Source organism: Antarcticirhabdus aurantiaca, assembly GCF_009765365.1.
GTDB classification, from domain to species: Bacteria; Pseudomonadota; Alphaproteobacteria; order Rhizobiales; family Rhizobiaceae; genus Antarcticirhabdus; species Antarcticirhabdus aurantiaca.
The window spans coordinates 1-57,671 of sequence record NZ_VTOM01000023.1; the positions used below are offsets into that span (position 1 = coordinate 1).

Consider the following 57,671-nt stretch of genomic DNA (forward strand, 5'->3'; position numbering starts at 1 on the left):
CCCCGCAGGGCCATCATCGGGTCGGTCATCGGTGGTCTCTCGGTTCGGGGTTGGCTGTCGCAACCCGATCCTAACCGGCAACCGCCGATGACCGCCTCTCAGCTACACCACCACCTGGGACACGACCTTTTCCGGCTTCGACGCTCCCGATGGTGGCTGTTTTCGCCCTGCCCAATCGAAGTCAGACTGCGACCTGATCGCACTGGCGGCAGTCGCCTGTCAGGTGGCCAACACCCTCCGGTTCCGTTCCAGAGGAAGCGTAGCGATCGCGCTGGAACGCGTGCGAGCGTGCCGGCGAGGATGCTTCGCCGGCACGCCGCCTCACTCCGCGGCCATGCCGAAGATCGCGGGCGGACCGCGATCCAGCCGACGCGCCTCCGCCTCGGCCGCGCGCAAGGCGGGGCGGAGGCGGTCGGCGAGGACGTGCACGAAGGGATCGAGGACCATCCCGTCGTGGTCGCCCGGCACCTCGCGGACGAGGAGGCGCGACAGGACGGGACCCCAGCCGTTGTCCTCGCTGGCGGGAGTGCGCCCATATTGGAGCCGGCGGCCGCCGCGCAGGTGGTAGAGGACCTGAAGCTTGGGGCGCAGCAGCAGGACGCGCCCGTCGTAGGGTTCGACGGCGTAGCGCGGCAGCGCCGCGCGGAACGCCGCCTCGATCCGCGCGCTGCGCAGCTGTTCGGCGCCCGCGGCCCCCGTCTCGGCCAAGTGCTTGTCGCGCAGGGCACTCGCCCAGGTCGCCCGGCTCTCGCGCCAGCGCCGGATGGCCTGTCGGCCGTCGCGCTGCGCGTCCTGGACCTTCATGTAAACGCGGTCGACGAGGTCCAGCCGCGTCGTGGCCGGCAAGGGGGTGTCGAGCATGACGAGAAGGGCGACCTCCTCGTTCTCGGCGCGAAGCTGCCGCGCCATTTCCAGGGTCGTCAGGCCGCCGCCGGAAAAGCCGCCGAGGAGGTAGGGGCCATGCGGCTGCACCGCCCTCACCTCCGCGAGGTTGCTTCGAGCCATGTCCTCGAAGGTCTCGTGCGGCTCGTCGCCTTCCAGGAGGCCGCGGGCCTGGAGCCCGTAGACCGGCCGATCGGTTCCCAGATGGATCGCCAGCTGTCGCAGGTTGAGGACGTTGCCGAACATGCCGGCGCACAGGAAGAAGGGCGTGCCGCCGGCCGCGGGGCCGGCCTGCATGGGGACGAGGTGAGTCGGCCTGTCGGTTGCGGTCGCCGGCCGGACCGCCGCCGCATCCCGCTGCGTCTCTTCGCTCTCGACCGGGCCGATCAGCGCCGCGCAGCCGGCGATCGTCGGGGCCTCGTAGAGGACGGAGATCGGCAGGTCGACGCCGAAGGCCTTGCGGATCATCCGGAACAAGCGGACGGCGACGAGGGAATGGCCGCCGAGATCGAAGAAGTCGTCGTCGACGCCGATGCGCTCGATGCCGAGCAGCTCGCTCCAGAAGCCGGAAAGGACGCGCTCGACCTCGGTGCGCGGCTCGACGAAGGCCGTGTCGAGCGCCGGACGGTCGAACTGCACGCCGCCGCCCGCATCCGCATCGGGCGCCGACCGCGCGGCGTCGGCCGAGAGCTGAGCGATGTCGAGCGAGCTCACGACCGGCTGCGGTTCGCTCGTGGCAAGCGCGCGGCACAGAAGCTCGAACCCTTCACTCGGCCGGATGCCCTGGCGGACCTGCGCTTCCAAGCGGATCGCCTCGCGCGTCTGCGGCGATGCCGGGCGCGCCGTCGGGATTGCGGAGCGCGAAGACGCGGAGCCCACCGCGAAGGCGCGGTCGTTTTCCAGGCGGCGCATGGTGAAGCGCTCGATCTCGACGAGAATCGTGCCGGTCTCGTCCGCGATCGTGACATCGAAGCTGGCATAGTCCTCGCCGAGCCCGTCGGAGGCGAGCCGTGCCCAGCTGACGATGCGGGCGGGCAGCGGGCCGTGGACGCGGATGCGGCCATAAGACAGCGGCGCCCATAACACGCTCCCGGCGCCGTAGCCGGGCGCGAGCGCCAGCGCGAAGCCGGTGGCGATGTCGAGAAGCGCCGGATGCAGGATCGCGCCGTCGCCGTGGAAGGCGTCGGCAAGCCGCAGATCGGCGACGGCCTCGCGGCCGCTGGCGGCGATCGAGGTCAGAACGCGCCAGCGCGGGCCGAAGCAAACGTGATCCTCTTGAACGGAGCGCAACGCCTCGCCGCCCTCGCCGCGCCGCGGCTCGCCTAGGCGCGCACGGATCGGCGGCAAATCGAGCGCTGGGGGAGCGACGGCCTCGGCTGGCGCCAGCCGCGCCTCGGCAACGACGTCGAAGGCATCCGCGCCCTCGCTTTCGTTCGCGGCCACGGTAATCCCGTAACCGCCGTCGCTGCGCGCGGCGATCCGCGCCCGAAGCCGCCGGACCATGCCGTCGGGAACGAGCAGCGGACGAAGGAACAGCACGTCCTCGATCGCCATGGACGTCGAGAAGCCATATTCCGACAGAAGCTGCGCGGTGATCTCGACGTAGCCCGTGCCCGGCATCACCGGCTCGCCCGACACCATGCGGTGCTCGTCGAGGAGCCAGCGATCCGCGGCCGAGAGGTCCGCCTCCAGCCAGGACGCGCGTTCGCCGTCCTCCACCCAGCGCTCGAAGAACGGTCCCTTGGCAGGCCGCGCGTCCGCGATCCGACCCGCGTCGATCCCGAGGGTTCGAGCCGCAAGGCCGATCTCGTTCCAGACGCCCCAATGGATCGCCATCGTCCGACGGCGCGGATCGCGCGCGCTCGCGGCTTCGGCATAGGCGTTGAGGAAGGCGTTGGCCGCGACGTAGTCGGCCTGGCCGGCGGGCGCCGTGTCCGTGCTCGTCGAGGAGAACAGGACGAAGAGGTCGAGCGGCTCGTCCGTCAACAAGCGGTCGAGAATCCGCGTGCCCTCGACCTTCGGGGCGAGCACCCTGTCCATGGCGGCGTCGCTCTTGGTCGCGAGGAGGCCGTCGTCGACGGTTCCCGCGGCGTGGAAGACGCCGTGGATCGGCCCGAAGGCCGCCTTCGCCGCGCAGAGGACGCGCGCCATGTCGCTGGCATTCGCGACGTCGCCGCGCTCGATGCGGACGTCGTGGCCGGCGGCTTCCAGGGCGAGAATCCGCTCCATCGTCCGGCGCAGGCGGTCGCCGCGCGGGCGCGCCAGGATCTCGGCGCCCCAGTCGCCGCGCGGCGGCAGCGCCGTTCGCCCGACGAGCACAAGCCGCGCACCGAACCGGCCGCACAGCGCTTCGCCGATGCAGAGGCCGAGGTCGCCGCAGCCCCCCGTGACGAGGTAGGTGCCGTTCCGCCGCAGCGGCAGGCGCTCGTCGGCGGCGGGCACCAGCGGCAGAGGTTCGAGGCCGCGAGTCCAACGCTTCTCGCCGCGATAGGCGACGACCTCGTTTCCAGGCTCCGCGAACAGCTCGTCGACGATGCGCCCGCGCAGGTCGGCGTCGAGATCGTTCGGCGGTCCGAAACGATCGCGTCGCCGCGCGAAGCTCGGCTGCACGTCGAGGAGCCGGACGGTCATGCCCGGCATCTCCTTCGGCATGACGAGTGCCGGGCCGAGCACGAGCGCCTTGTCCGGATGCGCCAGATCCTCGTTGCCGACGCGCTGCATGCCGTTCGCCACGACCGTCAGGGCGAAGCTCGCTCCGCCCGCCGCAGCGTCGCCGAGCGCCTGCGCGAGATGGACGAGGCTGCGGAACCCCTCCTCCCGGACTCGCTCCGACGAGGTCTCCCTTTGCGTCAGCTGCCACAGGTGCAGGATGCGGCTCGGCAAAGGCCCCCGAGACCCCAGCGCGGAGACCAGCGCGTCATAGCCGGCGCGGCCCTCCTCGGGCGCCAGCGCGAATGCGTCGGCGCCGTGCCGAGCGAACACGTCGCCGAGCGTGACCGTCGCCACCGCGTGGCCGTCGCCTCGCAGCATCTCGACGATCTGCGCGCCGAAGCCGTGGCGGTCGAGGAAGACCAGGAACGAGGCGGGTTGGGCGGCAGCTCCGGCCGCGGGAACCGCGAGCGCCGGGGCCGAGCGGCGCCAGCTCGGCCGATGGCCCCAGGCCGCCATGTCGGGCAGGCGGCGGAGCGCGGCGTCCGCCTCGTCGGCGCGGGCGGGCGCCGCCCGCTCGATGAAGTAGCGCTGCTTCTGAAAGGGATAGGTCGGCAGCGACACCCGGCGCGGGGCGCGCCCGTCGAAGAGGCGTCGGACGGGCAGGTCGAGACCGGCCGCATAGGCGCGGCCGAAGCCGGCGAGGAGGTGCAGTGCGTCGTTCGTCGGATCGTCCGCGTGCGGCAGACTGTTGATCACCTGGTCGGCACGAATGCTCGGCTGGAGCTTCGCCAGCGAGGACAGTGCGCGACCCGGCCCGACCTCGACGAAGATGCGCCCGGCCCGTTCGGCGAGAAGCGCGAGGCTCCGCCCGAACTCCACCGTCGAGCGCAGGTGCCGAACCCAGTAGCGCGGATCGGTGGCGTCCGAGGCCGAGAGCCAGCCGCCGGACACATTGGACAGGATCGGGATCGTGGGCGCTGAAAGGCGGATCGAGCGCAGGAACGCTTCGAAGAGCGGCAGGATCGCGTCGAGCATGTGGGAATGGGCGGCGATGTCGATGGGCACGCGCCGCGTCTCGACGCCTTTCGCTTCGAGCACCGCCGCGAAGGCCTCGAGATCCTCGTTGCGGCCCGATACGACGCAGAGGTCGGGGGCGTTCTGCGAGGCGACGTCGAGCGTTTCCGGCAGAAGGCCTGCCAAAGCGTCGCGTCCGAGCGAGACGCTCAGCATGCCGCCGGGCTCGACCGTCTCGAACAGCTCGCCGCGCAGCCGAACGAGGCGAACCGCATCGCGCAGCGACAGGACGCCAGCGATGCAGGCCGCGGCGTTCTCGCCCATGGAGTGCCCGAGCAGCGCTGCCGGGCGCAGGCCCCGCGCCATCCACCAGCGGGCGACAGCAACCTCGACCAGGAGGATCGCCGGGAGTTGCAGCGACGGGCGCAGGAACGCCCGCTCCGCCTCGGACCGGGCCTCGCCTTCCGCGAACCAAGCTGCCCGGATCTCGGCCGCGGCCTCCGGCTCGAGCGCCGAGAGCCCCTCTTCGATCGTCGCGCGGACGGCCGGTTCGCCGGCCATCAGCGAGCGCGCCATGCCGACGTGCTGGGCGCCGCCGCCGGGAAACAGGAAGACGGGGTCGCCCGCATCCGCGACGGCCGCCTGCGTGAAGGCGAGCCCCTTGCGGCGCCCGGTGAGGCTCTCGATGGCGTCGGAGCGACTGCCAACGGCCACGATCCGGCGGTGCTCGAAGAGCCGCCGCCCGGCGACCAGCGTGTAGGCGGCGTCCGTCAGCGACAGGTCGTGCCGGCTCGCCAGGGCGTCGGCGAGGCGCGTCGCGGCGAGATCGAGACCCGCACGGCTCTTGGCGGAGAGGACCAGCAGCTCGGGCCCCTCGGCGCGGCTCGGCATCGGCGCCGAAACGTCCGGCGCCTGCTCGATCACGGCGTGGGCGTTGGTACCGCCGACGCCCAGGGAGTTCACCGCGGCGCGGCGCGGTGCATTCGGCGATTCCCATCCGACGAGGCGATCGGCGACGCGGAAGGGGCTGGTCTCGAACGGAATGGCTGGGTTCGGCTTCTCGAAGCCGAGCGTCGGCGGGATCTGCCCGGTCTTCACGCAGAGCGCCGCCTTGATCAGGCTGACCACGCCCGCCGCCGTGTCGAGGTGGCCGATATTGCTTTTCACCGAGCCGATGCGGCAGAAGCCGGTGCGCGATGTCGACTGCCGGAAGGCCTCCGTCAGCGCCTCCACCTCGATCGGGTCGCCGAGATAGGTGCCGGTGCCGTGGCACTCGACGTAGCCGATCGAGTCCGCGGAGATGCCGGCGAGCCCCTGCGCCTCGATGATCGCCTCTGCTTGACCGCTAGCGCTCGGCGCGAGGTAGCCGGCCTTGGTCGCGCCGTCGTTGTTCACCGCCGTCGCCTTGATCACGGCGTGGATCGGATCGCCGTCCGCCAGCGCGTCGCTGAGGCGGCGCAGGACGACGACGCCAGCACCGCTGCCGAAGACGGTGCCCGCGGCGCGGTGATCGAAGGGCCGGCATCGGCCGTCCGGCGACAGGATCTCGCCTTCCTGTTGGATGTAGCCGAGGCGGTGCGGCAGCTCGATCGTCACGCCGCCGGCGAGCGCCGTCTCGCATTCGCCCGCCAGCAGGCTCTGGCAGGCCGCGTGCACAGCGACGAGCGAGGTGGAGCAGGCGGTCTGGACGTTGACGCTCGGGCCGCGCAGGTCGAACAGGAAGGATGCGCGGGTCGCCAGGAAGTCCTTGTCGTTGCCCGTATGGCGCAGCAGGAACATGCCGACCTGATCGACGAGCTGCCGATTGCTGCAGACGTTGAAGTAGAAGTAGCTGCCCATGCCGCAGCCGGCGAAGACGCCGACGGGGCCGGCGGCGGTGTCGGGCATCCGCCCCGCATCCTCCATCGCCTCCCAGGCGCATTCGAGGAACTGGCGGTGCTGCGGATCCATGATCGCCGCTTCCTTCGGGCTCATCCCGAAGAAGTCGGCATCAAACATCTCCATGTCGGGCAGCTCGGCGGCCCGGCGGACGTAGCGCGGATGGCGCAGCCGCTCCTCGCTCTCTCCGGCGGCGAGCAGTTCCTCGTCGGTGAGGTCGCGGATCGACTCGACGCCGCCCACGAGGTTCGACCAGAACGCGTCGACCGTCCGCGCGCCCGGCACGCGCAGGGCCATGCCGACGATCGCGATGTCGTTCGGACCCGCCTCGAAGCCGCCGCTGCCGCTCATGCCACCACCCTTTCGGACGGAATCGTCCCGCTGATGAGATCACATAGCGGCAGAAACGATGAAAATCACGATAAGACTTGGATTAACCTTATGATCGGCACGAAACGCTTCGTGTGCCTTGCAGTAGATCGAAGGCCACGATGATTGTCGTTAACCCAAGACACCGACGCGACTGGATCGGAAGCGCCAAAACGGCATAATCGATGACGACGATCTCTTTAGAATTCTAATAGTTGTTTTGCGCCTGCTTGCGGCGGGAGATGCCGATCATGACCTTTTCCTGCGTTCTCATCGGCGACGAGACGCTGCTCGTCCAGTGCGCCGAGATCCTGCGCGCCCGCGGCCACGAGATCGCGGCGATCGTCACGCAGAGCGACGCGATCCGAACATTCGCGCGCGAGAGCAGCCTGCCGACGCTCGGCTGGACGGACGATCTGCCCGCGCGCCTCGCCTCGACGCGCTTCGACTGGCTGTTCTCCGCCGCCAACCTGCGCATCGTTCCGCCGGACATCCTCGCTCTGCCTCGCTGCGGCGCCGTGAACTTCCACGACGGGCCTCTGCCTCGCTATGCCGGCCTCAACGCGCCCGCCTGGGCGCTGATGGCGGGCGAGACGCGGCACGGCGTCGCCTGGCATGTCATGACCGCGGGCATCGACGAGGGGGGCATCCTCACCCACCAAGCGTTCGATGTCGCCGACGACGACACGGCGCTGATGCTCAACACGCGCTGCCTGGAGGCCGGAATCGCGACCTTCTCCGAGCTCGTCGAGCGGATCGAGACGGACCGGGCGACGCCCATCCCGCGGGCGGGCGGACCTCGCAGCTATTTCGGCCGGACCGCGCGACCGCCGCTCGCCGGAACGCTGCGCTTCGACCGGCCGGCCGCCGAGCTCGGCCGGCTGGTGCGCGGCCTCGACTTCGGTCCCGGCTACCGCAACCCGCTCGTCACGCCCAAGGTCGCACTGCCGAGCGGCCCCGTTGCGGTATCCGCGCTGGAGATCCTGCCGGGCGCGAGCCTGCCCTTCGGGGCGATGCCCGGAATGGTGATCGACGTGGCGGGGCCGGTTCTGACCGTGGCCGCGGCCGATGCGGCGGTGCGCCTCACCCTCGCCGCGGCTCCTGAAACGATACCGTTCCCGGGCGCTGTTCTGCCAGACTTCGATCCGGCCGAAGCGGACGCGCTGGATGCGGCCGTCGCACGGGCCGCGCGCACCGAACCTTCGGCCCGCCGGCGCCTCGCCGCCGCCCGCGATTTCGACGTTCTCGGCGTGAAGCCGGGCAGGTCGGGCGACGCCGCGACGGTGCGGACGATCGACCTCGATCGTCCCGCCAGCCTTTCGACCGACGCGATGGTCGGCGCCTTCGCGGCCTTCCTTCTCCGCAAGACACGCGGCGAGAGCGCCGCCCTCGCCTGGTCGAACGCCGCGTCGCGCGCGCTCGCCGCGCGCTTCCCCGGCTATTTCACGTCCACCCAGCCGCTCATCGCTTCGGCCGGCGAGACGACGCCGACGCGCCAGTTCCTCGCCGCCCTCGCCGCCGAGCGCTCCGCCCTCCTGCGCGACGGCCCGGCGCTCGCCGATCTGAACGCGCGAGAGCCGGGCCTCTCCATGCCGCAGCTCACCGCGGCCGTCGTCGAAGATGCGCCGCCGGATACGGGCATCCCGGCCGGTGCCGCGATCGCCCTTCTTCTCGACTCAGAAGATCGTGCCCGGCTCGCCTTCGATCCGGCGCGCGTGAGCGCCGCGGATGCCGAGGACATGGCGGATCGTTTCGTCCGTTTCGCCCGGGCGCTCGCCGAGAATTGCCCTGAGCAGCTCGCCGACCTGCCGCTGATGAGCGCCGAGGAAAGGCATCGGCTGCTTCACGAAGCGAACGCGACCGACCGCGCCCTCGCGGCGGAGCCATGCCTGCACCGCCTCGTCGAGGCGCAGGTCGACCGCACGCCGGATGCCGTCGCACTGGCGGATTCCGCGCGCAGCCTGACCTATGCCGAGCTCGATGCGGCCGCGAACCGCGTCGCACACGGCCTCCTCGGCCTCGGCGTCGGACCCGGCGTGAGCGTCGGGCTGCACCTGACGCGCTCGGTCTCGCTCGTGATCGGCGCGCTCGCCATCCTCAAGGCCGGCGGTGCCTACGTGCCGCTCGACCCGATGTTTCCGGCCGATCGCGTCGCCATGATGGTGGAGGACTCGGGCGCTCCCGTGGTTATCACCGAGCGAGCGCTCGCCGGCGCCATCACCGCGCCCGCGGCGCGCTTCGCCGCCATCGAAGACCTGCTCGACGCCCCTCAACCGAACGCGCGACCCGACGTCGCCGTGAGCGCGGGCGACCTCGCCTACGTCATCTACACCTCGGGCTCGACGGGGCGCCCCAAGGGCGTGATGATCGAGCACGGCAACGTCGCCAACTTCGTCGTCGGCATGGACGAGCGCGTGCCGGCCGCCACCGCCGACGGCACGCAGCCCGTCTGGCTTGCCGTCACCAGCCTGTCCTTCGACATTTCCGTTCTGGAGCTTTTCTGGACCCTGGCCCGCGGCTTCAAGGTCGTCATCCATTCGAGCGAGGTGCGCGAAGGTGCCGCCTCGCGGGGGGCGCCGGCGAAGAACGCGCTCGACTTCGGCCTGTTCTTCTGGGGCGACGACGACGGCATCGGTCCGGCGAAGTACCGGCTCCTCATCGAAGGCGCGAAGTTCGCCGACGCCAACGGCTTCTCGGCCGTCTGGACGCCCGAGCGCCACTTCCACGCCTTCGGCGGCCCCTATCCGAATCCGGCCGTCACCGGCGCCGCCGTCGCGGCGGTGACGAAGAACCTCGCCGTGCGCGCCGGCAGCTGCATCCTTCCGCTCCACCATCCGATCCGCGTCGCCGAGGAGTGGGCGGTTCTCGACAACATCAGCAACGGCCGCGTCGGCGTCGCCTTCGCGTCGGGCTGGATGCCCGAGGACTTCGTGCTTCGGCCCGAAAACGCCCCGCCGCGCAACAAGGCGGCGCTCTTCGAGGGCGTCGAAACGGTGCGGCGGCTCTGGCGCGGCGAAAGCATCGCCTTTCCCTTCGCGGAAGGACGCTCCGCCTCCGTCGTCACGCAACCCCGCCCCGTTCAGAAGGAGCTGCCGGTCTGGGTGACCACGGCCGGAAACCTCGAGACCTGGGTCGAAGCCGCGCGCCTCGGCGCCAACGTCCTGACCCACCTCCTCGGCCAGTCCATGCCGGAGGTCGGCGAGAAGATCGCGCTCTACCGCCGGACCCTCGCGGAGACCGGGCGCAACCCGGACGACTTCACCGTCACGCTCATGCTGCACACGCTGATCGGCGACGATCGCGACGCGGTGCGAGCCGAAGCGCGCGAGCCGATGAAGGCCTACCTGAAGAGCGCCGCGGCGCTCATCAAGCAGTATGCCTGGGCGTTCCCGGCCTTCAAGAAGCCGGCGGGCCTCGGCAGCGCGGCGGAGATCGACCTCCAGTCGCTCGATGCCGAGGAGATGGACGCGATCCTGGAGTTCGCCTTCCTGCGCTACTTCGAGGACAGCGGCCTCTTCGGCACGGTGGAGGACGCGAAGGCCCGCGCGCGCGCCGCGAAGGCGATCGGCGTCGACGAGATCGGCTGCCTCATCGACTTCGGCGTGCCGACCGAGCTGGCGCTGGAGCGTCTCGCGCCCCTCGCCGAAGTCGTCGTCGCCTTCCGCGGTGCCGCCGTGAACGAGGTGCCGGTGCGGCGCTCGCTCGCCGACGACATCCGCGCCCACGGCGTCACCCACATCCAGGCGACGCCCTCGATGATGCGCATGTTCCTGATGGACGAGGAGGATCGCCGCGCGCTCGGCGGGCTCCGGCACATCTTCGTCGGCGGAGAGGCCTTCCCCGCCGCGCTGCTCGCGGACCTGCGCGCCGCGACGGGCGCCACGATCGAGAACATGTACGGTCCGACCGAGACGACGATCTGGTCCGCCACGACGCGCGCCGATGTCGCGGAGGGCGTCGTGCCGCTCGGCACGCCCATCGCGAACACGCAGCTCTACGTCCTCGACGATGCGCTTCGCTTGTTGCCGCTCGGCACGCCCGGCGAACTCTGCATCGGTGGCCTGGGCGTCGCGCGCGGCTATCACGGCCGCCCCGAGCTGACGGCCGAGCGCTTCGTCGCCAATCCCTTTGCTCCCGGTCGCATCTACCGCACCGGCGACCTCGTCGACCGAGGCCTCGACGGCTCGCTGCAGTTCCTCGGACGCACCGACCATCAGGTGAAGCTGCGCGGCTATCGCATCGAACTCGGCGAGATCGAAGCCCGGATCGAGGCGCTGCCCGGCATCCTCCAGGCCGTCGTCGTCGCGCGCGAGGACCAGCCCGGCGACGTCCGTCTCGTCGCCTATGTCCGCTCCGCCGCCGGCGCGGCGGACGAGACCGCCGTCCGCAGCACGCTCGGCAAGACGCTGCCCTACTACATGGTGCCGGCCCACGTGGTGACGCTCGACGCCTTTCCGCTGACGCCGAACGCCAAGGTGGACCGCAAGGCGCTGCCGAAGCCCGGCGCGCGCCGCCCGGCGCCGGCGGAGGCGAGAGTGCCCGCTGCCTCGCCGACGGCCGCCGAGCCCGTCTCGGGCGCGCCCGACGCGGAGATGGAGCGCGCGGTCGCCGAAACCTTCGCGCGGGTGCTCGGTCTCGACCGCGTCTCGCCCACCGACAGCTTCTTCGCGCTCGGCGGGCACTCGCTGCTCGCCGTCCAGGCGCATCGCGAGCTGAAGGCCGGCGCGGCGCCCGACATGGCGATCACGGACCTGTTCCGTCATCCGACGGTTCGCGCCCTCGCCGCCCACCTGTCGAAGCGCGGCCGTGCCGACGATCGGCTGAGCCGCGTCGCGGACCGCGCCACCATGCGCCGCGCGGCGCTCGGCGACCGCCGGGCCGGCCTCGACCGCGTCCGCGGCACCGGCTGATGCGGCCGGCCAGGGCGGTGCCGCCTGGTGCCACCTCGGGGCTCGCCGCCCTCTGTCCCGCGGGGGTCTCGATCGCCGAGGGTGATCCTCGCGCTTCCTGGCCGATGCCGCTGCCCGCCGAGCAGGCGGCCGTCGCCCGCGCCGTGCCGCGCCGTGTGGGCGAGTTCGCCGCCGGCCGCGCGCTCGCGCGCCGCGCCATGATCCAGATCGGCCTGCCGCCCGTCGCCATCCCGGCCGGCCCGGATCGCGCGCCGATCTGGCCCGCCGGCCTTTGCGGCACGATCACCCATTGCGCCGACCGCTGCATCGCGGCCGTGGCGCGACGGGCGGACGGTTTTCGCGGGCTCGGCCTCGACGTCGAACCCGACGAGCCGCTCGACGCCGACCTCCTTCCCCTGATCGCGACCGCCGAGGAGCGCGCCGATCTCGCGACGCTGCCGGCCGCCGCGGCCTTGCGGCAGGGCCGCATGATCTTCTCGGCCAAGGAGTGCGCCTACAAGGCGCAGTACGCGCTGACGCGCACCCTCCTCGACTTCCAGGACCTGAGCATCTCCTTCGCTCCGGACGGCACCTTCACCGCGCGCTTTTGCCGCGACGTGGCTCCCTTCCGCGCGGGCGACGCCCTGGCCGGCCGGATCGCGGTCGACGGGCGCCACATCGTCTGCGCTTCGGCCATTCGGGACTGAGGAGAGCGAACGCGATGAGAGCCTCGCAAGACCCGCATCCACCGCGCGGACGCGCTCTCCGTTTCGGATCGGTGGCGTCCCATGGCTAGGCTGCTCTCAGTCACGCTCGGCGCCGCCTTGGCCGGCGTCTTGGTCCTGTCCGCCAAGCAGGCGGCAACGCCCGAGCGGGGCGTCGCCGCGCCGGTCCTCGCCGACGCCCGGACGCTGTTCGTCTCGGGCCACAGCCTGACCGCCCCCCTTCCGCCGCTCCTCCAGGACTTGGCGCGCGGCTCCGGTCGCACCTTGAGCGTCGAGGCTCATCTCGCGGACGGCTCGTCGATCCGGCAACGGCTCGCCGCCGGTCCGGCGGCCATTCCCCCGCCCGGCACCGACGTTCTGCTCGTGACGGAACGGCACTGGATCCTCGACACGATGAGCCGGGAGGGCACGGTCAACGAGTTGCGAACCCTCGACCAGCGCTTCCGGGCCGACAATCCGACGGGCGAGACCTTCTTCTACGTGCCCTGGTCCACCCTCGCGGACACGTCGGCGCCCGACGACTGGATCCGCCACGAGCGCATGGTGGCGCCGCTCTGGGCGTGCCTCGCCCGGCGGGCCAGCGATTCTCCGGCGGCGCGGCCCGGCTCCCGGCAGATCCACCTCGTGCCGGCGTCCCTGGCGCTCGCGGATCTCGCCGAAGCGCTGAACCGGAGGCCGGACGACTTCCCGGGATTCGCTGAAATGACCCCGCGGGAGGTCGGAGCCGCCCTGTTCAGCGACGATGTCCATCTGACGCCGCTCGGCGGCTACTTCGTCGCGGTCGTGACCTCCGCGACGATCTTCGGCGATGTCCCGGCGAACGCGCCCGTTCCGGCCGGCCTCGACGCCGCGAGAGCCGAGAGCCTTCGCGACTTTGCCATGCGTTTCGTCGCCGCCTGGCGCGAGACGAGCATGCGAGCCGAGGTCTGTTCGGAGCGCGTCGGACCCGGCCTCGCTCTCGCCTATGCCGGCTATGCCGCGACGGTCGCGCAGGGCCCGAACGCCAGCTTCCCGCGCCGGCAGCTCGAAAGCCTGCGCCAGTCGCTGCGGCTGTTCCGGCAGCTCTATCTCTGACCTACCCGCCGCGGTCGGTGCGGATCCAGGCGCGGCTGCGCGCCCCGAGCGCGACCCGCAGGTAGAGCCCCACCTTCCGCAAGGCGTAGGGTACGACGTGCAGGGCGAGCCGCGGCGGCAGGGCTGTGCGCCCGAACCGCCACCAAGCGAGCACCAGGGCGGCGACGAGCAGAACCAGCGTGGCCGCGGCCAGCCCCGAGAGCCAGACCGGCCAATGAAGAACCGCCGCCGCTACGATCGTCGCGGCGGTCATTGCCGACACCGTCACGACAAGCAGGGTCAGCGGCGGAATCAGGACGTCGAAGATCTGCGCGATGGCCCTGAACCGGCGGCGCGCCAGGGCTCGCGGCAGAAGCCCGAGCGCGAAGACGATCATGCCGAGGTGGCCTTCCTCCCATCGCTGACGCTGCGTCGCCGCACCGACGGCGGATGTCGGAAAGTCGCTCTCGATCGACGCGGTCTCGCAAAAGCGCGGGGCCGCCCCGTCGACGGCGAGTTCCAGCCCGAGGCGCATGTCCTCCACGAGGCCGGCATGGTCCAGGTGCGCTTGGCTGACGAGCCGCCAGGGAAGCGCCATGCCCGCTCCCGTCAGCTGGCATGGAAGCCCGAATGCGGCGAGGCCGGCCGGCCGAACCCGGTTCTTCACGAGAAAGGCCAGTTCGGCGACGCGCAATCCGAGGCCCGCTCCGGCAGGCGCCCGCATCAGGTAGCAGCCCTGAACCGGAACGCCCAACAGATGCGCCTCTTGCGCGAGCCGCTCGATAGCGCCCGGCGCGACGCGGCAATCGGCATCGACGATGATGACGATGTCGGGCGGATTCGCCGCCAGATGCCGCACTCCGAAATCGAGCGCGTGGCCCTTGCCGCGGCGGGCGGGATCGACCCGCTCGATCACCTCGGCGCCGGCCCGGCGGGCGAGAACGGCGGTCGCGTCGGAGCAGTTGTCGGCGACGACGAGCACGCGGCCGGTCTGCCCCAGTTGGGGTAAAACGGTGGCCAGCATGGCCTCGATCCCCGATACCTCGTCATGGGCGGGCACGAGGAGCACGAAGCTCGGCGTGATCGAACGACCGGCGAGCGGTCGCTTGGAGGTTCGCTTCATGACGGCGCCGAGAACCTCCGCGAAGAGCAGAAGCACCAGGAGAAACAGCGCGACGTTGGCCGCCGCCACGATGGCTAACAAGATCGTCACGCGGCCCCCTGGTTCAGCCCAAACCGACCTCGTTCGACATAGCAGATGCCGCACCCGAAAGCAGCGCGGACCACCAAGATCACGATGTTAACCCTATTGCTTGCGGTTAACCCTATTGCTTGCGCGTCCTGCGCAAACACAACTCGTCATTGATCTTGCTCTGCGGGAGCTGTTTAACCAGTGGTGAACATCGGCATCTGCGGACAGGGGCGGGAACAATCGGAATGCGGACCGTCCATATTGCCGGCGCATCCGAGCGCACCAGGTCCTTCCTCGGCTACGCGTTCGATCGCCTCGAGTTCACGGACGTGCTCGCGCTTCTGCAGCAGGAGCCGGACAACCGCCAGTTCCGCTACGTCGTCACGCCGAACGTCGACCACGTCGTGCGCCGCGCCGATCAGCCCGATTTCGCCAGGGCCTGCGACGCGGCCTGGCTGACGCTCTGCGACAGCCGTCCGCTGCGCGCCGCCGCCCGGCTGTTCTCGGTGCGCCTGCCCCTCGTCACCGGCTCGGACCTGACGGCGACGCTGTTCCACCACGTCATTCCGGACGGCTCGCGCATCGCCGTGATCGCGCCGACGCGCGAGGTGCTCGACGCCCTTGCGAGCCAGTTTCCCGCCTTCGAGATCGTCGGCCACGTGCCCCCGTCCGGCATCGACACCAAGCCGGAGGCGCTGGCGCAGTGCGTGCGCTTCATCGCGCAGGCCGAGGCCCGCTACGTCTTCATCGCCATCGGATGCCCGCGCTCGGAACGGATCGCCTATCTCGCCTCCCTCGATCCGCAGGCACGGGGCACCGGCTTCTGCGTCGGGGCCGCTCTCGAATTCGTCACCGGTCGCAAATCCCGGGCACCGCTCTGGATGCGACGGATCTGCCTGGAATGGCTGCATCGCCTCGCGACGGACCCGGCCCGGCTCTGGCGCCGCTACCTCTTCGCGGTTCCGCGCCTCGCCGCCCTTCTGGCAGCGGAGGCCCGGAATCGCCGCGCCGCCCCGGCCCGCTGACGCGGCCTACTGGGCAGCCAGATAGAGGGCGAGCGCCGCCATCGGCCCGATGGTCTGATGCACCGTGTATTCCATCTGGATGATCACGGCCGGGTGCTCCACCAGGTACTCGAAGTAGGGCAGCGCGAAGCGCGAGGGTTCGATGCGGCGCGCCTGCGCGTCCTCGGCCGTGCCGACTTCGGGCAACGCCGACCAGGGCGGACCGAACACCCAGCCATAGGCCGAGGCGGCCTGCGGCGCCCAGCCATAGACGGTGATGCCGGCAGGCGGCGGAACGCCCATCGCCAGGCTGTCCTCGTGCAGCACGCCGGATACGGTCCGCACGCCCGCGCCCGTCATCAGGCTGAGCCCCAGCTGGTTCGCGCCGAGAAGGACGTGGTGGGCCCGCTGCACCGCCTTGATGATGGCGGGGTCCTTCGTCAGCCGGTGCGCGCGGATGAGGAGGCCCGTCGTCGTGTAGTCGGGCGGTCCGCCCTGCCCCCAGCCCGCCGGAGCGAAGGGATGCTTCAGCGACGGATAGCTAAGCCCGTCCTGCGTCGAGACGACGAGCTGCGCCTCGCCCTCGATCATGCGCCGGATCTCCGAGGCGATCTCCGGGTCGTGCCGGTCGGCCATGAGGTAGTCCCAGGCCGCCTCGCCCTTTTGGGCGAAGAGGTCCCACCCGCCGCGCCAAGCGCGCTCGAAGATGGTGCCGTAGCTGCGATCGCCCGTCAGGCGGTAGAGGGCGGCGGCGGCAGCCACCCGCTGATCCGAGGCTTCCGCCTGGATGGCTGCGCGGCGCTCGGGCCACGACGCATCGTCGAGGAGTCCCGCCGCCGTCGCCGCCTCGATCGCCTCGGCATAGGCGGCTTCGGGCTCGGCGAAGCCGCGCTCGGCGGCGGACCAGGCGCGACTTGCGCTCTCCTGGAAGAGATCGGCCAGCGCAGGCTGATCGTGCCTGCGTAGCGCGCGCACCAGCGCCGCGGCGACGCCGGCGTAGCGGTAGCTCGACGTCATGTCGGGCGCGAAGACGTAGACGGGCAGGTGCTCAAGGAAGCTCGGCTCGCCCTTGAGCGGGTGCCCCGCGCTCTCGATCCCGCCGGGGACACCGCCGTCCGGCTCCTGCAGGCGCCGGAAGAAATCGAGGACCCAGCTGGCTTCGTGGACCGCGTCCGGCAGGTCGTCGGTGCCTGCATAGATCGTCGGCGATAGGACGGTGCTGGACGGCGGGACGCCCAGCGCGGGGTCGAGGCCCGTCTCGGCCAACGTTTCCTCGGCCAGCAGCAGAAGCGCGGCGACATCGAGGTGGAGGATGCGCCGGTCCCAGTCGCCCGCGTCCATGTAGCCGCCCCAGGCGTCGTCCGAGGTCAGCTCTCCCTGCACCAACCAGGGCGCTGCGGCGCCATCCTCGAAGGACACGAAGCCGCCAGGACGGTCGGACAGCCAGGAGAGCGGCAGCCGGCTGCGAAGGATCGGCCGACCCGGCCTCGGCCGGAACGCTTCCGGCCGCTCGAAGCCGAAGCGCCCGTCGAGCGCGATGCCGCTGCGATGGTTGTACAGGCCGCCGAGCGACAGCTTGGCCGACCGGAGCCAGATGTCCTCCGCGATCTCGAACGGATCGGAGACGCCCAGACCCGGCACGCGCAGGCGATAGGTCCCCGGCGCGGCCGCTTGCCAGGCGGAATAGTCGAGCTCGAAGACGAAGGTGCCCGCGCGGTTCGCGCGATGCGCCGCCGTGACCGTCGCGCCCGGCAGCGCCTCGGCCGGCGGCGCAGCGTCCGCTTGGGAGAGGCGGAAGCCCATCGGGTCCGGGTCGGAGACGGTCGCGAAGACCGCCGCGGCGTCCTGATCGCCGCCGAGGCGCTCGAAGACGACCCGCTGCCCGTCGACGAAGCCGTGCGGAACGGCGGTCATCACCCGGTCGCCGACGATTCCGTCGAGCGGCACGGGCTGGACCTGCGCATCCGCCGTTTCCACCAGTTCGCCCGGCAGGCCGTTGCCGGGTTCGGGATCGCTCGGGCCCGCGCGCAGGCGCACGGCGCCGTCGAAGACCGCCCGGCCGTCCGCATCGATCACCTCGAACCGATCGATGCCATAGCGGCGGAAGTCGAAGGCGCCTCGATCCGGTCCGCCGGGAAGCCAGAGCGACAGGAAGGCGATCTTGGCCGCGTCGCCAGCGCGGTGCCCGAGCTGCGTTGCGTGGATCGCGCTTGCCCGCGTCCGGTGGTCGTCGAAACGCAGCCGCAGGTCGTCGGGCAGGTCGGCTGGGCCGCTGATCGCGTGATCGCCCTCCGACAGAGGGCCGTCGAGCTGGAGATAAACGAGGTGGCGGAAGCTCGCGCCGGATCGCGTATCGCCGTTGGCGGCCGCGAAGAGGCCCGCATCCGCCGGCATCGACTTGCGGAAGACCTCGACCACCCGACGTCCCCCGATGGGGCCATAGCCGGCGGGATCGTCGATGGCGGCGCGGTCGAGAAACGTGGCCGGCGGACCATCCGCCATCCGCAGATGGTCCTTGTTCGGACCGACCACGAGGCCTTCGCCGCCCTGCGCGAACACCCACGTCCCCCGCGGCTCTACGCGGGGCGCGTCCAGCTCGACGAGGCGGCCGCGCTGGAACGGCGGATCGCGAAGGTCGAGGACGACGATGTCGGGCGCCGCCATCGCCACCTCGGCGACGCGGATGGCGGGCTCCGCCGCCTGCGTCGGACCGCCGAAAATCAGCGCGGCGCACAGGATGATGACGGATCGGTGGGCCGGTCGGACACGCATCGCCAGCATTAACCTTCCAATCGAAAAGCCTCGGCCGCCGAGCCTTCGCGCGGTGGTGGCATGCTAGATTGCGGGTCTTAAGATCTCGAGGCTCCGGCGTGGTCTCAGCGATGGCCGCGTCGCCCGCGGCGCGCCGGACCATGCCGGATCAGAGCGGCCCGACGGCGCGATCGCCCGGGCCATGGAGAGGGACGATGACGCGTCGAGGCCGCCTGCGCCGAAGCGATGAGGCCGGCCTCCGGACCGGTCCCGCGCGGGGCGTCGCGGCTTGAAGTTCGTCGCCCTCCTCGTCGCCCTGTCCGCGGCCATCCCGCTCGGCGTGATCCTGCACAGCAACGCGCAGATCTACCGCGCCTTCTGGATTCTCGTCGGCGCGATGCCGCTTCTCGCCCCGGCCCTTCCGGTCGCCGATATCGGCGTCGTCACGCTGGCGGACAGTTGGGTCGGCTACGTCTACAGCCTCGAAGTCACCCTACTCGACATCATGATCCTGGCGGCCCTGCTCGCCGTTCCGGGCGAAGGTGTGCCCTGGGCCTTCAAGGTGCCGCTGCTCCTCTTCGTCGGCGCGCTGTTGCTGTCGATGCTGCAGGCCGCCAACCCCCTCGCCGCCTCCTTCGGCGTCTGGCAATACGCCCGCATGATCCTCGTGATGACGGTCGTCGCCCGCGCCTGCCGCAGCGACCCCGACATCGCCTCCAACATCCTTCTCGGCCTCGGCCTCGGCATGGGCGTCCAGTTCGTCGCGGTGCTCGAACAGCGGTTCCTGCTCGGCTACCCGCAGACGCCAGGCCTCTTCGTGCATCAGAACACGCTGGGCATCATCACCCACATGGTGCTCCTGCCGCACCTCGCCATGCTGCTCTACGGCCATACCCGCCACAGCGGCACCCTGCGCAACCTCGCGATCATGGGCGTGACCATGATCGTCGTGGTTCTCACCGCCTCGCGCGCCACCATCGGCCTCAGCTTCCTCGGCATGGCGACCACATACGGCGTGCTGGCGCTCGCGCGCCTGACGCAGCGCAAGGTCTACGTGGCGCTCGCCGCCTGCCTTGCCCTGGCGGCGATCGCGCCGCTGGTGGCCTCGACCATCCAGAACCGCATCGCTCACAATCCGATCCGCGAGGACGTCTACGACGAGCGGGCCGCGTTCGACCGCGCCGCGAGCGCCATCTTCGCCGACCACCCGCTGGGCGTCGGCACCAACCATTACGTTCCCGTCGCGCGCGACGGCGGCTATTCGGAGCGGGCCGGCGTCGCGCGCAGCGAGGGCAACCGCAACAGCCTCGTCCACAACGCCTATCTCCTGACCGCGGCGGAAACCGGCTGGCCCGGCCTCGCGACCTATCTCCTGATGCTGGCGACGCCGCTCGCCGTGGCGTTCTGGAACGGCTGGCGCGCGCGGGGAACGCTCGGCGGACACCTTCTTCTCGGGCTCGGCGTCGCCCTCCTGATCGTCTACGTCCACTCACTCTTCGAATGGATCATCTACTCGCGCGAGGTGCTCTACGTCCTGTTCATGACCATGGGCATGGTGTTCGGCCTGTCGCTGAAGGCGCGCGCCACCATCGATGCGCGCGCGGCACCAGCCATCGTCGGGTCGCGCCCGATCGGGGCGACGAACCCATGACGCCCGGCGGCAACGACGTGCCGGCGGATCGCCGCCGGATCGGTTATTTCCTCAACACCTACCCCGCGCCGAGCGGCACCTTCATCCGCAACGAGATCGAAGCGCTCGAGGAGCGCGGCCACGTCGTCGAGCGCTTCGCCGCGCGGCGCTTCGCGGGATCGCTGGTGGATGGAGCCGATCAGCGCGAGGCGGGCCGCACGACCTACCTCTTTCAGGGAGACGTCGCCGGCCTCCTGAAGGCGGGCCTGCGCGAGATCGTCACCAATCCGCTGGGTATCGCCCGCGCGACCGTGGCGGCCGGGCGGCTGCTTCTTCAGGCGCGCGGCGGGGTCGCGCGACACGGCGCCTACCTTCTCCAGGGCGCTCGCCTGCGCCAGGAGGCCACGCGACGCAGCGTCGCCCACATCCACGCGCATTACAGCAACAATCCCGCGGCCGTCGTCATGCTCTGCCGCGCCCTCGGCGGTCCGACCTACAGCTTCACTGCCCACGGGCCCGACGAGTTCGCCGAACCGGCGGCCCAGGGTTTCGGCGACAAGATCGGTCGGGCTGCCTTCGTCGTCGCGATCACCGACTACGCGCGCGGCCTCCTCGTCCGCCTGGCCTCCCCCGACGATGGTGCGCGCGTCACGGTCGTGCGTTGCGGGCTCGATCTTCCCCGCTTCGCGCCCGCCCCGCCGGTTGACGCGGACAATCGAACGCTGGTCTGCGTCGGGCGGCTGTGTCCCGCCAAGGGCCAGGTGCACATCCCGGCCGCCGTGGCTGCGCTCAAGGGCCGGTTCCCCTGCCTCAAGGTCGTCCTCGTTGGCGACGGCGAGAGCCGCCCGGCCATCGAGGCGGAGATCGCCCGCCACGGCGTGACCAACGAGGTCGTCCTGCACGGCTGGGCGACCAACGAGGACGTGCGCGGCTTCCTGCGGGAGGCGCGCGCCCTGCTCCTGCCGAGCTACGCGGAAGGCCTGCCGATCGTGATCATGGAGGCCTTCGCCCTCGGCCGGCCCGTCCTGTCGACGACGATCGCCGGCATTCCCGAACTGGTGGACGAGGAATGCGGATGGCTGGTGAGACCCGGCGACGTGTCCGCTTTGACGGCGGCCATGGCGGCGGTGCTGGAGGCCGACCCGTCGGACCTGCAACGGATGGGCCGGGAGGGTCGCCGCCGGGTGGAGCTCTGCCACGACCGCCGCCGCCAGGCCGAAGCGCTGTCGCGCCTGTTCGTCGACGGTCTCGCGCACCGGGCCGAGACCGCCTCGGAGCTCGCCCGGCGAGCAGTCCGCGCGTCCTGACCGCCGAAGAAGCCGGAGCCTACTTGTACTCGATCAGCCCCACCCGGCGCCGCACGAGGCGGCCGGCACGGTAGCGCAACGCCCCCTGGGCCTCCGGAAACTTGGCCAGCGTGAAGAACACCGCGCGCCGCAGGCGCGCCCGCGCGCTGCCGGAGCCGCGGCGCCACAAGCGCGCCACCTGGAGCGGATAGGCGGCGAGCACGATCGCGAATGCCGGGTGGGCGAGGACGCTTCCCGCCAGGGCCACCACCGGCAGTCCCGCGCCCCAGACGAGCGCGCGGCGCTCCTCGCGCCGCCAGATCGCGACGGGCGAGCCCGCGTGCCGCGCCGCGACCTCGGCATAGGCGTGGCCGCCCCGCTTGGTCCGGCGCCACCACTGCGCGAAGCGCGTCATCGCCGCGTCGTGCAGTGTCATTTCCGCGTCGAGCCGCCGGATCCGCCAGCCCTTCGCGCGCAGGCGCGCGCAGAGTTCGGGCTCTTCCCCGGCGATGAGATCCGGCGCGTAGCCGCCGACCGAGCGGAACGCCTCGGCCCGCATCATGCAGTCGCCGCCGACCGCCAGCGCGTCGCCGACCGGCGTGTTCCATTCCTCGTCGCAGAGCGCGTTGTAGGGAGACGCGTCGGGAAGCACCTCGCGCCGCCGGCCGGCGACCGCCGCGACGTCCTCGTGCCGCGCCAGGAAGGCCGCGGCCGCCTCGATCCAGCCCGGCACGATGCGGCAGTCGCCGTCGACGAACTGCACGAAGCGGATGTGCGGCCGAGCCGCGCGGAGCGTCTCGAAGCCGGCGTTGCGGGCGCGGGCCGCCGTGAAGGGCGTGCCGAGGTCGAGTTCGACGACGGTCAGCCCCCGTGCCCGCGCCGCATCCACGCTGCCGTCGCTCGATCCGGAATCGACGTAGACCGCGGCCGCTGCGAGGGGCCCGAGCGACTCCATGCAGGCGACGAGCCGCTCGCCCTCGTTCCGGCCGATCGCCACGATGCCGACCGCGTCGATGCTCACAGCGGGAGCCCGTCGAAGGTCGTGCCGAAGCCCGCCTCGATCCGGGCGAGCGAGATCGCCGCGATCACGGCGACGAGCAGCACCGTCGCGATCATGTCCTGCCGCAGGAACACCACCCGCTCGCGGCCCTGCCCGAAGGCGATGATGAGATAGCGGCTGACATCCGCCAGCGCGATCACCGCGACCGCGCCGACGAGGCCGAGGACGCTCCAGGCCACGGCCATGCCGAGGCCGAGATAGGCGAGCTTCGCAACGTTGGCCGCCGCGCCGTAGAGCGGCTTGCCGAGCCCGAGCAGCAGGTACTCGTTGACGCTGCACATGACCGATCCCCAGGCGCCCAGGAGCAGGATGGGCAGCATCCAGGCCGCGTCGTGATAGCGCGAATCGTAGACGAGGCGCACCGCGTAGTCGGCGAAGCCCGCGGCGAGGCCGATGCACAGGGCGCAGGCGAGAAGGAGCTTCAGCCGGATCGGCGCGAGGTGTCCGCGCATGATCTCGCGCGGCAGGTCCCGCTCCGCCGCGATCAGCGGGAAGACGATCGAGTAGCCGATGCGCCCCGCCAGCGCGACGGGCAGGTCCGCGATGTTGCGGGCGATGCCGTAGATGCCGAGCACGGCCAGGGGCACGATCGAGCCGAGGTAGAGCTTGTCGATGCTGGCGCACAGGAAGGCCAGCATCGAGGCGAGATAGATCCACTTGCCGAAGGACAGGATCTGGCGCGCGTCCTCCGCTTTCCAGTCGAGCCGGACCGGCGCCTCCGGCAGGAGGTATGTCGCCGCCGCGCGGATGGTGCTCGCGACCAGGCCGGCGATGATCAGCGACCAGAAGCTCGGCCACCAGTAGGCCAGCCCGATCGTCAGCGCGATGCCGACGACGTCCATCGCCAGATCGAAGAGGTTCGACGTGACGATGCGCAGGCGCCGCTGCAGGAGGTGGACCGACACCGAGCAGAAGCCGAGGATCAGGAGGCTGAAGGCCGAGAGCTGAATGGCCTCGGACGGCAGGCCGTACACGCTGCCGAGAAACGGCGCCGCGAGGACGAAGACCGCGAACAGGAGCGCGCCGCGCAGGACCTGGACGGTCCAGGCGGTGTTCCGGAACCGCCGATCGTCGCCGTTCGGGCTGTGGACGATGTTCTGGCCGATGCCGACGTCGGACAGGAGGTCGATGCCGGCCCGCAGGGTGTTGATGACGAGCATGATGCCGAAGACTTCCGGCACGACGAGACGCGACAGGACGACGTTCGAGCCGAAGCGCAGCGCCGTCGAGATGCCGTAGGTGCCGACCGTCCAGGCCGTTCCTCGCAGGACGAACTTGCCGGACAGGTTCATGCCGCGCGCTCCCGATCGGGCGCCGCCGCGGCGACGAGGTCGGGCCGGGTCGACCGGCGCCCGAGCACCCAATCGTAGACGTCGGCGATCTGCGCCGCCTTGCGGGACCAGGTGAAGTGCGCCGCCACGTGCTCGCGGGCTCGGCGTGACATGGGCTCCAAAACGCTCGGATCGACCGCGATTTTCTCCAGACAGGCGCGGACGCCTGCGACGATCTCAGCGCGGCTGCCGAGCGCCACCTTGAAGCCGATCTCGTCGCTCACGAGCTCGCCCGGTCCGGCATAGTCGACGACCAGCGGCACCAACCCCAGCGCCATCGCCTCCAGGACGACGCCGCCGCCGAACTCGCGAATGGACGGAAAGGCGAGAAGCGAGGTCGAGGCCGCGACGTCCTGCACCGCCTCGTGCGGCAGCCAGCCGTGGAAGCGCACGGCGTCACCGAGCCCCTCCTCCCGAACCCGCGCCAGAAGCGCCGGCATCAGCGGTCCGTCGCCGACGAGATCGAGCGTCACCCGGCCCTGCCGCAACAGCGGCGCCGCCGCTTCCAGCAGCATGTCCGGTCCCTTGTAGGGCACGAAGCGCCCGATGAAGCACGCGCGCAGCGGCTCACCAGCGCGATTGGGAGCGGCCGCCCGCGCAAAGCGACGCGGATCCACCGCGTTTTCCGGGAGATAGACGCAGCGCGGCCGAACCTCGGCCGGCATCTCGCCTGCGGTGTGGCGCGAGCCCACGATGAGGGCGTCGGCCCGCAGCGTCGATCGCCGCCCCGGCAGCAGCCGGTGGGCGCCGCGGACATAGGAGAGCCATTCGCGCTCGCGCCGTCGTTCGGCGTCGAAGCCCTTCGGCCAGGGAACGCCGCCGTTCAGGGGGCCGAGAACGAACGGCACCCCGGCCTTGCGGCAGCGAGCCGAGAGCGGGCTCGGCGTCGTCGGGCTGAGCGGCGTCACCCGGTGAACGATATCGAAGGCGCCGCTCGCGATCTGCGGGCCGAACCGTTTCCAGACGAGGTGCTCGAAATAGGGATAGCTGAGCGCGGCCAGAGCGGAGAGCATGGTCCAGCCCTTGCCCTGCCCCATCCGGAGCACGTCGCCGATTGCCCAGATCGGCCGCGCTATCGCTTCCGAATCGATGGCGGTGAAATCGCGGCCTTCGACGAGCCCGGCCCGCAGGATGGCCTCGCGGTTGCGGACCTGCGTGACGAGATGGACGTCGGCGACCTCGCGCAACGCCTCCGCCAAGGACCAGCCGACGAGCGGGACGCTGACCCATTCGGGATTGGCCGCCTCGGCAATGACGAGGACGCGCGGCCGCCGCGGATCGCCTTGCGACCTCACGCCGGCACCGGCGGCGCCGCACGAACGCGCCGGCGGCGCACGGCCTCGAGAAAGGGCCGCTCGATCGTCGCGAAGGCCGCCTGACCGAGAATGCAGGACACGAGGACGGCGACCAGCACGGGCACGAAGCTCGTGTCGCCCGCACCGAGAAGGACCGCCGCCAGGAGAACGAGATCCAGGACCAGCGTGTGCAGCAGGTAAACCGAATAGGACCCGTCGCCGAGCGGCCGCAGCCGCCGAAACGATCGCGGCAGTCGCCCCGTCGTTTCGCGCACCACCAGCCCGACGACGAGCAGCAGGCTCGGCACACCCCAGAGCACGACGGTCGGCATGCCCGGCAGACCGGCCGCCAGTCCCGCCGCGAAGCCCCCGATGCCGAGCAGCAAGGCGGCGTCGCCGGTCCACGCCGGCAGCTGCCGGGCCATGATCAGCTTCGCCGCCCACGCCCCGGCGAGGAATTCCAGAAGAAGCGGATTGGTCAGGACGCCCCAGGGACTCTCGGGCAGATCCAGCACGATCCCGAGCCCGATCATCCCGACGAGGAGGCCGCTCAGCGTCGCCAGGGAGACGAAGGGCGGCAGGCAGAAGCAGAGGGCGAAGGCCGCGTAGAAATAGACCTCGTAGGACAGCGTCCAGCCCGGCCCGATGATCCCTTCCGAATAGCCCGGCCACAGAAGCAGCGCAAGCGCGGTGTCACCGAGGCCGTGCGCGTGCGTCTGGAGGACGAGCGCGTGGAAGACGAGGTAGATCGCGGCATAGAGCCAGTAGATGGGGTAGATGCGCAGGAAGCGACGCCGCAGGAAGGTCGCGGCGCCCGCGAGGTCGCGGCGCTGGCCGGCGGTCGCGTAGACCATGATGAAGCCGCTGATCACGAAGAAGACGTGGACACCGGCCTTTCCAACTTCCGAGAGCCGGAGCACGCTCTCCCATTCGGCGCCGAGGAAGCCATGATGGGCGCCGGCGACGCCCGCGTGGTAGACCACGACCACGAAGGCCGCGAGGAAGCGCAGCGCCTGGATTGAGACGAACTCCCGGGGCAGGTGCGGCGGCGCGAGGATCTGCGCTCCGGCCGCGCTCACGAGGGCGTCTCCGGCCCGGCGCGCCGGGCGAAGCGAGCCGCGTTCTTGGCACGGCGCGCGAGGCGCACCGCACCCTCCAGCGCCGGGACGCGGTCGAACCATTTCAGCGTTCCGATGTCGGTGCGCGAGGCGCGCTGTTCGGCGAGCGGCGGCACGGCCGCGAAGGTGACGAAGCCTTCCTGCCGCCGCGCGATGTTGAGCGCTCCGTCGATCGGCATGATCCCGCCGTCCGGATGCCCGCGCTCGCGCGTCAGGAACCGCTCCGCGGCGGCGACCAGCCGAGGCAGGGCGCGGCCGTTGATCGCGTAGCAGTGGAGGCCGATGAACTCCGTTTCCGGCTCGACCGGACCGAGGCCCGGCCCGCCTCTATGGCGCGGCACGTCCGGAAGCTGGCCGTGGCCGAGATAAAGGACGTCCCATGCCGTTGGCAGCGCGTCCAGCAGCGCGACCCGGTCACGGAGGTCGGGCGCGAAGCTGACGTCGTCCTCCATGACGAGGATGCTCCCGGCCCCGATCGCGCTCCTCCAGGTGCGCAAATGGCTCTCATAGGCGCCGCGCTCGCCGACGGATCCGAACTCGCCGGCGTCCGCGGGGCGGATGGCCGCCACGAACGTCGCCGAGCAGCCGACGCGCACGAGTTCCGCCTCGGTGTCCCGCCGGCGGTCCACACGATGCGGAAGGTTGATCACGAAGCGGCGCTCGAATCGTTGCAGCATCGCGACTCCCGGGCGTGCAGCCGATGAGGAAGCGCGACCTCTAGCATGGCCGTCCCGCCGACGCCGGGAGCTTCGCGATCCAGCCTTAACCGCTCAAATTGTTGGAACGCGCACGTCGGGACGGCGTCGGCACATCCGCCCGGCGTTCGCCGGGCGAACCCGGAAGGGTCCAAGACGAAAAAAGCCGAACGCTCGTCGCGTTCGGCCGGAATGACGAGGCCGCTCGCCGGGAGCGGCCCTCTGGAGGCTGAGAAGCGCTTACTTGTTCAGCGCGTCCTTCAGGCCCTTGCCGGGCGAGAAACGCGCGACGTTGCGGGCGGGAATGTCGACCTCGGCACCCGTCGAAGGGTTGCGGCCCTTCGAAGCCTCGCGCCGCGAAACGGAGAACGTGCCGAAGCCGACGAGGCGGACGTCGTCGCCCTTCGCCATGGCTTCCTGGAGCACGTCGAACAGCGAGTCGACCGCCGTGGTCGCGTCCTGCTTGGACAGCTTGCTCTTCTCCGCGACGGCGGCGACGAGTTCATTCTTGTTCATCAGTGTCCTCCTGAGATGCGAGTCGCTTCGTCCGACTTGCCGCGATGAGACAAAGTTACCGACCCGCCCGCGATTGCAACCGGGCGACGCCGGCTTTTCCTCGATTTTTACAAAAAATGCCGCCCGGAGGCGGCATTTCGTATCGTCATACTGAACGAGGCGTCAATGCGCGATCGCGGTAGGCCCTTCCTCGGGCTGGGAAGCGGCGGTGCCGCGCAGCGGCTCCTCCTCCTCCGACCACTCGACCGGCACCGGTTCGCGGGTCAGCGCGTGCTTGATCACCTCTCCCATGCGGGTCACCGGGATGATCTCGAGCGCGTTCTTCACGTTGTCCGGGATATCCGCCAGATCCTTGGCGTTCTCCTCGGGGATGAGAACGGTCTTGATCCCGCCGCGCAGGGCCGCGAGCAGCTTCTCCTTCAGGCCGCCGATCGGCAGGACCCGGCCGCGCAGCGTGATCTCGCCGGTCATGGCGATGTCGCGGCGGACCGGAATGCCGGTCAGGACCGACACGATGGCGGTGGCCATCGCGGTGCCCGCGGACGGGCCGTCCTTCGGAGTCGCGCCCTCGGGCACGTGGACGTGGATGTCCCGCTTCTCGAAGATCGGCGGCTTCACCCCGTAGTCGAGCGCCCGCGAGCGGACGTAGGACGCGGCAGCCGAGATCGACTCCTTCATGACGTCCCGGAGGTTGCCCGTCACCGTCATCTTGCCCTTGCCGGGCATCATGACGCCTTCGATCGTCAGGAGCTCGCCGCCGACCTCGGTCCAGGCCAGGCCCGTCACGACGCCGACCTGATCGACGTTCTCCGCCTCGCCGTAGCGGTAACGCGGAACGCCGAGGTAGTCGGAGATGTTCTCCGCCGTCACGTCGACCTTGGTCGCCTCGCCCTTGAGGATCTTCGTCACGGCCTTGCGGGCGAGCGTCATCAGCTCGCGCTCGTAGGACCGCACGCCGGCCTCGCGGGTGTAGCGACGGGCGATCTCGCGCAGCGCGTCCTCGGAGACCGAGAACTCCTCGGCCTTGAGGGCGTGATCGCGGATGGCCTTCGGAAGCAGGTGCTTCTTGGCGATCTCGACCTTCTCGTCCTCGGTGTAGCCCGCGATCCGGATGATCTCCATCCGGTCCATGAGCGGCCCGGGGATGTTCAGCGTGTTCGCCGTCGTCACGAACATCACGCCCGACAGGTCGTACTCGACCTCCAGGTAGTGGTCCATGAAGGTGGCGTTCTGCTCCGGATCGAGCACCTCGAGGAGCGCCGAGGACGGGTCGCCGCGGAAGTCCATGCCCATCTTGTCGATCTCGTCGAGCAGGAAGAGCGGGTTGGCCTTCTTCGCCTTCTTCATCGACTGGATGACCTTGCCGGGCATCGAGCCGATATAGGTGCGGCGGTGACCGCGGATCTCGGCCTCGTCGCGCACGCCGCCGAGCGCCATGCGGACGTATTCGCGGCCGGTGGCCTTGGCGATCGACTTGGCGAGCGAGGTCTTGCCGACGCCCGGAGGTCCGACGAGGCAAAGGATCGGGCCCTTCAGCTTCGACTGACGGCTCTGGACGGCGAGGTACTCGACGATCCGCTCCTTGACCTTTTCGAGGCCATAGTGATCGGAATCAAGGATTTCCTCGGCCTTCTTCAGGTCGATCTTCACCTTCGAGCGCACGCCCCAGGGCAGGCCGAGCAGCCAGTCGAGGTAGTTGCGCACGACGGTGGCCTCGGCCGACATCGGCGACATCGTCCGCAGCTTCTTCACCTCGCCCTGAGCCTTTTCACGGGCTTCCTTGGAGAGCTTGGTGTTCTTGATGCGCTCCTCGATCTCGGCGACCTCGTCGCGGCCTTCCTCGCCGTCGCCGAGCTCCTTCTGGATCGCCTTCATCTGCTCGTTGAGGTAGTACTCGCGCTGGGTCTTCTCCATCTGGCGCTTGACGCGCGAGCGGATGCGCTTCTCCACCTGCAGGACCGAGATCTCGGCCTCCATGAAGCCGAGGGCCTTCTCCAGGCGCTCGCGCACGGAGATCAGGCCGAGCATTTCCTGCTTCTCGGGGATCTTGATCGCCAGGTGCGAGGCGATCGTGTCCGCGAGCTTGGAGTAGTCCTCGATCTGGCCGGCGGCGCCGACGACGTCGGGGGAGATCTTCTTGTTCAGCTTGACGTAGTTCTCGAACTCCGAGACCACCGAGCGCGCGAGCGCCTCGATCTCGACTTCGTCCTCTTCCACGTCCTCGACGATCGAGGCACGCGCCTCGTGCCACTCGGTGCGGTCGGTGAAACCCTCGACGCGGGCGCGGGAAACGCCCTCCACGAGCACCTTCACCGTGCCGTCGGGAAGCTTGAGCAGCTGCAGGACGTTGGCCACCGTGCCGAGATCATAGATCGCGTCGGGCGCGGGATCCTCGTCGCCGGCGTTCTTCTGCGTCGCCAGCAGGATCTGCTTGTCGGCGCCCATGACCTCCTCGAGCGCCTTGATCGACTTCTCGCGGCCGACGAAGAGCGGCACGATCATGTGCGGGAAGACGACGATATCGCGCAGAGGCAGCACCGCGAAGAGCGTCGTGCCCTCGTCGGGATGGGTCGGCGTATTGGGCATGTGATGTCCTTTCTACGGCCTCAGGGCCGTCGGAGGCCGGTCAGACCGGGCCTTGCAAGAAGCACCCGGAAACACCGCCTTTGGCTCTTCCAATTTGGTCCCGCAGGCCCTGCGATTCAAGCGTGTCGCCGGGTCTCCACCGGATTGTTCACCAATCGCTCCAGGTTGTCCGCACCATGAAAAAACCCGTCCCGGCGGGGTGCCGGAACGGGTCGGGTTCAAACAACCGTCGAGGACCGGCCGTGATCAGGCACTGGCGTTCGCCTTGTCCTCGGTCCGCTCCGAATAGATGTAGAGCGGGCGGGCCTTGCCGTCGATGACGTCCTCGGAGATGACGACCTCCTGGACGCCTTCCAGCGTCGGCAGGTCGAACATCGTGTCGAGCAGCATCGCCTCCATAATGGACCGCAGGCCGCGCGCGCCGGTCTTGCGCTCGATGGCCTTGCGGGCGATCGCCTTCAGCGCGTCCTCGTGGAAGGACAGCTCGACGTTCTCCATCTCGAACAGGCGCTGGTACTGCTTGACCAGAGCGTTCTTCGGCTCGACCAGGATCTGCACGAGAGCCTGCTCGTCGAGATCCTCCAGCGTCGCCAGAACCGGCAGGCGGCCGACGAATTCCGGGATCAGGCCGAACTTCAGCAGATCCTCCGGCTCGACCTGACGGAACAGGTCGCCGGTGCGGCGATCCTCGGGCGACTGCACGTTGGCCGCGAAGCCGATCGAGGTCTTGCGGCCGCGATCCGAGATGATCTTGTCGAGCCCGGCGAAGGCGCCGCCGCAGATAAACAGGATGTTGGCCGTGTCCACCTGCAGGAACTCCTGTTGCGGGTGCTTGCGCCCGCCCTGCGGCGGAACTGAAGCCACGGTGCCTTCCATGATCTTCAGGAGGGCCTGCTGCACGCCCTCGCCCGACACGTCGCGGGTGATCGACGGGTTATCGGACTTGCGGCTGATCTTGTCGATCTCGTCGATGTAGACGATGCCGCGCTGCGCCCGCTCGACGTTGTAGTCGGCCGACTGGAGCAGCTTGAGGATGATGTTCTCGACGTCCTCGCCGACGTAGCCGGCTTCGGTCAGCGTCGTCGCGTCCGCCATGGTGAACGGCACGTCGAGGATGCGGGCGAGCGTCTGCGCGAGCAGCGTCTTGCCGCAGCCGGTCGGACCGATCAGCAGGATGTTCGACTTCGCCAGCTCGACGTCGTTGTTCTTCTGCGCGTGGGCGAGGCGCTTGTAGTGGTTGTGAACCGCAACCGACAGGACCTTCTTGGCGAAGGACTGGCCGATCACGTAGTCGTCGAGGACCGCGATGATCTCCTGGGGCGTGGGCACGCCCTCGCGGGACTTCACCATCGAGGACTTGTTTTCCTCGCGGATGATGTCCATGCAGAGCTCGACGCATTCATCGCAGATGAATACGGTCGGCCCGGCGATCAGCTTGCGGACTTCGTGCTGGCTCTTTCCGCAGAAAGAGCAATAGAGCGTGTTCTTGCTGTCGCCGCCGCTGACTTTGCTCATTCGTTCTTCCTTCCGATCCGGCCTTCCCGTCCCGGGAAGCCGTCCATCGCGCCCTGGAGGCACCGTAACGCCGAGCCTCTTGCGACGCAAAACAACTAACGCTGCGTCGGCGATTCGTCTCCGCACATGTGACACTCTTGCATGCCGAACCTTAACGCCAACAAGCTGGCGCGGCGCTGACACCGCGTTCGGCCGACGCCGATGAAACTACGGCGTCGGCATGGCGCCTTCAAGGCCGGCACCCGGCGAGAGCCGGGCGTCGCAGAACCGTCACTTGGTGCCGGGGACCTGCGACTCCAGCGCGTCGCGCGAGGAGTAGACCTTGTCGATGAGACCGAACTCGCGGGCCTCGTCGGCCGTCATGAAGTGGTCACGGTCGAGCGTCCGTTCAATGGTCTCGTAGTCCTGACCGGTGTGCTCGACATAGACCTCGTTGAGGCGGCGCTTCAGCTTGATGATGTCCTGGGCGTGGCGCTCGATGTCCGAGGCCTGGCCCGAGAAGCCGCCCGAGGGCTGGTGGACCATGATGCGCGCGTTAGGCGTGGCGAAGCGCATGTCCTTGTGGCCGGCGCAGAGCAGCAGCGAGCCCATCGAGGCCGCCTGCCCGATGCACAGCGTCGACACCGCCGGCTTGATGAACTGCATCGTGTCGTAGATCGCCATGCCGCTGGTGACGACGCCGCCGGGCGAATTGATGTAGAGGGCGATCTCCTTCTTCGGGTTCTCCGCCTCGAGGAACAGGAGCTGCGCGCAGACGAGCGTCGCCATCGAGTCCTCGATCGGCCCGGTGATGAAGATCACCCGCTCCTTCAGGAGGCGCGAAAAGATGTCGTACGCGCGCTCGCCGCGATTGGTCTGCTCGACCACCATGGGGACGAGGTTCATCGCGGTTTCGATGGGGTGCTTCATCGTGGATCTCTTAAAGGTCGTCGTGGAACGGGCCCTGGTCGCGCGGCACGCGAACGGGTCCCGAGGAAGACGGGCCCGACAGGACCCGACGCGTAGATAAGGCTCGCCGGTGCCCTTCGGCAAGCGGGGCGCTTCGGCGGGGTTAAGCGGAGCGCAAGGCGAGGGTCAGTTCCGCCGACCGCGCAGCGGCCGGACCAACGGAAAAGGCCGGCGCGAGGCCGGCCTTTCCTGTCGTGTCGCGGGCGGAGCGAGAGGTCAGGATGCGAGGCGGCTTTCCAGCTCGTCCTCGTCCTCCTTCATCAGCTCCTCCTTCGTGACCGTCTTGTCGGTCACGTCGACGGTCGAAAGGAGGTGATCGACCACCTTCTCCTCGTAGATCGGGGCGCGCAGGCTGGCGACGGCGTCCGGCGACTTCCGGAAATAGTCGTAGACCTGCTGCTCCTGGCCGGGATAGCGGCGCACCTGCTCGAACAGCGCGCGCTGCAGTTCCTCGTCCGACACCTGGACGTTGTTCTTGGCGCCGATCTCGGACAGGACGAGGCCGAGGCGGACGCGGCGCTCGGCGAGGCGGCGATACTCCTCGCGCGCCTTCTCCTCCGTGGTGCCCTCGTCCTCGAAGCTCTTGCCCGAGCGCTGCAGCTCGGACTCGACCTGGTTCCAGATGTTGGTGAACTCGGCCTCGACGAGGCGCTCCGGCAGGACGAAGTCGTAGGACTCGTCAAGCTGGTCGAGAAGCTGGCGCTTCACCTTCTGGCGGGTGGCCTGGCCGTACTGGCTCTCGATCTGGCCGCGCACGATCTCGCGCAGGCGCTCGATCGACTCCAGGCCCAGCTTCTTGGCGACCTCGTCGTCGAGCTCCTGGCTCGTCGGCGCGGCGACTTCCTTCACCGTCACGTCGAACACGGCTTCCTTGCCGGCGAGATGCGCGGCGCCGTAGTCCTCGGGGAAGGTCACGTTGACCTTGCGCTCCTCGCCGGCCTTGGCGCCGACCAGCTGGTCCTCGAAGCCGGGGATGAACTGCTTGGAGCCGAGAACGAGGTTGGAATCGGTCGCCGATCCGCCCTCGAAGGCCTCGCCGTCGATCTTGCCGACGAAGTCCATGGTGACGCGATCGCCGTCGGCGGCCTCTCCGTCCTTCGGCTCGTAGGTGCGGGCGCTGTCGGCGATCCGCTTGACCTGCTCCTCGACCTCCTCGTCGGCGATCTCGACCACCGGGCGCTCGATCTTGATGCCCGAGGTCTCCTTCAGCTCGAACTCCGGCAGCGTCTCGTAGGACAGCGTGAACTTGAAGTCGGACTGGCCGTTCAGCACCTTGTCCGCCTCGCCCGCATCCTCGGTCATGGCGATCTCGGGCTGCATGGCCGAGCGCTCCTTGCGATCGGCGATCACCGAGCGGGGCGTCTCGTTCACGATCTCCTGCACGATCTCGGCCATGAAGGACTTGCCGTACATCTTGCGCAGGTGCGCCATCGGCACCTTGCCCGGACGGAAGCCCTTGAGCTTCACCTGGTCCTTGGCCTGGTAGAGACGGGTCTGAAGGCGGGCTTCGAGATCCGACGCAGGTACGACGACCTGGATCTCGCGCTTCAGGCCCTCGGCCTTCATTTCCGTAACCTGCATCGTCAGTCCTTCGATCCTATGTCGGGTGCGCTTCGCCGGCGCACGCCCTTGTTCTTGATGAAACCCCGGAAACCGCGGCCTTGGTGCGGGTGGAGGGACTTGAACCCCCATGCCTCTCGGCGCTTGGACCTAAACCAAGTGCGTCTGCCAATTCCGCCACACCCGCGACGCGCGCGCGGGCACAGAGCGTCGCGAGGCGCGCGCGCTCTATAACAAAGCGTCATTTAGGGCGAAAGGGGCATCTTGCGACGCGCTGCATGCGCATCGGCGCGTCCGGACAATGTCCGAAGCCGGGATCGGAGCTCCCGCTTCGCTTGGCCAAGTCGACCACCAAAACGGATAACGAACCGTAAACGTGTGATTTATTGTGCGATGCACAATCCGCATGGCTGGTCTGCGGAACGACGCCTACCGGACATGGCTCCCAGTGGCTACCTTCCAATCAACGAAGCGGGCCGGACACTTCCTGCCACTTCAATCGATTAGTAGACCTTACGAAGTGGGGATCACGATGAACCTCCGTCAGTCCTTCAGCAATTGGCGCCGCTACCGCGAGACGGTCAACGAGCTGGGCCGCCTTTCGCACCGCGAACTCGCCGACCTCGGCATCGCGCGCTCGGACATCCCGACGCTCGCCCGCCGCGCCGTCCGCTAAGACACCGAATATCGTCGCGGCTCACCTCCTCCCAGAGCTGCGACGACCGGAACCTGCAACGATCCTCCCATCAGCAGGTTTCCTCCTCGGCGCCCGTCGACCTCCCACGACGGGCGCCACACGAGATCGCAGTTTCGCAGCGGCCATCCTCCTCCCAGGCCTGCTGCGGATCGAAGCCCGCAACCTCCTCCCAAATGCGCGGGTTTCATCTTCGGCGCCCGTCGGTCCTCCCCCGACGGGCGTCACAGAGATCATAGAGTTCGCGAAGGGCCATCCTCCTCCCAGGCCCGAGCGGAGCAGAGCCTGCGAATCCTCCTCCCATCGCAAGACTCCCAATGCGAAGCCCGCCGGTCCTCCCCCGGCGGGCTTCGTCGTTTCGAAACTGCGCCAAGCGCTTGTTTCCTCGCGCGGCGCGAGGGCGTAGAAGGGCGGCATGGCACAGACACCCATCCACGTCGTCGGCGGCGGGCTCGCCGGCTCCGAGGCCGCCTGGCAGATCGCCGAGGCCGGCATTCCCGTGATCCTCCACGAGATGCGCCCGGTGCGCGGCACCGAGGCGCACAAGACGGACTCGCTCGCCGAGCTCGTCTGCTCCAACTCCTTCCGCTCCGACGATGCGCAGACCAACGCTGTCGGCGTGCTCCACGCCGAGATGCGCCTCGCCGGCTCGCTGATCCTGCGCTCAGCCGACGCCAACCAGGTGCCGGCCGGCGGCGCCCTCGCCGTCGACCGGGAGGGCTTCGCCGTCGCGGTCAGCCGGGCGCTCGAGGCGCATCCGCTGATCGAGATCCGCCGCGAGGAGGTCGCCGGCCTGCCGCCCGAGGAATGGGGCCCGACGATCGTCGCGACCGGCCCGCTGACCGCGCCGGACCTCGCCGCCGGCATCCGCGAGGCGACGGGCGCGGACGCCCTCGCCTTCTTCGACGCCATCGCGCCGATCGTCCATTTCGACACGATCGACCTCGGCAAGGCCTGGTTCCAGTCGCGCTACGACAAGGTTGGCCCCGGCGGCACGGGCAAGGACTACATCAACTGCCCGCTCGACAAGGAAACCTACGAGCGCTTCGTCGCGGCCCTCGTCTCCGGCGATACGGTGGGCTTCCGCGAATGGGAGGGCACGCCCTACTTCGACGGCTGCCTGCCGATCGAGGTCATGGCCGAGCGCGGCGCCGAGACGCTGCGCCACGGGCCGATGAAGCCGATGGGCCTGACCAACGCGCACCAGCCGGAGATCAAGCCCTACGCCGTCGTCCAGCTGCGCCAGGACAACGCGCTGGGCACGCTCTACAACATGGTCGGCTTCCAGACGAAGCTGAAGTACGGCGCCCAGGCCGAGATCTTCCGGATGATCCCGGGCCTGGAGAATGCCGAGTTCGCGCGCCTCGGCGGCCTCCACCGCAACACCTATCTCGATTCGCCCCGCCTCCTCGACCCGCACCTGCGGCTGAAGAGCCTGCCGCGCCTGCGCTTCGCCGGCCAGATCACCGGCTGCGAGGGCTATGTCGAATCGGCGGCCGTCGGCCTCCTGGCCGGCCGCTTCGCCGCCGCCGAGGCGCGCGGGCAGGAGGCGGCGCCGCCACCGGCGACCACCGCCATGGGCGCACTCCTCGCCCACATCACCGGCGGCCACCTGTCCCACGAGGAAGACGGCGGCAAGCGCTCCTTCCAGCCGATGAACGTCAATTTCGGCCTCTTCCCGCCCATCACGGTCCCCAAGCCGGAAGGCGGCGGGCGCTTCCGCGGCAAGGAAAAGACCATCGCCAAGAAGAAGGCGCTCTCGGCCCGCGCGCTCGCGGACTGCGCCTCCTGGCTCGGTGCCGCCGATCAGGCCCGCATGGCGGCGGCTGCCGAGTAGCTCAGCGCCACTCCCCGGCCCGGTAGAGCACCGTCGCCGTCAGCTGGTGGACCGCGCGGCGGTCCGCCGGCATGGTGAGGTAGGTGATGATCAGTCGGAGCTGTCGGCGTCCGCCGCGGCCGGCGATCTCGACCGTCAGCGCGTCCATCCCCGAGAAGGCGGCATCCGGCAGGTTCCGCAGAGCGGCACCGAGATCGAAGCGATCGGCAGCCGCGCCGATTCGCACGACGAGGTCCGTCGTATCCAAGGATAGAAGCACCGGTTCCCGCGCGACCTGAGGCGGATCGCCCGTTGTCGGTCGCGGAGCCGGATCGACCGGCGTCGCGTAAAGACTGATCGCCAAGCGGTCGAAGCCGCTCGTGTCGATCACCGCGGGTATGCTCGCGCTCAAGGTCAGGTCGGCCGGCATGATCGGACCGCCGTAGCCGAGGCCGAGTGCGTCCGTCAGCGATTTGAGGGCATCGTCCTCGCTCGTCCAGGAGGAGCGATCCAGCGCCGCCGCGAGCTCGGGCGTGTCGGCGTAGCCCGCGAGCGCGTCGAGTCCGCCGACCTCGTCGAGAGCGCGCAGCCGCGAGCGGAATTCCTCCGCGGCCTCGGGCGCCAAGCGGCTCCCCGCCATCAGGCGGCCGTCCTCGGCGAAGCGCTCGACGATGATGCCGCTTTGGCTGCGCGCCACCACCGCCTCGACGCCGAGGGGGCCGGCGGACGACAGCAGCAGGAGCAGCGCCGGCACGAGCCCGATCGCGACGATCGAGCCGCGCAGCCGCGGGACCGCCTGGAGCAGGATCGCCGCGCCCGCAGCCAAGCCGCCGAGCGCGAGATAGTAGCGTTCGGCCGTCCAGCCCTCGGCGCCGACACGCAGCGAAACGGCCACCGCGAGCAGCGCCAGCGGCACGATCAGCAGCGCCCACCAGAATCGCGCGAGGAACCGCGTCGCCCAGGCGCCGAGCGGCACATAGGGCGCGATGGCCATGCGCAGGCCGAGCAGCAGGAAGGCGTAGAAGGTGACGATCCAGCCGATCTCGTTGTTCGGGAGCGCGCCCTGCAAGGCGATCTTGGCGGCGTAGAGGTGAAGCACCAGGGCGGTCGCCAGCGCCAGCGGCGTTGCCACCCAGTCGAAGAGCACGCGCACGCCGACGAGCAGTCGGTCGTTCGTCACGACGACGTCCTCGTGGTCCGACAGACGCGGGATCTGCCCAAGCGCGAAGAGCGGACCGACGAGCGTGAAAGCCGTCACGAAGATGTGCTCGTAGGCGTCGCTCGAGAGCCCGACCTCCAGGAGGAAGCGGACCATCTCCAGGATCGCAGAGACGCCGAGAACGAAGAGCAGCACCGACACGAAGGCGAGCGCCGAGCCCGTCAGGGACCAGAGAGTGAAGCTCCAGAAAGCGAGATCCGCCCGGCCGGCGCGAGGCGCGAAGGGCGCGATCGGCACGAGGATGATCAGGCCCGCGATGAAGGCGGGCGCGAAGATGCCGAGCGCGTTTCCGAACCAGACGGCGAGGCCGACCGCGACACCCGCCACCACGGAGGCGCCCTGCGTTGCGACCGCCGAAGCATTCCGGCTTTCCGCGACGAGTGCCGCGCAGACCGAAGCCGCCGCGCCGCTGAACAGGGCCGCGATGAGCCAGGCGAGATCCGACTCGTCGAGCCCGGTCGCGTTCTCGACGGCAAGGTTGCTGAGGACGGCGATGGCGACGATCGCGGCCGCGGCGGCAGGAAAACGCGAGGCCGCGATCCGGGCTCCGCGGCCGAGCCACCGCCCGAAGCCGCCGACGCGGTCAAGAATCGCCATGATGCATCCCGCTCATCCGCGCATCGCTCGCCAGTACCGGGCGAGTCGCGCCAGAGCGCCGATCTCGACCGACCGCTCCAGGCATGCGGCGGGGTCGGCGCGTACCTTGCGAAGGAGCGACGGCACGAGCGACACCGGAAGCAAGGCGGGCCGCAGGCTCGGCGGCTTGGCGACGGCCTCGAAGGCGCGCCAATGCTCCTCGGCGAAGTCCGCCATAGCGAGCACCGCCCGGCCCCCCGCCTGCGCGTCGCCGCCCTGCAGCGCTTCGGCCGAGCATCCGGCTGCGGCGAGCAGGTCGCCGGGCAGGACGATCGGTCCGCGGCGCCGCGCGATCGGCAGCCGCCGGATCGCCTGGACGGCCGCGAGGGCGACGCCGCCGTGGCCGGCGGCCTCGGCAGCACCGGGCGCGGCCTCGGAGTCGAGGATCATCGCAGCGAGCATCAGGATCGCCGACTGCGTCTCGCCGGCATAGGCCTCGAAGGCGGCGCGGTCTGGCATCGGATCGTCGTAGAGGTCGAAGATCCGCGCCTCGACGTAGCGGTCGAGCGCGTCCACCGGCAGCGCATGAGCGCGGATGGTCGCGAGAAGCGCGTCGGCGACGGGATGTCCCGCCGCTTCGACCGCCGCCGCCGCGGCGATCCGGTCGCGCCACCATTGCAGCCGGATCTCGCCCGCCAGCGGCTGGCTCACATGATCGCGCACGCGCCCCGCCTCGATATCGAAGGCATACAGCGCGAGAAGACCCGGCTGCTTCTCGCGCGGCGCAAAGCCGAGCGAAACGGCGCGATCCGGACCCGCCTCGCGCACGATGCGCTCGCACTCGGCGACGGCAGCTTGCGGAATGTCCATGCCGTCCGCCATCGCCGCGCCGTCAGTCGACGGCGATCAGGGCGGCGGCGACGGAGCGGCGCTCTGACAGCATGACGTTGTAGGTCCGGACCGCGGCGCCCGTCGACATGGCGTCGCAGGAGATCCCGGCCTGCCGCATCCGCTCGGCCAGCGCCGGCGGCAGGCGGCGGATGTCGCGTCCGGTGCCGTAGAGCAGGAACTTGATCTCCTCGGCCTCCTCGAAGACCTTCAGGAGGCGCTCGCCGCCGAACGGTGCCTCCGCCGTCGCATCCCAGCCGTAGATGCCGGATGGCAGGCACAGGATCGACCCGCGATGCGACATCTCGGCGAAGCGGAAGCCGCCATTGCCGTAGGTGGCGATGGGCGCCCGCCCCGGAAAGTGCGCCGGCCGGATCTCGATGCCGCCCGCCATGCGTCAGGCTTTTCCGGCGCTGGTGGGCGGCGTTGCCGCCGCCTCGTCGCCGGGCTTGCGCGCCTTGTTCCGGCCGGCCGTCTCGTCGGCGAACTGGTCGCCGCGCAGCTTGAAGAAGATCAGGAGCGGCGCTGCGATGTAGATCGACGAGTAGATGCCGACCACCACGCCGACGATCATCGGAGCCACGAAGCCGCGGATCACGTCGCCGCCGAAGAAGTAGAGCGCGGCGAGCGCGAGGAGCGCCGTCGAGGCGGTCAGGATGGTGCGCGACAGGGTCTCGTTGAGCGAGAGGTCGATCACGTCGGCGATCGGCATCTTCTTGTATTTGCGAAGGTTTTCTCGCATGCGGTCGAACACGACGACCGTGTCGTTCAGCGAGTAGCCGATGACGGTCAACACCGCCGCGATGCTCGACAGGTTGAATTCGAGACCCGTCACGACATAGAGCCCGAGCGTCATGATCGCGTCGTGGGCCGTCGCCACCAGCGCGCCTATGGCGAACTGCCATTCGAAGCGGAACCAAACGTAGATCGCGATGCCGATCAGTGCCGCGACCAAGCCACCGAAGGCCGCGTAGGCGAGTTCGCCCGACACCGCCGGGCCGACGACTTCGACACCCGGGAATTCGTACTGGTCGCCGAGAGCTTGCTGAGCCGCCTGCACGCTCGCCTGGTTCGACGCCGCATCGCCCGGCTGGATGCCGTAGCGGATCAGCACCTCGCCGTCGCTGCCGAGCTCCTGCACCTGGACGTCGCCTTCGATCACGGAGGACAGGTCCTCGCGGATCTGCGCGACGTTGGCTTCGCCGTTCACGGCATGGGCCCGGATCACGGTGCCGCCGGTGAAGTCGATGCCGTAGTTCACGAAGCCGGAGAAGAAGCCGACGAGGGCGAGGATCGAGACGGCACCGGTGACGGTGAAGGCGACGTTGCGCACCTTCATGAAGCCGATCTTCGTGCCGTGCGGGATCGGCGTCCACCAGCCGCGCGGCACCTCCTTCGGGCGACGGCGCTTGTACCAGAAGGCGACGAGCCAGCGGGTCAGGGTCGTGGCGGTGAAGATGGTCGTGATGATGCCGAGCGCGAGCGTCACGGCGAAGCCACGGACCGGGCCAGAGCCCAGGTAGAACAGGATGCCCGCCGCGATCAGCGAGGTGATGTTGGCATCCATGATGGTGCCGATGGCCTTGTTGAAGCCGGCGTCGAGCGCCTGCACCACGGGCCGGCCGTTGCGCCGCTCCTCGTAGATGCGCTCGTAGATCAGGACGTTCGAATCGACCGCCATGCCCATGGTGAGCACGATGCCCGCGATGCCGGGCAGCGTCAGCGTGGCCCCGAGCATGGTCAGGAGCGCGATCAGGAGCACGATGTTCACGATCAGCGCGATGTTGGCCAGAAGGCCGAGGAAGCCGTAGGTCAGCAGCATGAAGCCGATGACGAAGATGCCGCCGATGATGCCGGCCATCTCGCCGGCCTCGACCGCGTCGGCGCCGAGGCCGGGACCGACGGTGCGCTCCTCCTCGATGTCGAGGTTCGCCGGCAGCGCGCCCGCCCGCAAGAGCACGGCGAGATCGTTGGCGGACTGCGTGGTGAAGTTGCCCGAGATCTGGGCCGAGCCGCCGAGGATTGGCTCGTTGATGTTCGGCGCCGAAAGGACCTGATCGTCGAGAACGATGGCGAAGGGCTTGTTGACGTTCGCCTGGGTGACCGCGCCGAAGCGTTGGCCGCCCTGCGAATCGAAGCGGATGTTCACCACCGGCATGTTGCCGTTCGGCGAGAAGCCGGGCTGGGCGTCGGTGAGGTTGTTGCCCGACACCATCACCTGCCGCTGAACGAGGATCGGACGGTTGGTATCCTTCTCGTAGAGCAGCTCGGAGCCGGCGGGCGCACGGGCGGCGCCACTCGCGACGGCGGCGGGGTCGGCGGTCAGATCGACCAGCCGGAACGAGAGCTGTGCCGTCTGGTTGAGAAGGTTCTTCAGTCGGTTCGGGTCATCGAGGCCCGGCACCTGCACCATGATGCGGTCGGTGCCCTGGCGCTGGATGCTCGGCTCCGTCGTGCCGAGCTCGTCGACGCGTCGGCGCACCACCTCGATCGACTGCGAGACGGCCGTCGACAGGCGGTAGTTGATGCCCTGATCGGTCAGGTTGACCTGGAAGATGCCGGGCTGCGGCTCGTTCAGCGACAGCTCGGTGACGGTCCCGCCGAGAAGGCCGGCGGACACCGGCTGGAGAAGCGGCTGCAGCGCCTCGCGCGCCGCGGCTGCCTGGGCCGGGTCGCGCAGGCGCACCGACACGCCGGTTCCGCTCTCGGACACCGCGGTGTAGCCGATACGAGCGGTCCGCAGCGTGTTGCGGACGTCCTCGGCGATCGACTGGATGCGCGCCTGCACCAGCGAGTCGCGGTCGACCTGGAGCAGGATGTAGGAGCCGCCCTGCAAGTCGAGGCCGAGCGTCATCGTCCGGTGCGGCAGCCAGGACGGAAGCTGATCGCGCACCGACTGCGGAAGCACGTTCGGCACGGCCACGAGGACGCCGACGAGGATCGTGGCCCAGATCAGAAGCGTCTTCCAGCGCGCGAAATAGAGCATCGTCTTCCCGAATGGGTGGTCGGGCCGGCGCGCCGAAGCCATCGAAGCTCCGCTCACGCCCGATACCCAAGATTCACGGCCGCCGGCGGCGACCGCGCAGCGGATGGCAAGAAAGGCGCACGACCGCCCGTCCGGCGGTCGGCGCGAAAAGCGGCTTTTCGAGGACGAGCCGCTACTTCGTGTTGGCGGCCTGCGGCTCGCCCTTCACGCGGACGTCGGCGACCATGGCCTGCACGAGGCGCACGCGGGTCTGCTCGGAAATCTGCACCTCGAGCTCGCCATTGTCCAACACCTTCGTGACCTTGGCGATGATGCCGCCACCCGTCACGACCGTGTCGCCACGCCGGATATTCCGCAGCATCTCCTCGCGCTTCTTCACCTGGCTCCGCTGCGGGCGGATGATGAGGAAGTACATGATCGCGAAGACCGCAACGAAGGGCAGGATGCTGATCAAGAGCTCGGTCGTACCGCCCCCGCCAGCCGGCGCGGGAGTCTGGGCGAGAGCCTCGGTCACGAACATCGATGGGAACCTTTCGGAAGAAGGGGCAATTGGTTCGCCCTTTACGCGGTGCGCGGAATATACGAACGGTCCTTCCGAATGCAACACGCCCGGTTTCGCGGCACCCACCGGCCGCGCGGGACGAGAAGGACTGGACGCGCATGACGCAGGATCGGGATCGCGAGCTGGCGGCCGTGCTGGAGCGGATCGCCGCGAGCCTCGAGCGCATCGCGCCGGCTCCCCTGCCCGCCCCGGACCTCGAAGCCGCCGACTGCTTCGTCTTCGAGCCGCCGCTTCGGCTCGTGCCGGTCGCGCGGGTCAACCGCGTCGACATCGGGCTCCTCAAGGGGATCGACCGCGCCCGCGACATCCTGGTGGAGAACACCGAGCGCTTCGCCGCCGGCCTGCCGGCCAACAACGCCCTTCTCTGGGGCGCCCGCGGCATGGGCAAGTCGTCGCTGGTCAAGGCCGCCCACGCCGCCGTCAACGCTGCCAGGGCTCCGGGCGAGCCGCGGCTGAAGCTCGTCGAGATCCACCGCGAGGACATCGAGCACCTGCCCGCGCTGATGGGCCTCGCGCGCGACAGCCGGCACGCCTTCCTGCTGTTCTGCGACGACCTGTCCTTCGATGCCGGCGAGGCCGCCTACAAGTCGCTGAAGACAGTGCTGGAGGGCGGCGTGGAAGGACGGCCGACCAACGTCCTCTTCTACGCCACCTCGAATCGCCGCCATCTCCTGTCGCGCGACATGATCGAGAACGAGCGGGACACGGCGATCAATCCGAGCGAGGCGGTCGAGGAGAAGGTCTCGCTGTCCGACCGGTTCGGTCTCTGGCTCGGCTTCCACAAGTGCGGCCAGGACGAGTACCTCGCCATGGTCTTCGGCTATCTCGATGCCTACGGCATCGAGGCGGATCCGGAAGAGGTGCGGCGCGACGCGCTGGAGTGGTCGACCACCCGGGGCAGCCGCTCGGGCCGCGTCGCCTTCCAGTTCATCCAGGACATCGCCGGACGCAAAGGCGTCCGGCTGGGCTGAGCCCGCCGGACGATTCGCGGCTCTCGAAGACCTGCGCGCTCAGCGCAGGAAGGTCATCGGATCGACCGGCGAGGAGTCCTTGCGGACCTCGAAGTGGACCTTCGGCACGTCGGTGTCGCCCGACATGCCTGCGGTCGCGATCGACTCGCCGCGCTTTACGCTGGCGCCGCGCTTCACGTTGATTTGATCCGCGTGGCCGTACACCGTGACGAGCCCGTTGTCGTGCCGGACGAGAACGGTGTTGCCGAACTCCTTCAGACCGTCGCCGGCATAGATGACGACGCCGTTGTCGGCGGCCTTGATCGGCGTGCCCTGGGGCACGGAGATGTCGAGACCGTCATTGCGGCGGTTGCCGACCTTGTCGCCGAAGCCCTTCACGACCCGCCCCTGCACCGGCCAGCGGAACTTGGACGAGCCGCCGGCGGCGGAGGCCTCCGGCTCGGGCTTGGGATCGATCGCGGCGACCTGCGTTTCCTTCGCCGGCTCGCTGGCGGCGGGCGCCGGCGCGCTCGCGACCGCCGCCGGAGCGGGAGCCGCAGCAGCCGGCGCAGGCTTCGGCGCTTCCGCGGCCGCCGACGGCGTCGCAGCGACCCGGCCGCCGCGACCGGTGTCGGGCGCGGCAGCCGCCGGCATCGCAGCGGCGGCGACCGGCGCGTCGGACATGGTGGGCGCGGGCATCGTCGGGGTCCGCGTCTGCTCGGGCAGCGCAGCCATCTGGGTGCCGCCCATCGGCACGCGCAGCGTCTGTCCGGCGCGAATGTTGTCGCCGGTGATGTTGTTCGCCTGGCGCAGGGCCGCGACGGACACGCCGGCCCGGCGCGCGATGGCGTTCAGCGAATCGCCGGCGGCGACGGTGACCGTCGGGCCGGGCACACCGCGGGTGGCCGGCCCGACGGACGCCGAGGCGGTCGCAGCCGGGCGGGCGCCGGCCGACCGCGGCACGGCGAGCGCGCTCGCCTGCGCGCCGAGCGTCGAGGGCGGAGCGCCGCGCCCGGCCGGCGCCGCCGAAGCGACCGTCGTCGCGGCGGAAGCCGGCGCGCGGCGACCGTAATCGTAGTTCGGGATCAGGATCGACTGGCCGGGGCGAACTTGCGAGGGATCGCTGATGTTGTTGGCCGCAAGGATCGATTCGACCGGCACGTTGAAGCGCTGGGCGACCGCGTGAACGGTTTCACCGGGCTGCAGCGTCAGGCTGGCGGACGAGCCGCTCCAGCCCGAGCGCGCGCCGGAGGACGGGGGCGTCGCGGCGGCGACGGTCGGCGGGGCCGGCGGCAGCGGCGCGGCGGCAGTGGCCGACGGCATGCCGCCCGCGGCGGGCGCCGGCGGCGGCAGGCTGGAGCGGCTGACGCTCTGCGTCGGCGCGCTGGAATAGGTCGGCTGCATCTCGCGCGGCGACACCGAGCCGGTGTTCATCTGGTCGACCGAGCCCGGATAAGCCTGAGCCGCCGGCCCGCGGGCCGCCTGCATCTGCTGCGGCTGCTGCGGAACGGCGCCGGTGTAGAAGCCGTCGTCGAAGCGCGCGATGTCGGCGCTGCAGCCGGCAGCGAAGGCGGACAGCGTCAGCGCCGCAGCGCTGCGGCAAAGCTTCCGCCGCGTTGAAGACAGCACCAGATCACGCATCACAGCCCCTCGAGAACTCGGTCTCACCACCTGGAGCCATTGGACATTCTTAATGTTACCAAGCCTTTAAAACGACCGCAGAAAGTGGCGGTCGCGGCAAGGATTTGGTGTCCATGACGCCGTCAGAGAACCGCGGCCGTGCCGAAGGCGATGGGCTGGTAGCGCACCGTTCCCACCTCCTCCCGCTCGAAGCGGCTGCCGATCTTCTGGAGGCGCAGCAGGGTCTGCGGCCCGTCGCCGGGTCCGACGGCGCACAGCACCATGCCCTGCGCATTCAGCTGCTCCAGGAACGGCCGCGGCTGGGCCTGCAGCGCGGCGTGGACGACGATCCGGTCGTAGGGCCCGCCCGCCACGTAGCCGTTGCGGCCGTCCTCCTTGAGGAGGTGGACGTTGGCGATCTTGGCGTCCTTCAAACGCGCCTCGGCCGCGACGAGCAGGCGCTTGTAGCGATCGAGGCTGACGACGCGCACAGCCAGCCGTGACATCAGGGCCGCGACGTAGCCGCTCCCCGTCCCGATCTCCAGCACGCGGTGATGCGGCTTCAGGTCGAGGAGATGCACGAGCCGCGCCGCCTTGAGCGCACTCGGCATGGTCTCCCCGCAATCGATCGGGAAGGCGTGGTCGACGTAGGGGTCGGGCACGTCCGGCGGCAGGAAGGCGCGGCGCGGCACCGCCTCCAGCGCCTCGAACAGCCGCGGGTCGGCGATGCCGCCCGACCGCAGCCGAAGAAGGAAGGCTGCCAGCGCCTCCCGCTCGCGCGCCGCCCCGATCACGCGAAAACCGACCTCAGCTCCTCGCGCACCTCGTGGGCGGTGAGGTCGAGCTTCAAGGGCGTGACGGAGATCCGCCCCGCGGTCAGCGCGCCGATGTCGGACTGCTCGACCTCGGGGCCAACCTGCCGGCCGAACTTCAGCCAGAAGTAAGGGAAGCCGCGCCCGTCGCGCCGTTCCTCGATGCCGAGATTGTAGTCGAGCTTGCCCTGCCGCGTGACCTCGATGCCCTTCACGGCGTCCGGCGCGATCGGCGGGAAGTTGACGTTGACGAGGACGTCCTTCGGCAGATCCGCCGCCGCGACGCGGCGCACGATGTCCGGCCCGAAGGTTTCGGCCGTTTCCCACAGCGTTTCGCGGTCCGTGTCCGGCGTGAAGGCCTGGCTGAAGGCCACCGCCTTGAAGCCGAGCATCATGCCCTCGATGGCGCCCGCCACCGTCCCGGAATAGCTGACGTCGTCGCAGATGTTCTGCCCGGCGTTCACGCCCGACAGCACCATGTTCGGCGGCTCGGGCATCACGCTCTTGGCCGCCATGATCACGCAGTCCGTCGGCGTGCCGCGCAGCGCGAATCGCTTCTCGTCGAGCTGGCGCAGCCGCAGCGGCGAGGACAGCGTCAGCGAATGCGACAACCCGCTCTGGTCAGTCTCGGGCGCGACGATCCAGACGTCGTCGGTGATCTGGCGGGCGATCCGCTCCAGCACCGCCAGCCCTTCGGCGTGGATGCCGTCGTCATTCGTCAGAAGGAGGCGCATCGCGGGTTCAGCCTTGGGCTTGGATGGTGGCGAGACCGCCCATATAGGGCCGCAACGCCTCTGGGATCGTGACGGAGCCGTCCCCGTTCTGATAATTCTCCAGAACCGCGATGAGGCACCGCCCGACCGCCACGCCCGAGCCGTTCAGCGTGTGGACGTAGCGCGCCTGCTTCTCGCCCGCCGCCTTGTAGCGCGCGCCCATGCGCCGCGCCTGGAAGTCGCCGCAGACCGAGCAGCTCGAAATCTCGCGATAAGCGTTCTGGCCCGGCAGCCAGACCTCGATGTCGTAGGTCTTGCGCGCGCCGAAGCCCATGTCGCCGGTCGAGAGCACCACCGTGCGGAACGGCAGGTCGAGGCGCTTCAGCACTTCCTCGGCGCAGGCCGTCATCCGCTCGTGCTCGTCGATCGAGGCGTCCTCGGCCGTGATCGAGACCATCTCGACCTTGTAGAACTGATGCTGGCGCAGCATGCCCCGCGTGTCGCGGCCCGCCGAGCCCGCCTCCGAGCGGAAGCAGGGCGTCAGCGCCGTGAAGCGCCAGGGCAGCGTCGCGGCGTCGAGGGTCTGCTCGCGGGCAAGATTGGTCAGCGGCACTTCCGAGGTCGGGATCAGCCAGCGCCCATCGGTCGTGTGGAAGGAGTCCTCGGCGAACTTCGGCAGCTGGTTGGTGCCGAACATCGCCTCGCCGCGCACCAGGATGGGCGCGACGACCTCCTGATAGCCGTGCTCGCCCGTGTGGAGGTCGAGCATGAACTGGCCGAGCGCGCGCTCCAGCCGCGCCAATGCGCCCTTGAGGATGGTGAAGCGGGCGCCCGCGATCTTGCCGGCCTGCTCGAAATCCATGAGGCCGAGCGCTTCGCCGATCTCGAAGTGCTCCTTCGGCTTGAACTCGAACCGGCGCGGCTCGCCGACGCGGCGGACCTCGACGTTGGCGCTCTCGTCCGGGCCGACGGGCACGTCGTCCAGCGGCAGGTTCGGGATGCGCGCGAGCGCGTCCTCCAGCGCCTGGTCGATGCGGCGCTCGGTCTCCTCGCCTTCCTGGATGGCGGCCTTGATCTCGGCGACCTCGGCGATCAGCGCGTCGGCGCGGGCGGCGTCGCCGCTGCCCTTGGCCTTGCCGATCTCCTTCGAGGCGTCGTTGCGGCGCCCCTGCAGCTCCTGCAGGCGCACGAGGTGGCTGCGCCGCTGTTCGTCGAGGCGCACGAGCTCGGCAGCGGCGGGCGCCGCCCCGCGGGAGGCGAGAGCCGCGTCCAGCTTGTCCGGATTGTCGCGGATCCAACGGATATCGAGCATCGCCAGTCGCCTTGTGAGCGGGGCCGGCGGTGCGGCGAACGGCGCGTCAGCCGTCCTGCTGAGCCTGCGCCTCGGCCGCGGCCTGCTGCCGTGCCCTGTTCCGCTCGATCCACCGCCCCGTGAGGATCGAGACCTCGTAGAGAAGGATGGTGGGTATCGCAAGACCGATCTGGGACATCGGATCGGGCGGCGTCAGCACCGCCGCGACCACGAAGGCTATGACGATCATGTACTTGCGCTTCTCGGCGAGCCCCTGCGCCGTGACGATGCCGGCGCGCACCAGCAGCGTCGCCACCACCGGCAGCTGAAACACCAGGCCGAAGGCGAAGATCAGGGTCATGATCAGCGACAGGTATTCCGACACGCGCGGCAGGAGCTGGATCGCCGCCTGCCCGCCGGTGCCGGACTGCTCCATGGAGAGGAAGAACCACATCACCATGGGCGTGAAGAAGTAGTAGACCAGCGCCGCGCCGAGCAGGAACAGCACCGGCGTCGCCACCAGGAACGGCAGGAAGGCCGAGCGCTCGTCGCGGTAGAGGCCGGGCGCGACGAACTTGTAGATCTGCGTCGCGATGATCGGGAAGGCCAGGAACAGACCGCCGAAGGCCGCGATCTTGATCTGCGTGAAGAAGAATTCCTGCGGCGCCGTGTAGATAAGCTCGACCTGCCGATCGGTGATCCCCGCCCAGAGCGTCGCGGTCTGGTAGGGCACGACGAGGAAGTTGAAGATCCCCTTGGCGAAGAAGAAGCACACGAGGAAGGCGCAGAAGAAGCCGGCGATCGACCAGATCAGCCGGCGGCGCAGCTCGATCAGGTGCTCGATCAGCGGCGCGGAGGAGGATTCGATGTCGGCCTCGGAACGGGTCACGCCGCGTCCTCCGCCTTGACGCGCGCTTCTGCCGGCGTCGAGGCCACGGATGCCGGCTGCTGCGCCGGTTCCGGCAGAGCCGAAGCGGGCGGCGAGGCGGGCACGGCGGCCGGATGCATCGCGGGCGTCGGCGGCGGTGCGACGGGCGCCGGGGTGGACGTCTCGGAAACGGCACCCGTCTTGGCCGGCTCGACCGGCTGCGCCGGTGCGTCGGGCGTCGGCACCTTGGGCTCGGGCGCCCGGGTCGCCGCGGCCAGCGAGGAGCGGATCTCGTCGCCCACCGCCTTCATCGGGTTGAGCGCCTTGCGCACGTCGGCGGCCGGATTGAGCTTCTTCACGTCCGCGATCGTGTCGCGCACGTCCTCCATCTCGGCCTCGCGAAGCGCCTCGTCGAACTGGCGACGGAAGTCGCCCGCCATGCGCCGCATCTGCGACGTCGCGCGCCCGAAGGTGCGCAGCATCCGCGGCAGATCCTTCGGCCCGACCACGACGATCAGGACGATGGCGATCACGAGGAGTTCGGACCAGCCGATTTCAAGCATGGAGGCGTTCCGGAAGGCCGGCCGACGGACCGACGCGCGGCGCGCCCGGCCCGATCAGGCGAAAGGGCGAGGTCAGTGCGTGGTGTTCTCGGCCTTGACGTCGCGCGCGACGATCTCCGCCTCGCGGCGCTCCAGGGCGCGCTGCTCAGGCGTCTTTTCCGCCTCGTCGTCGCTCATGCCGCGCTTGAAGTTCTTGATGCCCTTGGCGACGTCGCCCATCAGCTCGGGAATCTTGCCCCGCCCGAACAGCAGGAGAACGACGGCCAGCACGATGAGCCAGTGCCAGATGCTGAAGCTACCCATACCCTAGTCTCCTTTGGCTGCGATCCGGCTCGCAGCGTCGAACCCGGACGGGCCCCGGCTCGGATGCCGGTACGTGTTTCAGGATCGGCGCGTGCCCGTCGCCTTCCGTCCGGCCCCGGCGCGAACCTCGTGCCGAACCCTGGACGGATGGAGCCCTTCTAGCGCAGCGCAACGGGGATGGGAACGGGGGATCCGTAAATGCCGACAGGCATTTGGCCCGGTTTCCATCAATTCGCGGTGCTCGGCGCGCGACCCGTTTAGGCGACCTGGGCAAGGAGTTCAGCGAACTCCTCGCGAAGCGCCGCCTCGTCGGCGACCTCGGGGGTGCGGGCTCCGAAGGCCTCTGCCGCCGCGGCGCGCCGGGCCGAATCGCCGGCGAGCGGCCGGGCGGCGGCGGCGACGCGGCGCATCTCCGCCATGTCGCCGTTGCAATGAAGGACGACGTCGCAGCCGGCGGAGAGCGCCGCCGCCGACAGGTCGTAGAAGTCGCCGCGAAGCGCCTTCATCGACACGTCGTCGGTCATCAGGAGGCCGTCGAAGCCGATCGATTCGCGGATCACCGACTGGATCACGATCGGCGACAGCGTCGCGGGACGCTTGGGATCGATCGCCTCGAAGAGGAGGTGCGCGCTCATGGCCGCCGGCAGGTTCCGCAGCGCCCGGAACGGCACGAAGTCGCTGTCTTCCAACTCCGCCGGGCTCGCGCTCACCACCGGCAGGTCGAGATGGCTGTCGGCGTTGCCGCGACCGTGACCCGGCATGTGCTTGACGACGGGCAGCCCGCCGCCCGCGGCGAAGCCGTCCGCCATCGCCCGGCCGTAGCGCGCGACGAGTTCCGGGTCGGTCGAGAAGGCCCGGTCGCCGATCACCGAATGCGATCCTTCCACCGGCACGTCGACGCAGGGGATGCAGTCGGCCTTGATGCCGTAGCGCGCGAGGTCGATGGCGTGGAGGCGGCCCTGGATCCAGGCGGCGCGCTCGGCGAGCGAGGGATCGCGCTCCGTCAGGTCGCCGAGCGTGCGCGCCGGCGGGTAGCGCGGCGCGAGCGGCGGGCGCAGGCGCTGCACGCGCCCGCCCTCCTGGTCGATGAAGACCGGCGTCGAATCGCGCCCGCCGACGTCCTTCAGCTCGGCCACGAGGTCGGAGACCTGGTTCGGCTCGGAGATGTTGCGGCCGAAGAGGATGAAGCCCCACGGCGCCTCGCCGCCGAAGAAGGCCCGCTCCTCGCGGCTGACGCTGGTGCCGAGGGGGGCCGCGATCCAGGACTTGGAACCGCTCATGGTCGTCTCCGATGACAAGGAACGGCTTCCCCCGCCCACCGGCCCGACGGGCGGCGGCGCGAGGGAAGCAGAGGCGCGAAGCGTCGCGGCGGCCCCGAGGCCTAGCGCGATACGAAGCAGCTGCCGCCGGCGGACTTCAGGGCCTCGCACAGGCTGGACGCCTCGTTCTGGCTGCCGGCCAGCACCCGGACCCGGTGGTAGGTGCCCTTGCCCGGGATGTCGGCGGACTGGATGACGACGTCCCGCCCGTTCAGGACGCTCGCGAACTTGCCGCGCAGCGAGTCGGAGGACTTCTGGGCGGCCTCCGCCGAGGGCTGCGAAGAGATCTGGACGTAGTAGCCGGCATAGTTGGAGGGGTCGATCGCGGGCGCCGCCGCTGCCGCAGGCTCCGTCGGAGCCTCGGCCGGCATGGCCGCGGGCGGCTGCGCGGCGAGCGCCGCGACCTCGTCGGCCGCCAGCTCGGCGCGGGGCGCCGTCGAGGCCGTGATCATGTCGGCAACGGGCGACGAAGCGGGAACCGGCTCGCTCGGATCGGCGGACGCGATTTCGACGGGTCGTGCCGCCGTCTCGACCAGCGCGCTGCCGCCCTGGAGCGTCTCCAGCGACGGTGCGGACGGATCCGCTTCCGCGACGAGCGTGCCGTCCGGACGAACGGTCAGGGCCCGCACGCGCCGCGGCTGCAGCACGGGATCGGCCTCGGCCGCCTCACCGGGCGCGTCGGCGACGGCGGCCACGGCCTCGCCCGGCCCGTCGTCGTAGAAGCTGACGCCCGGCAGCTCCTCGGAGATCGAAGGCCCTTCGCTTTCCGGCGCGAGCTCCATCGGTTCCTCGGCCTCGACGCGCAGTTCCTGCTGGGCCGGCGGCTCGGCAGCGCCGCCGCTCTGGACGCGCGTGTAGACCGCCTTGTTCTGGTTGGGGATCGACTTGCCGCCCGGATTCTCGGGCGCGATCTTCACCGGCTCGGCATCCGCCTTCAAGAGAACCGGCCCACCGCCCGCGACCGACGATCCGCCGACGGATAAGTAGCCCGACAGGAAGACGCCGCCCGCGACCATGGCAGCGAGGCCCGTGCCGATGGTCAGCCCCTTGGCGATGGCGCGGCCGTAGTTCCGGCGCGGCCGGCGCGCCGGTGCGGCCATGTCGGCCGTCGCGACGAAGATCGGCGCGGCGCCCGGCGAAACCGGCATGGCGTCGTCGCTCTGCCCCGCCGGCAGGCCCTCGCCCGAGCCGCGGTTGAAGCCGCGCTCCTGGTTGAGGATGGCGAGCTCGCTGGCGATCAGCGCGTCGAAGTCGTCGATCGCCGCCGTGTGGCGGGCGACCGGCTCGTCGTGGAAGGGACGGCGCTCCGGCGCGTAGGATTCGGCCCGGTTCGGGCCGTTGCCGCGCGGATTGGCCGGGGCGCTGAGGCCGCGGATCGCGTCCTCGATCTCCTGCTCGATGGCGGCGTCGAGGGCGCTGGCGGGGCCTTTCTTGCCGGACGGCTTCGCCGCCTGAACGGGCGCTGGCGCGGCAGGCTTCGCCAGCTTCGGCGCCTCGGGAAGCTTCGTGCCGACCCAGCCGGCATAGCTCGTCTGGACCGACGGCGCGGGCGTCGCGCGTTTTTCGGGCGTCACCGACGAGACGAAGTCGTCGAACGCTTCGATCCCGCCCGCCGCGGCCGGCGAAGTGGCATCGGCGGCCGGACGGCGACCGGGGACGATCTTGGAGAATTCGGCGGCGAACGCCGCCTCGAAGGCGTCGTCCACGACGGGCGTCTTCGGTTTCGCCGAGGCAGGTGTCTTGGCGCCGATCGGAAAGCTGTCGGACCAGGGCTCGTCGAGCAGGCGCGCGAGGTCGTCGAACGGATCGACGTCCTCTCCCGCCGGCCCGGTTCCGATGGCGCCTCCGCCGCGCCGCGCGTTGCCCATCGAGCCCATTTGCCTGCTTCCCGCCTCTCAAAGCCGGCGGACGGAAGGCTCCGGTCCGCAACGACGATCGCTAGGAAGGGATGTTGTCCAAAGCGTGATCCGTCAGCGCATTTCGTCGGGAGCATCGACGCCCACGAGGGCCAGTCCCGAAGCGATGACGGTCGCGACTCCTTTGACCAACGCCAACCTTGCTAGGCTGATTGATGCTTCGTCAGGGTTAACAAAGCGTAAGTGCGTCAGGTCCCGTCCCCGATTGTACTGGGCGTGGAACCCCTGAGCGAGGTCGTAGAGGAAGAAGGGAACCCGATGCGGCTCCTTCGCCCGCGCGGCCGACTGGACGAGCCGCGGAAACGCCGCGAGCTTGCGGATCAGCGCCAGCTCGCCCTCGTCCGTCAGGGCATCCAGCGCGCCGGCGTCCAGCGCCCGGAAGTCCGGCAGCGCCAGACCGGCGCCTTCCGCCTGCCGGAACACCGACTGGCAGCGCGCATGGGCGTACTGGACGTAGAAAACCGGATTGTCCTTCGACTGTTCGGTGACTTTCTTGAAGTCGAAGTCGAGCGGCGCGTCACTCTTGCGGAAGAGCATCATGAACCGCACGGCGTCGCGGCCGACCTCGTCGACCACGTCGGACAGCGTGACGAAATTGCCCGCCCGCTTCGACATGGTGACGGGCTCGCCGTCGCGGAACAGCTTGACGAGCTGGCAGAGCACGACGTCGAGATGCGCGGCGCCCTGCGAAACCGCTCGAGCGACAGCCTCCAAGCGCTTGACGTAGCCGCCGTGATCGGCGCCGAGCACGTAGACCATCTCGTTGAAGCCGCGCTCGTACTTGTCGCGGAAATAGGCGACGTCGGCGGCGAAGTAGGTGTAGCGCCCGTCCGACTTCACCAGCGGCCGGTCGACGTCGTCGCCGACCTCGGTGGAGCGCAGCAGCGTCTGCTCGCGGTCTTCCCAATCCTCCGGCAGCTGGCCCTTCGGCGGGGGCAGCGTGCCCTGGTAGACAAAGCCGCGCGCCCTCAGGTCCTCGATCGCCTCGGCGATCCGCCCGCCATTGTCGGCGTGGAGCGTGCGCTCGGAGAAGAAGACGTCCTGGTTGACGCCGAGCTTGGTAAGGTCGTCCCGGATCATCGCCATCATGCCGTCGATCGCCGCGTCCCGCACGATCGGCAGCCATTCGGCCTCGTCCATGCCGCGCAAGGCGGCGCCGTAGCGCTCGGCGAGCTGTTGCCCGACCGGCACGAGATAGTCGCCGGGATAAAGCCCCGCCGGGATCTCGCCGATGTCCTCGCCGAGCGCCTCGCGATAGCGCAGGAAGACGGAGCGGGCGAGCACGCTCACCTGCTCGCCGGCGTCGTTGATGTAGTATTCCTTCGTCACCTCGTCGCCGGAGAAGGCCATGAGGTTGGCGATGGCGTCGCCCACCACCGCGCCCCGCGTATGGCCGACATGCATCGGGCCCGTCGGGTTGGCGGAGACGTATTCGACGTTGACCTTGCGTCCCGTCGGGGCGCCCCGGCCGTAGTCCGATCCCTCGGCAAGCAGGCCCGCGAGGTGCTTCAGCCAGTAGCCGGGATGGAGGCGCAGGTTGATGAAGCCCGGTCCCGCCACCTCGGCCGTCGCAACGTCCGGATCGCGGGCGAGCTTCGCCGCGATGCGCGTTGCCAGGTCGCGCGGCTTGGCGCCGAGCGGCTTGGCCAGCACCATGGCGGCGTTGGTCGCGAGGTCGCCGTGGCTCTCGTCGCGCGGCGGCTCGACGGTCACGCGCGACAGGTCGACATCGCCCGCTTCGTAATGCGTCAGAACGGTTTGAACCGCGACGTTGATGCGTTGCGTGAAGTCGGCGAAGATGTCCATGGCGAACCAGCGATCCGTGAAGGGCGCCCGCGAGAGCGCGGCGGCCCGAAGACCGGGCGGCTAGCTTAATTGCGGCGTCGCGTCAAACAGACGCCGATGCTCGGCGAGCGCGAAGGTGTCGGTCATTCCGGAGAGATAATCGCTGACCCGCCGGGCGAGCCGCTCCGGCGGCAGCGCCGCGGCCTGCGCGGCCCAGCCGTCCGGCAGGCGCGAGGGGTCGGCGGTAAAGGCGTCGAACAGATCCTCGACGACGCCCTCCGCGAGCTCCATGGTCCGCCACACCGCGGGGCTGCGATAGACGTGTGCGAAGAGGAAGCGCCGCGTTTCCTCCACCGCCGCCTTCATCGCCGGAGAAAAGGCGACGAGCGTCCGCCCCGCCGCCCGGACGGCGTCGGCGTCCGCCGGAGCGACCTCGGAAAGGCCGAGCAGCGTCGTCGCGATGACGTCCTCGACCATCCGCGTGATGTGGCGGCGCATGATCTCGTGGCTCTTGCGTTCGGGATCGAGGCCGGGATGGCGCGCCTCGACCTCGCGCAGGATGTCTCCGGCGAGCGAGAGTTCGGCAAGGTCCGAGATCTCGATCAGCCCGGCGCGGATGCCGTCGTCGAGGTCGTGCGTGTTATAGGCGATGTCGTCGGAGATCGCCGCGGCCTGCGCCTCCAGGCTCGGGAAGCTGTTCAGCATCAAGGGAAAGCCCGCGTCGAATTCGAGGATCGGCAGCGGCACGGCCTTGGTCTCGGCATGCGGCCCGGTCAGCGGTCCGTTGTGCTTGACGAGCCCTTCTAGCGTTTCCCAGGCGAGGTTCAGCCCGTCGAAGTCGGCGTAACGCCGCTCGAGATGGGCGACGATGCGCAGCGCCTGCGCGTTGTGGTCGAAGCCGCCGAAGGCACGCATGCGGCGGTCGAGGGCGCGTTCGCCGGCATGGCCGAACGGCGTGTGGCCGAAGTCGTGGACGAGCGCGACGGCCTCGGTCAGGTCTTCGTCGAGCCGCAGAGCCCGGGCAAAAGCGCGGGCGATCTGCGACACCTCGATGGTGTGGGTCAGGCGGGTGCGGAAATGGTCGCTCTCGTGCGAGATGAAGACCTGCGTCTTGTGCTTCAAGCGGCGAAAGGCGGTGGAATGGACGATTCGGTCCCGGTCGCGCTGGAACGGCGTGCGCGTCGGACTGTCGGGCTCCGGCACGACGCGGCCGCGCGAGCGCGTAGGGTCGACCGCGAAGGGCGCGCGAGCGCTTCCGCCCATGCCGATCGTCCCGATCCGCGAGACCTCCTCCATGCGAACGCTCCGTTCCGCCGGGATCGATTGACCGGCCTGCCGCCCATGCATACTTAAGTCCGACTGAAGCGAAAGGGAGCGGCGCGCCGAACAGGCCGGCGCCGCGAGGGTTCCATGAGCCAGACCGCCGATTTCTCCGTCGTCGTCTCCGACGCCGCAGCCAAGCGCATCGCCGCCATCCTGTCGGCCAGCGGGCCGGAGGCGAGCGCGCTGCGCATTTCCGTCGAAGGCGGCGGCTGTTCCGGCTTCTCCTACAAGTACGACCTCACCAACGCCGCCGAACCGGACGACGTCGTGATCGACCGCGACGGCGCGCGCGTCCTGATCGACCCGATGTCGCTGACCTTCATGGAGGGTGCGGTGGTCGACTTCGTGGACGACCTGATGGGCCAGTCCTTCCAGATCCGGAATCCGAACGCCGTCGCCTCCTGCGGCTGCGGCACCTCCTTCTCCGTCTGAGCGCCCCCGCGTGATCGTCGCCACCTGGAACGTCAACGGCGTGCGTGCCCGCACGGACGCCGTCATCGCCTGGTTCACCGAGCGCCGGCCCGACATCGCCTGCCTGCAGGAGATCAAGACGCAGGACGAAGGCTTTCCGCGCGAGGCCTTCGAAGCGCTCGGCTACCACGTCGAGACGCACGGGCAGAAGGGCTTCAACGGCGTCGCGCTCCTGTCGAAGGAGAAACCGGAGGCGGTCACGCGCGGTCTGCCCGGCGGTGAGGGCGACGAGCAGTCCCGCTACATCGAGGGCCTCTGGCGCATCAACGGCAAGCCGCTGCGCGTCGCCTCGATCTACCTGCCGAACGGCAATCCCGTCGGCACGGAGAAGTATCCCTACAAGCTCGACTGGATGGCGCGGCTGGAGCGCCACGCGAGCGATCTCCTGGAGCGCTACGAGGCCCTGGTCCTCGCCGGCGACTACAACGTCATTCCCGAGCCGATCGACGCCAAGCATCCGCAGGCCTGGGTGGAGGACGCCCTCTTCCGGCCGGAGACGCGGCGCGCCTACCGCCGCCTCGTCAATCTCGGCCTGACGGACGCCCTGCGCGCCACGACGGACGCGGACGGGACGTACAGCTTCTGGGACTATCAGGCCGGAGCCTGGCAGAAGAACAACGGCATCCGGATCGATCACCTCCTGCTCTCGCCGGAGGCCGCCTCGCGCCTGTCGGGCGCCGGCATCGACAAGCACGTGCGCGCCTGGGAAAAGCCCTCGGACCACGTTCCCGTGCTGATTGACCTCACCGCCTGAGCGGCGTCGGCGTCAGTTGGCGATCGTGGCCGTCATCGGCTCGCTTTTTTCCTGGACGTAGGCGATGGCCGTGCGGCGCTCCGCCTCGCTGGCCAGCGAGAAGGCCTGCTCCTGCAGGGGACGGATCCAGGTGATGTCGCTCGGCGAAGCGCTGCGCATGGCCAGCGTCAGCATCGCGAGGCCGCGCACCGGCTCGGCATCCATGTCGATCTTCTCGCCGTCGAAGAGCAGGTAGCCGAGCAGCGCCTGCGCCGCCGGATCATGCTTCTCGGCCGCGAGCTTCAGCCAGCGCG

41 protein-coding genes and 1 tRNA gene (1 of these 42 running past the window's edge) are annotated in these 57,671 nt (G+C 69.8%); 11 read left to right on the top strand and 31 right to left on the bottom strand.

Translation table 11 applies throughout. The features are described 5' to 3' along the window. Window positions 1–321 precede the first annotated feature (321 nt). A complete protein-coding gene (locus FZN60_RS22520; protein WP_158875772.1) occupies window positions 322–6,777 on the bottom strand; it encodes a type I polyketide synthase in 6,456 nt (2,151 codons plus the stop codon). A 269-nt stretch (window positions 6,778–7,046) separates the two neighbouring features. On the opposite strand from FZN60_RS22520, the gene FZN60_RS22525 reads away from it, so the two are divergent. From FZN60_RS22525 to FZN60_RS22535, 3 genes are all read left to right on the top strand, one after another. After that, entirely contained in the window at window positions 7,047–11,705 is a 4,659-nt protein-coding gene (locus FZN60_RS22525; RefSeq protein WP_158875773.1) for a MupA/Atu3671 family FMN-dependent luciferase-like monooxygenase, read from the top strand. A 104-nt stretch (window positions 11,706–11,809) separates the two neighbouring features. Further along, window positions 11,810–12,391 (top strand): 4'-phosphopantetheinyl transferase family protein, encoded by a 582-nt coding sequence (locus FZN60_RS22530; protein ID WP_158875774.1) that lies wholly within the window; start codon window positions 11,810–11,812, stop codon window positions 12,389–12,391. A gap of 81 nt (window positions 12,392–12,472) precedes the next feature. Continuing rightward, complete coding sequence (locus FZN60_RS22535) at window positions 12,473–13,483, top strand: hypothetical protein (protein ID WP_158875775.1); 1,011 nt, start codon at window positions 12,473–12,475, stop codon at window positions 13,481–13,483. A 1-nt stretch (window position 13,484) separates the two neighbouring features. Here the strand turns inward: FZN60_RS22535 and FZN60_RS22540 are convergent, their stop codons facing one another. Then, window positions 13,485–14,675 (bottom strand): glycosyltransferase family 2 protein, encoded by a 1,191-nt coding sequence (locus FZN60_RS22540; protein WP_199266629.1) that lies wholly within the window; start codon window positions 14,673–14,675, stop codon window positions 13,485–13,487. A 224-nt stretch (window positions 14,676–14,899) separates the two neighbouring features. Here FZN60_RS22540 and FZN60_RS22545 point away from each other — a divergent pair, with 224 nt between their 5' ends. Beyond that, window positions 14,900–15,679: a WecB/TagA/CpsF family glycosyltransferase gene (locus FZN60_RS22545; protein WP_158875776.1), complete on the top strand. Its 780-nt coding sequence runs from the start codon at window positions 14,900–14,902 to the stop codon at window positions 15,677–15,679. Window positions 15,680–15,685: 6 nt separating this feature from the next. Here FZN60_RS22545 and FZN60_RS22550 read toward each other — a convergent pair whose 3' ends face one another. Continuing rightward, a complete protein-coding gene (locus tag FZN60_RS22550; RefSeq protein ID WP_158875777.1) occupies window positions 15,686–18,430 on the bottom strand; it encodes a glycoside hydrolase family 9 protein in 2,745 nt (914 codons plus the stop codon). A 268-nt stretch (window positions 18,431–18,698) separates the two neighbouring features. Here FZN60_RS22550 and FZN60_RS22555 point away from each other — a divergent pair, with 268 nt between their 5' ends. Together FZN60_RS22555 and FZN60_RS22560 are read left to right on the top strand one after the other, a co-directional pair. Then, entirely contained in the window at window positions 18,699–20,060 is a 1,362-nt protein-coding gene (locus tag FZN60_RS22555) for an O-antigen ligase family protein (RefSeq protein WP_158875778.1), read from the top strand. Continuing rightward, on the top strand, window positions 20,057–21,346 hold the full coding sequence (locus tag FZN60_RS22560; protein ID WP_158875779.1) for a glycosyltransferase family 4 protein: 1,290 nt from the start codon (window positions 20,057–20,059) through the stop codon (window positions 21,344–21,346). Before FZN60_RS22555 ends, FZN60_RS22560 begins: the two co-directional genes overlap by 4 nt. A gap of 19 nt (window positions 21,347–21,365) precedes the next feature. Here FZN60_RS22560 and FZN60_RS22565 read toward each other — a convergent pair whose 3' ends face one another. From FZN60_RS22565 to FZN60_RS22615, 11 genes are all read right to left on the bottom strand, one after another. After that, entirely contained in the window at window positions 21,366–22,346 is a 981-nt protein-coding gene (locus tag FZN60_RS22565) for a glycosyltransferase family 2 protein (RefSeq protein WP_246727075.1), read from the bottom strand. Then, a complete protein-coding gene (locus FZN60_RS22570; protein WP_158875780.1) occupies window positions 22,343–23,677 on the bottom strand; it encodes an oligosaccharide flippase family protein in 1,335 nt (444 codons plus the stop codon). The genes FZN60_RS22565 and FZN60_RS22570 overlap by 4 nt, the downstream gene beginning before the upstream one ends. Continuing rightward, a complete protein-coding gene (locus FZN60_RS22575) occupies window positions 23,674–25,011 on the bottom strand; it encodes a glycosyltransferase family 4 protein (protein WP_158875781.1) in 1,338 nt (445 codons plus the stop codon). The genes FZN60_RS22570 and FZN60_RS22575 overlap by 4 nt, the downstream gene beginning before the upstream one ends. Next, a complete protein-coding gene (locus FZN60_RS22580) occupies window positions 25,008–26,090 on the bottom strand; it encodes an acyltransferase family protein (RefSeq protein ID WP_158875782.1) in 1,083 nt (360 codons plus the stop codon). The genes FZN60_RS22575 and FZN60_RS22580 overlap by 4 nt, the downstream gene beginning before the upstream one ends. Next, on the bottom strand, window positions 26,087–26,806 hold the full coding sequence (locus FZN60_RS22585; protein WP_158875783.1) for a glycosyltransferase family 25 protein: 720 nt from the start codon (window positions 26,804–26,806) through the stop codon (window positions 26,087–26,089). The genes FZN60_RS22580 and FZN60_RS22585 overlap by 4 nt, the downstream gene beginning before the upstream one ends. Before the next feature lie 258 nt (window positions 26,807–27,064). Beyond that, entirely contained in the window at window positions 27,065–27,340 is a 276-nt protein-coding gene (locus FZN60_RS22590) for an HU family DNA-binding protein (RefSeq protein ID WP_158875784.1), read from the bottom strand. 162 nt (window positions 27,341–27,502) lie between these two features. Next, complete coding sequence (gene lon / locus FZN60_RS22595) at window positions 27,503–29,926, bottom strand: endopeptidase La (RefSeq protein WP_158875785.1); 2,424 nt, start codon at window positions 29,924–29,926, stop codon at window positions 27,503–27,505. Between the two features lie 246 nt (window positions 29,927–30,172). Beyond that, the gene (gene clpX / locus FZN60_RS22600; RefSeq protein ID WP_158875786.1) at window positions 30,173–31,441 is read right to left on the bottom strand and encodes an ATP-dependent Clp protease ATP-binding subunit ClpX; all 1,269 of its coding nucleotides are present in this window, start codon (window positions 31,439–31,441) and stop codon (window positions 30,173–30,175) included. 270 nt (window positions 31,442–31,711) lie between these two features. Further along, the gene (locus FZN60_RS22605; protein WP_158875787.1) at window positions 31,712–32,350 is read right to left on the bottom strand and encodes an ATP-dependent Clp protease proteolytic subunit; all 639 of its coding nucleotides are present in this window, start codon (window positions 32,348–32,350) and stop codon (window positions 31,712–31,714) included. A gap of 255 nt (window positions 32,351–32,605) precedes the next feature. Next, entirely contained in the window at window positions 32,606–33,970 is a 1,365-nt protein-coding gene (gene tig, locus FZN60_RS22610; protein WP_158875788.1) for a trigger factor, read from the bottom strand. Between the two features lie 81 nt (window positions 33,971–34,051). After that, window positions 34,052–34,136 (bottom strand) — tRNA-Leu (locus FZN60_RS22615). Between the two features lie 345 nt (window positions 34,137–34,481). On the opposite strand from FZN60_RS22615, the gene FZN60_RS22620 reads away from it, so the two are divergent. Together FZN60_RS22620 and trmFO are read left to right on the top strand one after the other, a co-directional pair. Continuing rightward, complete coding sequence (locus FZN60_RS22620; protein WP_158875789.1) at window positions 34,482–34,625, top strand: DUF1127 domain-containing protein; 144 nt, start codon at window positions 34,482–34,484, stop codon at window positions 34,623–34,625. A gap of 433 nt (window positions 34,626–35,058) precedes the next feature. Next, entirely contained in the window at window positions 35,059–36,480 is a 1,422-nt protein-coding gene (trmFO, locus tag FZN60_RS22625; protein WP_158875790.1) for a methylenetetrahydrofolate--tRNA-(uracil(54)-C(5))-methyltransferase (FADH(2)-oxidizing) TrmFO, read from the top strand. A gap of 1 nt (window position 36,481) precedes the next feature. Here trmFO and FZN60_RS22630 read toward each other — a convergent pair whose 3' ends face one another. The 5 genes from FZN60_RS22630 to yajC form a co-directional block, all read right to left on the bottom strand. Continuing rightward, window positions 36,482–38,275, bottom strand: coding sequence for a DUF4153 domain-containing protein (locus FZN60_RS22630; protein WP_158875791.1), 1,794 nt, complete (start codon window positions 38,273–38,275; stop codon window positions 36,482–36,484). A 12-nt stretch (window positions 38,276–38,287) separates the two neighbouring features. Beyond that, window positions 38,288–39,124, bottom strand: a complete 837-nt coding sequence (locus FZN60_RS22635) for a phytoene/squalene synthase family protein (RefSeq protein WP_158875792.1) — start codon at window positions 39,122–39,124, stop codon at window positions 38,288–38,290. Between the two features lie 22 nt (window positions 39,125–39,146). Then, a complete protein-coding gene (locus FZN60_RS22640; protein ID WP_158875793.1) occupies window positions 39,147–39,536 on the bottom strand; it encodes an Mth938-like domain-containing protein in 390 nt (129 codons plus the stop codon). A gap of 3 nt (window positions 39,537–39,539) precedes the next feature. Further along, a complete protein-coding gene (gene secD / locus FZN60_RS22645; RefSeq protein WP_158875863.1) occupies window positions 39,540–42,128 on the bottom strand; it encodes a protein translocase subunit SecD in 2,589 nt (862 codons plus the stop codon). 172 nt (window positions 42,129–42,300) lie between these two features. Then, window positions 42,301–42,648, bottom strand: coding sequence for a preprotein translocase subunit YajC (yajC, locus tag FZN60_RS22650; protein ID WP_158875794.1), 348 nt, complete (start codon window positions 42,646–42,648; stop codon window positions 42,301–42,303). A gap of 140 nt (window positions 42,649–42,788) precedes the next feature. On the opposite strand from yajC, the gene FZN60_RS22655 reads away from it, so the two are divergent. Beyond that, on the top strand, window positions 42,789–43,661 hold the full coding sequence (locus FZN60_RS22655) for an ATP-binding protein (protein WP_158875795.1): 873 nt from the start codon (window positions 42,789–42,791) through the stop codon (window positions 43,659–43,661). Between the two features lie 39 nt (window positions 43,662–43,700). Here the strand turns inward: FZN60_RS22655 and FZN60_RS22660 are convergent, their stop codons facing one another. The 11 genes from FZN60_RS22660 to FZN60_RS22710 all read right to left on the bottom strand — a co-directional run bounded on the left by FZN60_RS22660 (window position 43,701) and on the right by FZN60_RS22710 (window position 56,126). Then, window positions 43,701–45,281 carry a peptidoglycan DD-metalloendopeptidase family protein gene (locus FZN60_RS22660; protein ID WP_158875796.1) on the bottom strand — a complete coding sequence of 527 codons (1,581 nt, stop codon included), beginning with the start codon at window positions 45,279–45,281 and terminating at the stop codon, window positions 43,701–43,703. Window positions 45,282–45,403: 122 nt separating this feature from the next. Further along, a complete protein-coding gene (locus FZN60_RS22665; protein ID WP_158875797.1) occupies window positions 45,404–46,054 on the bottom strand; it encodes a protein-L-isoaspartate(D-aspartate) O-methyltransferase in 651 nt (216 codons plus the stop codon). Next, window positions 46,051–46,806, bottom strand: a complete 756-nt coding sequence (gene surE, locus FZN60_RS22670) for a 5'/3'-nucleotidase SurE (RefSeq protein ID WP_158875798.1) — start codon at window positions 46,804–46,806, stop codon at window positions 46,051–46,053. The genes FZN60_RS22665 and surE overlap by 4 nt, the downstream gene beginning before the upstream one ends. Window positions 46,807–46,813: 7 nt before the next feature. After that, complete coding sequence (gene serS / locus FZN60_RS22675; protein ID WP_158875799.1) at window positions 46,814–48,097, bottom strand: serine--tRNA ligase; 1,284 nt, start codon at window positions 48,095–48,097, stop codon at window positions 46,814–46,816. Between the two features lie 46 nt (window positions 48,098–48,143). After that, window positions 48,144–48,965, bottom strand: a complete 822-nt coding sequence (tatC, locus tag FZN60_RS22680) for a twin-arginine translocase subunit TatC (RefSeq protein ID WP_158875800.1) — start codon at window positions 48,963–48,965, stop codon at window positions 48,144–48,146. Further along, window positions 48,962–49,507: a Sec-independent protein translocase protein TatB gene (gene tatB, locus FZN60_RS22685; protein ID WP_158875801.1), complete on the bottom strand. Its 546-nt coding sequence runs from the start codon at window positions 49,505–49,507 to the stop codon at window positions 48,962–48,964. Before tatB ends, tatC begins: the two co-directional genes overlap by 4 nt. A 72-nt stretch (window positions 49,508–49,579) precedes the next feature. Continuing rightward, entirely contained in the window at window positions 49,580–49,810 is a 231-nt protein-coding gene (locus FZN60_RS22690; protein ID WP_158875802.1) for a twin-arginine translocase TatA/TatE family subunit, read from the bottom strand. A gap of 257 nt (window positions 49,811–50,067) precedes the next feature. After that, a complete protein-coding gene (gene nagZ, locus FZN60_RS22695; protein ID WP_158875803.1) occupies window positions 50,068–51,090 on the bottom strand; it encodes a beta-N-acetylhexosaminidase in 1,023 nt (340 codons plus the stop codon). Between the two features lie 101 nt (window positions 51,091–51,191). Beyond that, window positions 51,192–53,006, bottom strand: a complete 1,815-nt coding sequence (locus FZN60_RS22700; protein ID WP_158875804.1) for an SPOR domain-containing protein — start codon at window positions 53,004–53,006, stop codon at window positions 51,192–51,194. Window positions 53,007–53,099: 93 nt separating this feature from the next. Continuing rightward, window positions 53,100–54,851 (bottom strand): arginine--tRNA ligase, encoded by a 1,752-nt coding sequence (gene argS / locus FZN60_RS22705; RefSeq protein WP_158875805.1) that lies wholly within the window; start codon window positions 54,849–54,851, stop codon window positions 53,100–53,102. 60 nt (window positions 54,852–54,911) lie between these two features. Next, on the bottom strand, window positions 54,912–56,126 hold the full coding sequence (locus tag FZN60_RS22710) for a deoxyguanosinetriphosphate triphosphohydrolase (protein WP_158875806.1): 1,215 nt from the start codon (window positions 56,124–56,126) through the stop codon (window positions 54,912–54,914). Window positions 56,127–56,240: 114 nt separating this feature from the next. Between FZN60_RS22710 and erpA the strand changes: the two genes are divergently transcribed. Then, window positions 56,241–56,585: an iron-sulfur cluster insertion protein ErpA gene (gene erpA, locus FZN60_RS22715; protein WP_158875807.1), complete on the top strand. Its 345-nt coding sequence runs from the start codon at window positions 56,241–56,243 to the stop codon at window positions 56,583–56,585. Window positions 56,586–56,595: 10 nt separating this feature from the next. Next, window positions 56,596–57,378, top strand: coding sequence for an exodeoxyribonuclease III (xth, locus tag FZN60_RS22720; protein ID WP_158875808.1), 783 nt, complete (start codon window positions 56,596–56,598; stop codon window positions 57,376–57,378). A gap of 12 nt (window positions 57,379–57,390) precedes the next feature. On the opposite strand, the gene FZN60_RS22725 is transcribed toward xth, so the two are convergent. Further along, window positions 57,391–57,671, bottom strand: partial view of a tetratricopeptide repeat protein gene (locus tag FZN60_RS22725; RefSeq protein WP_158875809.1) — the end only. The gene runs 547 nt beyond the window's last position; 281 of the gene's 828 nt are visible here — the last part of the coding sequence; its start codon lies beyond the right edge, outside the window — the gene reads right to left on this strand; the stop codon is at window positions 57,391–57,393.

Excerpts from the sequence above, each read along its gene's own strand:
- FZN60_RS22550 (WP_158875777.1), bottom strand. The coding sequence starts at position 18,430 with ATGCGTGTCCGACCGGCCCACCGATCCGTCATCATCCTGTGCGCCGCG.
- FZN60_RS22590 (WP_158875784.1), bottom strand. The coding sequence starts at position 27,340 with ATGAACAAGAATGAACTCGTCGCCGCCGTCGCGGAGAAGAGCAAGCTG.
- erpA (WP_158875807.1), top strand. The coding sequence starts at position 56,241 with ATGAGCCAGACCGCCGATTTCTCCGTCGTCGTCTCCGACGCCGCAGCC.
- yajC (WP_158875794.1), bottom strand. The coding sequence starts at position 42,648 with ATGTTCGTGACCGAGGCTCTCGCCCAGACTCCCGCGCCGGCTGGCGGG.
- argS (WP_158875805.1), bottom strand. The coding sequence starts at position 54,851 with ATGGACATCTTCGCCGACTTCACGCAACGCATCAACGTCGCGGTTCAA.
- FZN60_RS22530 (WP_158875774.1), top strand. The coding sequence starts at position 11,810 with ATGCCGCTGCCCGCCGAGCAGGCGGCCGTCGCCCGCGCCGTGCCGCGC.
- FZN60_RS22525 (WP_158875773.1), top strand. The coding sequence starts at position 7,047 with ATGACCTTTTCCTGCGTTCTCATCGGCGACGAGACGCTGCTCGTCCAG.
- FZN60_RS22655 (WP_158875795.1), top strand. The coding sequence starts at position 42,789 with ATGACGCAGGATCGGGATCGCGAGCTGGCGGCCGTGCTGGAGCGGATC.
- clpX (WP_158875786.1), bottom strand. The coding sequence starts at position 31,441 with ATGAGCAAAGTCAGCGGCGGCGACAGCAAGAACACGCTCTATTGCTCT.
- FZN60_RS22660 (WP_158875796.1), bottom strand. The coding sequence starts at position 45,281 with ATGCGTGATCTGGTGCTGTCTTCAACGCGGCGGAAGCTTTGCCGCAGC.
- FZN60_RS22585 (WP_158875783.1), bottom strand. The coding sequence starts at position 26,806 with ATGCTGCAACGATTCGAGCGCCGCTTCGTGATCAACCTTCCGCATCGT.
- trmFO (WP_158875790.1), top strand. The coding sequence starts at position 35,059 with ATGGCACAGACACCCATCCACGTCGTCGGCGGCGGGCTCGCCGGCTCC.
- nagZ (WP_158875803.1), bottom strand. The coding sequence starts at position 51,090 with ATGAGCGGTTCCAAGTCCTGGATCGCGGCCCCCCTCGGCACCAGCGTC.
- FZN60_RS22640 (WP_158875793.1), bottom strand. The coding sequence starts at position 39,536 with ATGGCGGGCGGCATCGAGATCCGGCCGGCGCACTTTCCGGGGCGGGCG.
- FZN60_RS22560 (WP_158875779.1), top strand. The coding sequence starts at position 20,057 with ATGACGCCCGGCGGCAACGACGTGCCGGCGGATCGCCGCCGGATCGGT.
- FZN60_RS22690 (WP_158875802.1), bottom strand. The coding sequence starts at position 49,810 with ATGGGTAGCTTCAGCATCTGGCACTGGCTCATCGTGCTGGCCGTCGTT.
- FZN60_RS22635 (WP_158875792.1), bottom strand. The coding sequence starts at position 39,124 with ATGGACATTCCGCAAGCTGCCGTCGCCGAGTGCGAGCGCATCGTGCGC.
- tatB (WP_158875801.1), bottom strand. The coding sequence starts at position 49,507 with ATGCTTGAAATCGGCTGGTCCGAACTCCTCGTGATCGCCATCGTCCTG.
- FZN60_RS22620 (WP_158875789.1), top strand. The coding sequence starts at position 34,482 with ATGAACCTCCGTCAGTCCTTCAGCAATTGGCGCCGCTACCGCGAGACG.
- lon (WP_158875785.1), bottom strand. The coding sequence starts at position 29,926 with ATGCCCAATACGCCGACCCATCCCGACGAGGGCACGACGCTCTTCGCG.
- serS (WP_158875799.1), bottom strand. The coding sequence starts at position 48,097 with ATGCTCGATATCCGTTGGATCCGCGACAATCCGGACAAGCTGGACGCG.
- FZN60_RS22710 (WP_158875806.1), bottom strand. The coding sequence starts at position 56,126 with ATGGAGGAGGTCTCGCGGATCGGGACGATCGGCATGGGCGGAAGCGCT.
- FZN60_RS22535 (WP_158875775.1), top strand. The coding sequence starts at position 12,473 with ATGGCTAGGCTGCTCTCAGTCACGCTCGGCGCCGCCTTGGCCGGCGTC.
- surE (WP_158875798.1), bottom strand. The coding sequence starts at position 46,806 with ATGCGCCTCCTTCTGACGAATGACGACGGCATCCACGCCGAAGGGCTG.
- FZN60_RS22700 (WP_158875804.1), bottom strand. The coding sequence starts at position 53,006 with ATGGGCTCGATGGGCAACGCGCGGCGCGGCGGAGGCGCCATCGGAACC.
- FZN60_RS22570 (WP_158875780.1), bottom strand. The coding sequence starts at position 23,677 with ATGAACCTGTCCGGCAAGTTCGTCCTGCGAGGAACGGCCTGGACGGTC.
- tig (WP_158875788.1), bottom strand. The coding sequence starts at position 33,970 with ATGCAGGTTACGGAAATGAAGGCCGAGGGCCTGAAGCGCGAGATCCAG.
- FZN60_RS22630 (WP_158875791.1), bottom strand. The coding sequence starts at position 38,275 with ATGGCGATTCTTGACCGCGTCGGCGGCTTCGGGCGGTGGCTCGGCCGC.
- FZN60_RS22520 (WP_158875772.1), bottom strand. The coding sequence starts at position 6,777 with ATGAGCGGCAGCGGCGGCTTCGAGGCGGGTCCGAACGACATCGCGATC.
- FZN60_RS22605 (WP_158875787.1), bottom strand. The coding sequence starts at position 32,350 with ATGAAGCACCCCATCGAAACCGCGATGAACCTCGTCCCCATGGTGGTC.
- FZN60_RS22545 (WP_158875776.1), top strand. The coding sequence starts at position 14,900 with ATGCGGACCGTCCATATTGCCGGCGCATCCGAGCGCACCAGGTCCTTC.
- secD (WP_158875863.1), bottom strand. The coding sequence starts at position 42,128 with ATGCTCTATTTCGCGCGCTGGAAGACGCTTCTGATCTGGGCCACGATC.